The following is a 57,671-nucleotide window of genomic DNA, read 5'->3' as shown; positions in this document are numbered from 1 at the left end:
TGGCGGTCAGGTAGATTGGGTGTTGGGACGCTACAACGACGACGAGCTGAAGACGCTACGACCCAGCTTAGACACAGCCGGGGACATCATCAAAAGCTTTGTACTTGCCGGTATTGACATTACGATGAACCAGTACAATAAATTAGGTAAGAAATAAAGAACCTCACACTCCAAATGGCAGAAACAGCAAGAATCGACAAATGGCTTTGGGCTGCCCGCATTTTCAAGACACGCTCCTTGGCCGCCAACGCTTGTAAGAACAATAGGGTTACCATTAACGGCAACAACGTTAAACCGGCCCACATCATCAAGCGCGGTGAAACTATTTGCGTGAAGAAATCGCCCGTCACCTATTCTTTCAAGGTGCTTGACTGCATAGAACAGCGTGTTGGGGCCAAACTATTGTCCGAGGTTTACGAGAACGTTACCGACCCCAAGCAGTACGAATTGTTGGAAATGAACCGTATAAGTGGCTTCATCGATAGGGCAAGGGGCACGGGTCGACCGACGAAAAAAGACCGTCGGGCACTTGACGAGTTCGCCGAGCCGGCGATGTTTGGGTTTGATGATTTCGACGAAGACGGCTTGGAGCTGGAGGATTGACGCCGAATAATCCCGTTAACGGCTGACTTTCCATCGGCATTATCATCGGCCTACCACCCGCCTTTACACCTTTTATATATAAGGGGCACACTAAGCACCATAAAACCGCGGCAAGCCATGAGCAAGAGAGCGGACTAAATCGTACCAAAGGGCAGAATAAATAATACCAAAGCCCGCACAAGTCCTACAAAGTTTTGAAACAAATAACATAAAAGAGCCTGACTTATTGTCGGGCTCTTTTTGTATTCCATCATCCCACCATCTGCTTTGCGCAGTTCCGCCTCCTACCCCATCACTTCCTGAACATAAAACCGACACAAACAGCTTTTGTAAAAATATATTCACCAAAAAAGTGATGTAAAAAAATAGCCATCCGGTTCCAAAACTACAATAAAACGATGATAGAAACGCCAAATATGGCATTCCAAACTCCCTTTCCCCATGCCCTATCTTCCCAAAGCAGCTCTTTCGTATCGCCATTCCTATGCTTTTCCGCATCCAAAAGCCATCTATCACCCTGCAAAAAGCCCGCTATCAAAAGCTCAAACAGTACGAATGAAAGACCACGTGCAGCCCCCTTATTTTATAAAATACACACAACTCGCTGATACTAAGTTATTTATAAAAACATCATAGAATAGATTATTTACGACCAACGCTTTTTCTTTTGAAAATAACGCACGCATTTTAAGCGTTTTGTAAAAATAATTCTGAACCAATAAAGGTAAAAAAGAAAATTACAATTTCCTTTCATCATTTACACAATAAATCACCACTTAAAGGGTTATCTTCGTAATCACCATTTATGATGTATGAAAAAACGATGAAAAATATTTGCATATTCTGCGGTGCACGCCCCAACTTTATGAAAGTGGCACCGCTAATCAGAGCGATTGAGAACTGTCAGAAAGAGGGCCACGACATCAGCTATTCATTAGTGTATGCCGGCATAGAAAACGACACTACGCTGGAAGATTCATTGTTTGATGACCTCCGGATAAGGCGCCCCGACACGTTCTTGGGCATTGAATGTGAGAATTTGAATGAGTTGACGGGGCAGGTCATGGCCAAATTTGAGAGCTACCTTCGTAGTCGCCCGACAGACATTGTGGTTGTGGTAGACGATTTGGCCAGCACCATGGCTGCCGCCATCGTCACCAAGAAACAAGGACTGACACTCGCCCACATAGCCGCCGGCACCCGCAGCTTCAACATCAACATGCCCAAAGAAATCAATCGTCTGGTCATCGATGGGCTTAGCGACATTCTCTTTACAGCCGGAATGAGCAACAACAACATTGCCAATAAGGCCGGAACCGAGTTATCCAAGGTCTATATGGTGGGCAATATCCTGATAGACAACCTACGATTCAATCACCAACGAGTCATGGACTGCCCATTGCCCGACAGCATTAACCAAATCACCGCCGGCGCCTCCGACAAGCCAAAGCCTTATTTGGTATTCACACTCAACCGCAAGGCCCTCATTGCCGACACTGAAAATCTGCGCCGCATGGTACAAACCATCGACGCTACGGCCAAGTCTTTCAACATTCCGGTATTGGCACCACTGCGAAAAAGCGCAAGAGAGGCTGTAGAATCCATGCTATCCGAGCAGACTGCCATCCAACTGATAGAGCCTCAACCCTACTTGGCGTTTAGCAAACTGACCGCTCAGGCAACCGGAATCATCACCGATAGTGGCAACGTGGCTGAGGAAGCCAGCTTCAACGGCGTGCCTTGCATAACGCTGAACAGCTATACCGAACATGTAGAGACGGTTACCATAGGTTCCAACATCTTGGTTGGCGAAGATGCGGACCAACTGAAGGAAACCTTGCGCACTATGCTTGAAGGAAACTGGAAATCATGTAGTATTCCGGAACGATGGGACGGTCGAAGCGCGGAAAGAATTCTCCACATATTGCTTGAATCGTAAATCACGAAAATTGTGTACGATAACAATCTTAAAAAAACTTTATTTTTGAACCACGTATTGTTTTTTTTATTATGTTTGCAATAGGAAGGGGTGAAAATATTACATAAACTATTCCCCATTCATCCATCAGAACCCTTAAATTAAGACAATAAAGCAGCATATTTAAAATGTAAACAGCAAACTAAGATTATTTTGTTTTCAAAGGAGTTAATAAGCTTGTAGAAAGTAGATTAATCTCCCATTTCATCTCTTACGAAACAATAATTTATTTTCGCAATTTTAAAATTTTAGCTTTCAAGCAATCAATAGGGTTCTTACAGTGGTAAAGGAGGAATTCAGGAGATTCCACAGGTTTATCAAACCTGAACATTAGGGCGCCATCGTTGGCGCCCATTTTTTATGCTTATAAAAAAGAATACCCGCAGGAAAGCCGCGGGTATATCTATTATCAAAAAGGCGCTACGCTACTTCACGATGCGCGTAACTTTACGCTTACCATCACTCTGCGACACGACTATATAAACCCCATGTCTCAAATGGGATAGGCTTACTTCGTGACGACCGGCCGGCAATTGCTGGCGACTTAATACCAAACTTCCGTCAGAAGTATAAACAGCCAATGAGGTTAAAGGGCTGTTTGCTTCAATGCTAAGCATTTGGCTGTCACGCCGGTAGGCAGCCGTATACCCCTCTACCGCCTCATAACGGTTTATCGCCGTGCTGACCCCACGGGTCAATATTTGCTTATCGTGTACCCATTCATACACTCTCGCCCCCCCGTCATACACTTCCGTGACGATACGATAGCTACGTCCGGCCTCCATCTTGTCAAGAAGATTCTTCATGTAGACTATCGGCAGAACTGTAGGATTGCTGGCTCTTTGTGCAAAAGCATAAGAAGTGGTCAACAAATTAAAGCGTTGCTTGCTCTCTACATCCTCTATCAAATAACGTAATTCACCATTAAAGGCATGCTGCCCCATGTTGATAGCCTTAACAAAGACTTGCATATCAGGATGTTGCTCTACATTAAGTTTGTCACCGGAAATTTGAATGCGACCATTCGTTACGTAAGTACCCATATAATTAAGATAAGCACTCTCCGAAGTATTCCACACTTTCACCTTCAATGGTTGGTCAGCTTGCGCAAGCTCAAGATTAACTGTTTTATTTCCACCATCAACATATTCAAACGCAAAATTCAATAGATACTCGCCCGTCTCCATATCATCAACGAAACTGACACTGATGTCTCGCATCTCCTCCGTATTATCCATAAAGCGATAAGTAGAGTTTACGGGCTCATAAGTATATTGTTTATCTTTGCCTTTCAATACGATCCTAAGCGTTCCTTTGAAGTTTTTTGTAGATACATTGGCTATGCGCACGCTATAAGTTGCCGACGTTCCACTCGGTACTTCCAAGGCGCCCACGGGTTTACAAACCACCTGCAATGCCGGTTTGTCCGTACGTTCTATTACCGTAACCTTATCTCCCTCAACCTTAATCTTTACATAGCATGGACGCCCGGTCTTATGCCAATCCGTATCTTGGCCAATGGTTTTCGTCACGGGATGGATATAATACTCGCCATCACGGAGCTTATCAAAGGTAACATGCTGCTTTACCTCCGCAAAACAAGCACCAAGAGGTAAAGCCGTATTCGTATAACTATCGCCAAAATCTATAATTTCTATAGCTTTCTCTGTCAATTGCTTAAAGATACCAACGCCTATCCTTGATCTAAACTCCTTATGAGAACTACAATTTCCAAGGTTTTCCAATTGCAGTAGGAAGCCTGCTTGGCGAGTCGTTTCGTCCTTATCAGGGCTCATGTAGCCCTCTTCCTTAAAATCAAAGGCAAGTCTTATGGGGTCCAAACCTTTGGTATTGGGCTTATTAGGGTGTACTCTGATAAAATCTTGAGACCTTACGTACCCACCGACACCACTGCCACCGGCACCTCGTGAATAAGGATTGAGGTAACTTAAATCGAAATATCCGTCAGAAGAGCCACCCCATCCCCAGTTCATAGAGAAGAGTCCACGCTCATCAAAGCCATCACATACCCACGCATGGCCCATCCCCGGGCTCTCCGGATTGCCACTGAAAATTACCGGGAAGCCTTGGCGGAGCTCATTACGGAGTATTTCCATAAACGAAAGGGAGGGCATATAATCACGTTGAATCAAGTCGGCCGTATAGTCAAAATAAGTATTCAGCGCATCAACAGCGTTGCTCACGTGGGCTCCACTACCCCCGGGCTTAAAGTCCATACGCACACTTACGCTCACATCATACATCAGTTTGGCTACCGCTTCTGCCGCTTCAGGCTCTTTGCAGTCACGTGTCATCTTGTTCCATTGGTAGACCGACTCCGCGAAATTCACCGTTTGAGTACCATACGATTGTCCATTCTCACGATAGGTAGGTGTATAGCTATAGTGCCCTTTGCCCCGATTAGGCCATCGATGGTAATTCATGACTTGGCTCACGGCCGTAGCCACACAGCCTATTGGGGGCTTACGGCCATTCAACTCGGGCGCATTATTATTGTAAGGGCTATACTGATTCCATTTGGTTTTCAGCAAAGGCTTTACCGCATCTTGCGTGGTTGTAGCCCTATACTGCACCTTGGCTGTGCCAAGGGCCTTCACATACCGGTCGTAATCAGCCAAGTAAACTTGTAACGCCGGAGGCATTGCCGTCGAACTGACATATCCCGTCTTAGAATAACCTACGACTTCATTCATTCTACCATCACCCGCGACAATCACAAAGCCATCACCATCGCCATCATTAAATATATAATAGCTTTGATCAGAGGCCTCGCCACCACGTGTTTGTGGCTTTCCGGCAACTCGATCGATATATTTCGACGCAATCTTGGCTGCTTTACGAGAAGTTATTGACTGTGCTTGTAATAAAAAAGGTAGAACAAGTAGAATGAGAAAAACGGGCAAAAAGACTTTTTTATTCATTTAATTGAATGTTGAATAAAAGCCCACCTACAATTTGACATGCGCATAACCGTGAGCTTAAAGAGATTTATAAATTACTGTATTTTAAAGACTTAACGAAATGAATCGCTTATAATGACCACATAATCATTAGGGTTAAATGTAATAAAGGTGATTACTTCTGCAAAGGTATTGAATTATTTTGTAATATACTACTTAACTCATTAATTATTAACATAATAACACTGACAGCATTACACTATTTCTTTAATCATCAAAAGACTGCGTTTATAGAATATTTCCTCTAATTCACAGCAGCGCTAACATTCTTTTAACAGAAGTCTATTCCAAAGTAAAATATAAACCGTAACTTTGCTATTGAATATGAAGTAACAAGACAATTGCACTTTCTTGACTACCACTCCTATTCCCAAAGTTATGCTGACAAGTTGGTTCTTTCCCGCTCACAATCCCTATAATGACTTCTACTTTCAAAGAATTTAATCACAACGAAAAGACTACAATAAGATGAATAGCACGTTATATATTAAAAACATGGTATGCGACCGCTGTAAAATGGCCGTGGAAAGTGTATTGACCAAACTGCAGATTGTAACCCTTAATGTGGAATTAGGTGAGGTTATCATCGGGCAAGAGCTATCTGACACTTTGCGCAAGACAGTAAAAGAAGAGTTGGAAGCATTGGGCTTTGAACTGCTTGACGACCAACGTCAACGCACGATAACCCAAATCAAGAGTGCCATCATTAAAATAGTTCATTACCAACAGTCGGATCCAACCCTGAATTTAAGCGATTATATCTCCACAGAACTGCGTCAAGAATACTCTTCACTCAGCAAACTATTCAGCGAAGTGACCGGAATGACCATTGAGAAACACTATATAGCACAACGCATAGAGCGAGTGAAAGAACTCATCAAGTACGATGAATTGTCGCTCACTCAAATCGCTTTACAGATGAATTATTCCAGTGTGGCCCACTTGTCATCCCAATTTAAGACCATCACGGGCATGACACCATCAGCCTTCAAAGCCATGAAGGCCAACACACGCATGCCTCTTGACCAAATATAAAAATATCTTTCACACATATATAATAAGTAAGGTACAGCGCTATTTCCTACAAGCTGTTACCCCATAAAAGCAACGTGGCACTCTACAAGGGTAGAATGCCACGTTATTTCTTCCACTTCCGAGCTTATTCCATGGGGAATAAACCGTAAAGGTCGCTGTCAATCTGATCTGTAATTCTGTTGAAATCACTCGGATTACTTTCAAATTTTGTTGTATCACCATCCACTATCAGCAGGTGACCTTTGTAGTTACTAATCCAATCTTCATACCGTTTGTTCAAGCCCGTAAGGTAATCTATTCGGATAGACTTCTCAAAGTCACGGCCTCGTTTCTGGATCTGCGACACAAGGTTAGGTATTGTTGAGCGAATATAAATCATCAAGTCAGGAAGTTTGACCAGCGACATCATCAAATTGAAGAGGTCCGTATAATTGGCAAAATCCCTATCGCTCATCATTCCCATGTCGTGAAGATTGGGCGCAAAGATACACGCATCCTCAAAAATTGTACGGTCTTGTATAATCGTTTCCGAACATTTGGAAATCTCGACCACTTCTTTAAAGCGCTTGTTTAGGAAATATACCTGCAAATTAAAGGACCATCGGGACATGTCCGCATAGAAATCATCCAAGTAAGGATTATTATCTACGGGTTCAAAACGTGGAATCCATCCGTATCTTTTTGACAACATTTTGGTTAGCGTGGTCTTACCGCTGCCTATATTTCCTGCGATTGCAATGTGCATGATTCTTTATGATAATTATTCGTTAGCAAAATAAAACTATTTAAATAGGCTAAATATATTCTGATCTATCTGATCTACAATATACGCAAAGTCCTTTTGATTGTGTTGAAAGTCCATGTGATCAACGTCTATAATGAGCTTTGGTCCTTCATATTTCTCGTAAATAAACTCATTATAGCGCTTATTCAAGTTTTCCAAATAGTCAATCGGCATGGTTTGCTCGTAATCCCGACCACGCTTTTGGATGTTTTGAACAAGATGAGGAACCTCGGCTTTTAAATAAATCATCAGGTCCGGATACTTCACAATGGTCATCATTTGTTCAAAAAGCTCCATATAGGTCTGATAATCACGGTCAGACAAGTTACCCATTGATTTATTATTGGCCGTAAATACATAGACTCCCTCATAGATGGTACGGTCCTGAATAATCGTCTTTTCCGCATGGGCTATTTCCAATAAATCACGAAAGCGCTGTTTAAGGAAATAGACCTCTAAGTTAAACGACCATCGAGGAATGTCTTTGTAATAGTCTTCAAGATAAGGATTATAGTCAACCGGCTCAAACCTTGCTTCCCAACCATAATATTTGGCCAGCATTGTGGTCAGCGTAGTTTTGCCACTTCCTATATTTCCAGCTACTGCAATATGCATTTCTGTTGGATATTTTTTATTTCAACAACAAAGGTAATGTAAAAGCGTGAGACGGCAAAGAGAAATCAACATAAAACAAATTATTTGATTAACAATAAAATAGGAGAAAATGCCAAATACCATTTTCTCCTATCTTTATTATACCGTGATTCCGCCGTTCATCACAAGGCAGTTCACCATCCTTCATGTCCGACTTTCCATGAGCTTACTTCGCTCGTGGCGAGAGCACATAATTCGTAACTTGCACCGTTGAAATCAAATCATCGGCATCGTCCTTTATATCTATATTCCATGTATGTAGCGTTCGCCCTTTGTGGAGCAATCGCCCATAAGCATGTACCGTAGAACCGAAGCTAACCGCCTTTACATGCGTGCCATGAACATTGATTCCAACACTAATCTTACCGGGGCAGAGAGCCATGGAGCCTACACCAGCTAAGTTTTCAGCCAAAGCCAAAGAGGCACCTCCACTCAGAAAGCCAAATACTTGCTTGTTCCTATGGTCTACTTGCATCGTAGCTTCCAAGGTATCAGGCTCCGGTGTAGAGATAAACTCCATCCCCAGCGTATTCGATAATCCATCCTGAGACTTGATCGTCTCCTTTAAATGCTCGACATTCATTGTTTCTCTATCAACTTCTTTCCTTCCTCCACCGCTTCCATATTGAGCGGGATAAGTTTATGATGACGTTCGGGCAATGTTTTGAAGAGTGCTTTTTCAAGCGCCTCTCGTGTCACCAAAGGACACACTTGCAGCAAACCTCCAAGCACAATCATGTTAAAGACCTTTGAATTTTTCATTTCAGCAGCCTTATCCATGGCGTCTATTCTATAAACAGAAATATCCTTTCGGGTAGGAGGATTCAATATTCCATACCCATCATAGATAAGAATGCCGCCCGATTTAATCTTCGATTCAAACTTATCCAATGACGGTTGATTCAATACAATACCAATATCAAACTTGCTAAGGATAGGCGATGATATGCGCTCATCGCTCACTATCACAGTCACATTGGCCGTACCACCACGTTGCTCGGGGCCGTAAGCAGGCATCCATGTGACTTCCTTATCTTCCATCAGTCCCGAATAGGCCAATATCTTGCCCATCGAAAGAACGCCCTGACCGCCAAAACCGGCTATAATAATTTCTTGTTTCATAACTTTTTCTTTATAAGTCGGTAGTATCTTTCAAATCTCCTTTAGGGTAGAACTCCAACATGTGTTCCCTCAACCACTCATTGGCCTTGACCGGAGTCAGCTTCCAACCACTGGAACACGTGCTCACTATCTCCACCAAACTTGAGCCTTTACCGGCCATCGAAGCCTCGAAAGCCTTGCGAATCGCCTTCTTTGCTTGGCGAATAGAGGCAACCGTATCAACACTTTGACGGCTGACGTAGCATGTTCCCTGCAACTGTGCGGCCATTTCCGTTATCTTTAATGGGAAGCCATGCAGTTCCGGATCACGGCCATAAGGACATGTGCTGGTCTTCTGACCTAACAAGGTAGTCGGTGCCATTTGGCCTCCGGTCATGCCATAGATGGCGTTATTGATAAAAATAATGGCAATGTTTTCGCCTCTATTGAGCGCATGTATCGTCTCGGCCGTACCGATGCAGGCCAAATCGCCGTCACCCTGATAGGTGAAAACAAGTCGGTCGGGCCACACACGCTTAATCGCGGACGCCACAGCCGGCGCACGACCGTGAGCGGCTTCCTGCCAGTCAATATCCAAATAGCGATACGCAAACACGGCACATCCTACCGGACAAACACCTACGGTCTTCTCTTCCAACCCCATTTCGCTCACGACTTCAGCCACAAGTTTATGGACTACACCGTGAGAACAGCCCGCACAATAGTGCATAGGGGTGTCGTTCATCAATTCCGGTTTTTGATACACCAGATTCTCCGGTGCTATTATATCTTTCTGATTCATAGCCTATATTACTTTACAAGTTTAGTTTCGAGTGCGGTCACAATCTCTTCCGGATCGGGCACAATACCTCCCAAACGACCGAAATGCTCCACGGGCAATTGCCCATTGATGGCCAAACGCACATCCTGCACCATCTGTCCGGCATTGATTTCCACCACTAACACTCCCTTTTTACCTTTTGCCAGCTCGGCGATTTGCTTTTCGGGGAAGGGCCAAAGCGTAATGGGGCGGAACAACCCCACACGCAATCCTTTCTTACGTGCCAACTCCACGCCCTTTTCCGCTATACGGGCCGCGCTTCCGAAGGCCACAATCACATAATCGGCGTCATCCATTTGCTGGGTCTCATAGCGCACTTCGTTCTCCTTTATCTGCTGATATTTACGCTGCAAAGCCAAATTTCGCTGTTCCATCACTTCTGATTTCAGCTCCAAAGACGTCAGGATATTGGGTGTTCTGCCACCCACACGGCCCATGGTAGCCCAAGGACACTCTTCAATGATTTGCTCTTCGGTGCGGCGAGGCTTGTAAGGAGGCAACACCACCTTCTCCATCATCTGCCCAATCACGCCATCCGACAATATCATCGCAGGATTACGATACTTAAAAGCCAGCTCAAAGGAAAGGTCCATGAAATCGGCCATCTCCTGAACCGACGACGGTGCCAACACAATCACGTTATAGTCGCCGTTACCACCGCCACGGGTAGCCTGAAAATAATCACTCTGCGAAGGCTGGATGGTTCCCAAACCGGGACCTCCACGCTGCACGTTCACAATCACACCGGGAATCTCCGCGCCGGCCATGTAGGAAATACCTTCCTGCATCAGGGCCACACCCGGACTGGATGAGGTAGTGAACACTCGCTTACCGGCACCGGCAGCACCATACACCATATTGATGGACGCCACCTCACTCTCGGCCTGAAGCACCACCATACCGGTCGTTTCCCAAGGCTTCAACAAGGACAACGCCTCGATAATCTCTGTCTGCGGTGTTATAGGATAACCAAAAAAGGCATCGGCTCCACAGCGAATCGCCGCATGAGCAATGGCCTCATTACCCTTCAATAAAGTTACTTCTTGCTTTTCCATATTACTTTTAATCCTCCATTCGTTTACGATAAACCGTGATACAACCATCCGGACAAACGGTTCCACACGCACTACATCCTATACATTGGTCAGCATTGCTGCCCGGTTCCACGTAAGGATAACCATGCACATTGACTTTCTTGTCGGCCATTACGATCACATCCTGCGGACAAGCCACGACACATAGGCCGCAACCCTTACAGCGATCGGTATTCACAACGATGGCGCCTTTCATTTTACCCATAGTCTTTGTATTTATTTCTTTATATCAATTTCCGTGTTATTCACTAAGGATTATACATATCCTTACAATAAAAACTCAATATACTATCCAGCATTTGCTTAGCCTCAACAGCCGGACTGTCAGGATCGAGCGCAATGGCTTCCATGTAGCAATTGAGCGCTTCTTGCCAATTTTGCTGTTTACGGTATTCATTTCCCCGCAAATACCACTCATCACTGGTCATAAATGATTCTTAGCTTAGTTTTCTTTTGAATATTTATAATTTACATTTTATTTTAGAACACAAATATAATTAAAATATTGATAAATTAAACTTCAGGCTCTTCTTTTTTAAAATATATTAAACCCTTTCGGCAAACTGAAGTCTCAAGCTCCACCCCCGACAGCCTTACAACAACCCGCTTACGACACGTAGAAACAGTGGTTTTCTGTTAAATATTAATAAATAACCATCCGCCCCCTGCCCCATCTTTCCAAAGCTGCGTAATTTTACAAAAGAAATATTTTCAGAATGAAACACCAAATCATCATCGGTATAGGCAGCAACACGGCTCCCCAACGCAATATCGACCGTGCAAAGGAGGAACTGGAGCTGCATTTTGAAGATATAAGTTGGAGCCCTTTCATTCCAACCGAAGCCATCGGCTTTGATGGTCCCCCATTTGTCAACGGACTGTCAGAAGCCTCCACCTCGCTCACCGAGCCGGAAGTCCACCTTATTTTAAAAGAAATAGAAAGTCGCCTTGGCAGCCATCACGCCGACAAACGGGCGGGAAAGGTTGTCATCGACTTAGACCTCATGGCCTTTGACGGGCAAAAACGCCACGAAAGAAATTGGCAATTCCCTTTTCAGCAACAACTTTTAGAAGCGCTGCATGGCGCAAAAAATAAAAACAACTCATGCTTATGAAAAAACGTTTTCGCTACATTTTATTACTCATTGCCTTGTGCGCCATCGACTGCGCCGCCCAAAACTTCGACGAATACTTTACCGACCGCACCCTGCGCATTGACTACATCTTTGCCGGAAACGCCCAACAACAAGACATATCTGTCGACGAACTGTGCGTGGAACCTCGCTGGTGGGGCAAGCGCAAGCGGCTGACCGAAGTCCCGATGGACGGCAACGGGCAAATCATCGTGAAGGACCATGCCACCGGCAACACCATTTACCGCAACTCCTTCTCCACTTTGTTCCAAGAATGGCTCACCTATCCCGAAGCCGAAACCACCCGCAAATCGTTTGAAAACGTATTTTTGGTACCCATGCCCCAAAAGACTGCCGACGTAACGGTGGAGCTTTACGACAATCGCCGGCAGGTAAAAACCCGCATGACCCACACCGTCAACCCTGCCGACATACTGATTCGACACACCGGTTACGAGCATGTGACACCTTATGAGACCCTTCAGCAACCCGCCGACACGGCCCATGCCATTCGCATAGCCTACATTGCCGAGGGCTATCAGGCAGCCGAAATGCCACAATTCATCAAGGACGCCCGGGCCGCCATGGAGGCCATGTTCGCCCACGAGCCTTTCAAGACGCTCCGAAACCGCTTCCACATCGTCGCCGTTAAGGCCCCGTCAGTAGACAGTGGCACCAGCGAACCGAGCAAAGGAATATGGAAAAACACGGCTCTTCACTCACATTTCGACACTTTCTACAGCAGTCGCTATCTCACCACGCTCCATCTGAAAGACCTCCACGAGTGGCTTGCCGGCACGCCTTATGAGCACATCATCGTGCTTGTCAACACCGCGACATACGGTGGCGGTGGCATTCTCAATTCCTATAACCTCACTGCCGCCCACCACCCCAGCACCCTTCCGGTCGTTGTTCATGAGTTTGGTCACAGCTTCGCGGGCCTTGCCGACGAGTACGCTTACGAGGCTGAAGCCATTCCGATGTACCCTCACGACATAGAACCGTGGGAAGCCAACATCACCACGCTCAAGGACTTCCAAGCCAAATGGGCCGACATGATTGGCAAACGGACCAAGATTCCGACGCCACTTAACCCAAAACAAATGGATAAACCGGGCGTCTATGAGGGCGCAGGCTATAGCTTGAAAGGCGTTTACAGAGCCTATCAAGACTGCCGCATGCGCACCAACGAGCACCCCGAGTTCTGCCCCGTATGCCGCCGACAGATTGAGCGTGTCATCCGATTCTACACGGAATAACCGTTTAAAAACGACTTTCTAAAATATAAAAACATAAGGAAAGAATATCCTACGCCCGATAGCTTGGTATTCTTTCCTTTTTAATTTTGCCTTATTTTGTAAAGAATTATAACCGAAAAAACATGCTCTTATTTTCTCTCAAATAGAAAATAAAGACGGCAAAACGGCACCCTCGGAAGTCCATTTCCCAACAACCATTCCGCAACAGCCACGCCTTTGGCAGGTCAAAGCATAACAATCACCTCGCCAAAACCACCCTTTCACACGATAGAAAACCAACAAATCTATACTCAAAGGGCTGCTTTGGCCCATCAAATAAGGGCTTCCTAAGCCGTGAAAGAAAAGAAAGAATTGACCCATATCCCATAAATCACTATATCACAGCAATTTACAAAAGTGCCTGAAAATTACGATTTTACAAACCAAAGACTTTATTTTTTGAAATAACGAAGCCCTTAGAAGGTATTTGTAAAATAATTTCAGACAAATAAAAACGGACAAAACCATGCGCCAATCGGCTACTTGATTTTGTCCGTTACTATGCTTCTACAGCCTTTATGCTATCTGCCGATTACATGGCAAAAGCCGCTTTCAATTCCAAATACATGCTCTGATAATGGGCCTTAAGCTGCTTGGTGGGTGCCGATAGACGCAAGCGAGAGAGCAAAGCCAGCAAATCATTGGCCGTACTGAGTACCACCGGCGACTTAATCATCTTGAAATCTTCCATCGGATCGAACTCAAAGAACGCGTTGGACGGCTGCTTTGCCATCGCTTCCTCAGCGCATGAAGAGTGCATGCAAGGCATAACCAAATCCGTATCGGGCGCCTTCAGATACGAGGGAGCCGCTTTCCTGCCGCCTTCCTTTGCAGGCATCATACGGATAAGGCTGGTGAGATATACGTTCTGCAACTGACGCTCGTAGAGGTCGGGCTGCTGTCCGCGCAGGCTCTTACCCCATACGTAGTTGTAAAGGTCGGCCATGTATTGCCCGTAAGTGTAGGCTGTAGCCGGTTCAAGTTGCTCGTTGAGCGCCATGACCGAGCCTACCGGCTTGGCAAACAAGCTCTTCAAGACACGGGCTTGCAGGTTAGTGACTGATACGACGGGGCCTATCTTATCGATAATATCCTTATTAAGCAGCCACTTAGGCATGTCGTACACGTTCTTCATCACAAACTGTAATGCCTCCTGCTGACGCTTCTTATCCGTAAATCTATAATTGCGCTTGCCGTCACCGGCCACGGGCTCATCCATGTAAATGCTGCCTACGTACATCACGGCATGGTAAAGGTAGGTTTGCAATTGGTTGGTTACGTTGGTATAGGCCTCTTGCAAGCGCTGATAATCTTTGCCTTCTTCCACGCACCACTGCGTAAGATGACGCATGATGTACTTCAAGTTGTTGATACCATAGGTGCCTGCTTTCACTGCATTGTCACCTAAATCCTCCGATTGGCACGACGGATCCACGGAGTTAAAGAAGTATTGAGGACCGTAAAGGTACATAGGGTTGCCCTCTTTCTCACGTATCCAGCGATTCAGTACGGGCAACTCGTCCTGCGGAGTCTTGGCCTCGAGGATGGGTTTGTAGCCCCATGCCAGCGCGTAAGCGTCATAAACGCCCAAATGGGGTGGCCTTAAATTGACGCCCTTGTCGCCGGGTTGGGCCACGTAATTGTAGCGGGCATAGTCCATAATGGAGGGAGTTGTGCCATACTTGGCCGTAAACGAGGCCGAACGAAGGGAGTCTACGGGAATTGTAGACGACGCTCTGAAGTTGTGGAGCAGGCCCAACGTGTGGCCCACTTCATGCGCGGCTACATAGCGCAACGAGTTTCCCGTCATGTCGCTGTCGAACACTTTGGCCCTTGCACGCTCATCCACGGCGCCCGTCTGCACGAATTCCCAATTGTGAAGCAGCTTCACGCTATTGTAATAAAACAGCACGTCACCTTGAATAATCTCGCCCGTACGAGGGTCAGAGCAGCTTGGGCCCACCGAGTTCTCGACCTTTGTGGTAATCATTCGGTAGCAATTGTAGCGAATATCATCGGGATCGAAGTCGGGATCATCGGCCGGGTAGTCCTTGGCTATGAGCACATTCTTGAATCCAATCTTCTCAAAAGCCTTGTTCCAATCGCATATACCTTGTTTTATATAGGGTCTCCACTTGCGGGGAATCGCCGTATCCACGTAAAATACAATGTGCTTTGAAGGTTCCACAAGCTCACCACGGGCATACGCGGCGCTATCGGCAGGCTGAATGTTCCACCTTTTTATATAGGAGAAATTAGTCACACCGTCTTCTTTGTCCGTGAAATATTCCTTCTTCTCATCGAAATATCCGATTCTCGGGTCAGCCAAACGAGGCCGCATAGGCGTTTCGGGCAATAAGATAATATTGCGCATCATGGTCACCGTCAGTGGCTCACCGCTGCTGGTATAGCCCATTTGAGAGCGTACTTGCAGATTCTGCGGAAAACTTTTCACACCCGTTATCATGGTAAGGTCGCCTATCAGCGAGCCCGACATGGAGTTCTTGGCGCCCGAACTGAAGGGATTGAGCTCCTTAACGTCGTTCTCGAACAAGGCCGAAAGGTCCACCAAAACGTCGCCATCGGCCGAAGTGCCTTTAATCTTAAAGGACTTCCATATAGGATCCGTGAAGTTTCGGTTGAACGAAGCCTGCAAAGACGACTCGGGGTCGCACAGCGTTTTGTAAACCTTCTTGTGCATATAGAGCCGTTCGCCCTGCACCGTCAGTGTGATAAGTACCGGAGAATGGGGCATTTGACCGGCCACCGTACTACTATTATTGCTCGTTGTGGCCACGCGAGAGGTAAGCAACAAATCCTTACCCAACAGCGTTTTGGGTATCTCAAACAAATAATTATCGGCCTTCTGATAAACATTTATCATGCCGGGCTTACGGGTGTAGCTGGCTGTAAGGCTGCCGTACTTGCTCGCCGGCCCGCTTTGCGCCGTGTTATCAGTGGTTTCAACCGACGTGGTTTTCTTTTTCTTATTGTCTTTTCCTTCCATCGTGCCGACACAAGCCCACAGACAGAAGAGGAGGATTACTAATCTCATCTTTCTTAATTCGGTAAAAAAAGTTTTAGGGTAATTGGTCTATATCAAAATTGTCACAAGCAAGGAACGCCGCCCTTAGCAAGTCATACTTTTTTTGCAACAGCTCATTACTGCTGATAATTTCGGTACGTTCCTTCTTCGGAGTGCTGAAAATAAAGGCTATCCATTGGCGCTTGTCGGTGTCTTCGTCGGGTGCTTCTATCCACCATCCGCCCCAATCGGGGTCAGGATCGAAGAAAGTAGTTTGGTGATTATAACTGATGAAGCCTAATTTATGGAAGTCTATCTGCCATGGAAGCTGACCGCTAACGTCTCCTAACGGCGATTGGGATAGCTCACTGATTTCCTTTTTATAATAATCTTTGCTCACATTTAGGAATGCTTCGGGCACAGTAAAGACCTTGGTTTCGTTTCCTAAATAGTCAATCCAATAGCGCGAATGGATTTCTCCCTTGATAGCTCGCTTCAGACTGTCGCTCTCCGTGCCCATCGTCGGGCGCACACTACCTATCGCCAAGAAGCGATTGGCCGCATAGGCATGGTAGCTCGGCGTGCGATCTTCCATGCCCAAGAACTGTATGTCGTCAGCAATGATAATGGAGAAAGGCAGGTGTTTCTGCTTGAATTCCTCGGGATAAACATCCAAGAACATCTCGTGCAAACGCTGAATGCCACGCTGCAACAAGGCCGGAGTTTGCTCCGGGGCTTTAATAAGCAGATTATTTTTCTTCTGAAAATTAAACTTATAATCCACAGTTTGCGGATTGGTTATCAGATAAGTCTTATATTTGGTGAACAAAATGTGGCGTTCGTGCTGAACGGGGTCACTCTGACTATCCTCCACATTGTAGCGAGACTCCTCTAAATCGGCATGAATGTCGCTCTCACTGTTGCACGACGACAACACGCCCAGCCCCAAAAACAATACCGGAAATAAATATTTTATATTCATAATGTTAGGATTTCTAATTTTCGTTAATCAATCGTTCGTCCCTCGGAATAGGCAAAGTATAGCGCTTATCGCCCTTAGACAGCACGTATTCTATCTTCTCTCCGCCCACATTACTTGAACTGTAAACATGCTTCAGCTCGGGACAGCCCCAGCGACGGAGGTCGAACCAGCGCATTCCTTCAAAGGCTAATTCACGGCGGCGCTCATCTTTTACTAACTGCAAAGCCTCTTCGGGTGTAGCTGCCGTCAAGTCTTTGTTTCCCGTAATACGGTTATTCCTTATGATATTAATATCCTTCAATGCTTCAGTGGCTTTACCCGTTTCGGCCAAAGCCTCAGCTCTGTTCAGGTAAGCCTCCGCCAAATGGAAGGCATAAGGGAACATTCCATGTGATCGGGCCGCATAATACTTGTAAGGTTTGTACCTTCTCATGTTGGCATAATAGCACGCTTTGATACGTACATCCTTACTTGTGTACATACTCATCAGCGTAGGACTTACGATAAAGCAGCCTTTCTCGCTGTTGCTTGCGGTGATATAAGTCTGCAATCTGAAAACAGCCTGCCCCTCAGGGCCATAGGTAAAGAGCACTTCAGTGTTCTTTTCGTTGAGGAAACGGTCATTGGCTTCAGCCACACCATCGGTCAAATCGTAGAGTTTTTTGCCACTTGTATTAATTACTTTCGTAGCATATTCGGCCGCCTTATCGTATTGTTTCTTGAACAAAGCCACCCGAGAACGCAATAAATAGGCGGTACTGAGGTTGGGACGGTAGATGGTTTTCTCAACCTTCGCGGCCTCGAAAGCAGCTATAGACGCATCTAAATCGCTCTCAATGAGCCGATAGATGTCACCCAAAGTTGCTTTAGACAGCTTCTTATTCTCCACACTGATAGCAGAATTGATGGGCACTCCCGGCGCCGCATCAGCCTGCGCGTCGCTCTCATAAGGCACGGCGTACGTATTGACCAGCATGAAATAGGACCAAGCACGCAGGAAATGAGCCTCTCCCTCCATGTCTTTACGCTCCTGATCGGTACCGGAAGCCTTCGCCAAATCACTAAGTATGACATTTGAAACCAAGATTCTGTGATAGTAAACTTCCCACGAGCGGTCCACGATAACGGTCTTGTTATAATCTACTTCCGGATCTTCATTCCATGTATAGTAGCCCCACATCCGCTCACGACTGTCTCCGTAGTCCTTTCGACGCACGTTAACATACTCGCTTACATCGTCTGTCAGCAAATCCAAATACTCGGAAATAGACACCTGATTATTGTTTCCGTGGTTTAATCCCTCACCTAAAAGGAACTCCCTATAATCCTGAATGGTCTTCGGAATGTAGAGATCCTGCGATTTCTCCTCAAGGAAATCACCGCAACCACTCAAGGTCATGACTGCCGCACATAGCAGTATAGGTTTAAATATATAATGAAGTTTCATCTTATGATTAGAAGTTTAGAAAGATTTGACATGTGTATGTTTGCTGCGGAGGTATCGTTCCGGAGGTCAGCGACAACTGTTCCGGATCTTTACCCTTCAGCTTGCTGCTTTTCAAAACAAAGAGGTTGGAGCCTTCAATGGCGATACTACCACCTCTGATATGCAGGAATTTCAGCAACGAAGGCTCAAACTCATAACGCAAACTCATGGAACGACAACGTAAGAAGTCAGCCGGGACAACACGAATGTCACTCTTGTTATACATATCCCAGCGATTATCAGCAATAGAGTACTTACGTTCGTAAGGCGCAAACCTCATATCATTGTCTGACAACACGGGTATATTGGTGAACGCTTCATCACCGGGCTTCTGCCAACGGTTGACAAATTCATCCGACATATTCTGTTGTGGGAAGGGCAAAGCTTGTCCCGTAGCGGTGTAAAGCTCATTAAGACGAATCTTGTTGCCCAAGTTAAACGAGAACAAAGCGTTGAATGTAAAGCGTTTATACTTCAAAGAAGAAGAGAATCCGCCACTTAAATCAGGCTCACGCTTGCCCATATAGACGAACGCAGCGTCGTAAGCCTCTTGTAAACTGTTAATGATGGTCTTGCCATCGGCGTCCTTCTCGCTCTCACCGTAGAACGTTGGCAAGCCCGTTGCATGGTCGAGACCCTTGAAACGATAAGCATAAAGGCTGTTGACCGGCCGTCCGTTCTTCACGAGCGTACCATTAACATAGTCCTGCCATGTAGCTTCGGTATCTCCTTCCTGCACAACTCGGTTGGTATTTTGGCCCGTATTGAACGACAAACTCCATACCCAATCCTTCGTAAGCACCGGAACGACATTCAAACTAAGCTCCCATCCCTTGTTCTCTATATCTCCATCGTTGATGGTTACCGACGTTGCACCGTTCGACGGGGCAATAGTTCGGCTGACAATCTGGTCATATCCCCGCTTGCTATAGAGTTCAAGCGAACCGGAAAGGCGATTCTTAAAGAAGCCGAAATCAAGTCCGAAGTTGTAAGAAACGGTCTTTTCCCATCTCAGATTGCGGTTGGGGAACTGCTGAAGCGTGGAAAGGAACTCTCCCAAGGTAGCACTATAGTTCTCTTGACGTACGATCAGATTAGGCGTTTGGCTGGGATGCACGTTACCCTGAATACCATAAGACGCACGGAAAGCCAACTCATCAATCCACTTCAATGGCTTTAACCACTTTTCCTCGCTGGCATTCCATCGTCCGGAAACCGACCATACGGGCAAAAAGCGCACGCTCTTGTCTTGTCCGAAGCGATTGGAACCATCGGTACGGATATTGAAATTGGCCGAATATCGGTTCAAATAAGAATAGGTAAACGTACCATAAGCCGACAAAGTGTTGACCGTATTATCGGTAATCACATCCTGATTTTTCTGTACAGCGGCAGCATAAGCCGCATAACTGAAGAGGTCTATATCGGCAAATTTCTTACCACGGAAAGGCATGTAGCCGTAACGCATGCTCTTATAGCCATCATACTTCAATGATGTTATTTCACTTCCCACCGTTGCCGACAACAAATGACCACCTAGAGGATAAGTAAAATCCAAACTGTTACGCCACGTATAACGGCGATTACCGCTGGTATTATGTATCAACTCACCACCTACGGGAATCAACGTTTCCTTATTAAAGTTCTCAATGTCGGTAGCTTTCTTCCCATAAGGCATGAGACGCATACGTGAAATATAGAAAGTTTTCTCGTCAGCCCAATTGTCTTCCTCGGTATTACTGAAGCTAAGACCGGCCAAGGATGAGAATTTCAACCAGTCAACCGGCTTCCAATCCAAGTTAAGATTAATCATTGTATTGCGCGTCTTGATGTCACGGGCGCTATTCTCCAGCTCATTGAATATATTATAAGGTATAGGAGAGAACTTTGTTTTGTAATTATCATAATAAAACAATGAGCCATCGGGATTATAAGCAGGGATAACACGCGACGTACGATAGGCATAATCGAGCACCGAAACACTGCTATGAGGGAAATTGGAGTCCGTATTACCCGTGCTAACCTTCAATCCTCCCGATAAAGTATTGGTCATTTTCACGTTCACCTTGAGCATGGCAGTGATACGTTCCAAACCTTCATAACGGTTGGAGCCCTGCTGATTCATGTAACCCAATGAGAGATAATAGTCCATTCGGTCACCGGCTCCCGACACGGAGACCGTGTGCTGGTGGGTCAAAGCATTACGATAAAGCAGCTTCATCCAATCGGTATTGACTTCTTTCAGGCTCTTTACATTCCGGCGGAATGTTTCCTCATCGATCGTTTTGTTCCAAAGCTTTTGTAATTCACCCTCATAAGCCATGCTCGTAGGCAGATACGTATTGAACTGAAGGCCACGCTCAACCATTTCTTCCGACAGAGCTACACGCTCCGCAGAGTTCATCAGGTTCAAATCACCATAGGTAGGACGCGTCGTAAGGGTAAGATTGCCGGTGTAACTAACCGACGGTTTACCCGTTTTTCCACGCCGTGTGGTGACAACGATAACACCATTGGCAGCCTTAACACCATAGATAGCCGTAGCACTCACATCCTTCAATACGTCGATACGCTCTATATCACTGGGGTTAAGGCCCGAAATGGCATTTCCAACGAAGTTAACATTATCGATACTATTGAGTTCCTCGGTCGACACGGCTACGGGTTCATCCAAAATAATACCATCAACCACCCATAGCGGCTCACGGTTTCCGGTGATGGAAGAGGAACCACGAATACGAATTTTAGGCGCTACACCCGGCGTAGATGATACATTCATCACGGCGATACCGGCCATTCTACCTTGCAACATTTGGTCAAGCGACGTTGCCGACGGCGTTTTCAGGTCGTCCATCTTCATGGATACGATAGAGCTTGACAGCTTTCGCCTGTCCAACTCCTGATAACCGGTAACCACAACATTATCAAGCATTTGCTCATTGCTCTTCAATCGAAGGTTAACAACGGACGTTGCCCTCATCGTTTCATCGCTCATACCCAAAAACGACACCGTAAGCATGGCGTCAGACGGTACGTTTCGCAAGACGAAAGTGCCGTCAGGATTGGTCGTCGCTGCCGTTTTACCGTTCACACGCACGGTAGCGCCCTGCACCGGTGTGCCATCGTCATCGAAAAGCACGTTACCTTTCACCTCTATTACCGAGCCACTACCCTTTTTCAATACCACACTGATGAAGTTGTCGTTGACAGTGTACTTCAGCGGATGGCGGCCGATAATCTTAGCAAGCGCCTCATTGACCGGCGCATTCTTCAGCTTCACGGTAGTCCGATACTTGCTTACATCCTCATAAACAAAGATAAATTTGTACTTGGACTGCTTCTCTATCTTCTTAAAAACAGAGGGCAACAGCTCATTGGAAGCTTCTACGGTAATGCCACCGCCATGGCCTTGCGCAGAAACTGTGGCCGTTGTGCCTAAAAGAAAGCACAGCAACCATAAAAAACATGCACTTTTAAAAGTCTTCATACTTAGAGAGTTATTATTTGAATTCATATTCTCAACTAAGAATACGGATAACTTCCGAATTTGGTTACCCTTCTAAACAAAAAGTAAAAGTTTTCTTACAATTTTGCAAGAATTTCGTATTAAAATAGCAAAAACGCAAAAACTTTACTCTACAATCAGCCTTCCACCAACCATACGGGCCTTTACCTTCTCCATCTGATTGAGCAATTGAATGGTATAAGCCAAAGATTTATGACGATCGGCCACGAAATGCAGATTAATGGAAGCCTGCCGATGAGAACGCAACTCCACGTCAACATTATACCAACGACCTATTTCTTTCAAGATAGATTCCAAGGAACAATTGTCAAAGTAGAACAATCCGTCCTTCCAATAAGTATAAGGCTCAACGTCGGTTTCTCTCAAACTAACCTTTCCCCGCTCATCGGCTTGCGCGCACTGGCCGGGCTTCATTCTGACCGAGGGTGACGAACCATGAGACGAAACCTCCACGGAGCCTTCCACAAGCACCACCTGCTCCGGCTCGTCGGGATAGCTCCGGAAATTGAACTCCGTACCCAACACTTTCGTTTCCATGGCCTTGCTCTTCACGATAAAGGGCCGACGACTGTCTTTAGCCACCTTAAAATAGGCCTCTCCCTCAAGATATACCGTGCGCTCCACGCCGTTGAACACTTCAGGATAGGTAAGTCGGGTGTCGGTATTGAGCCACACTTGGGTACCATCGCTCAATATCACCTGATAAGTTTCACCACGAGGAATTGCCACCCGATGGGTAGCGACAGCCTGCCCGGCCGCCTCCGCTTGGCTTGCGGCCACCGGCGCATAGACCAACCGGCCATCGGCCACATCAGCGACAGAGGCCGGATAGCGTCCTTCACGCCCGGAAAGAGCGATTGACTCATGCGAAGCTGGCAACTGCAAAGCCGACCGACCGGCTTGGGGAGTGGCCTTGAAAACCGTAAAATCTTTTGTGGAACGTGATGGGATGACTGAAGTCGTGGGCTTCAAAAGGAAAATCGACAAGCACACCGCGGCAGCCGCAACCAGCGCCATGCCCCATACCAGCCGCCCGTGGGACGAATGAGCCCGATGAAAATGGCGCAACTCACCATCTACATCGATTGTAGCAAAGGGAGTGGCAGCCGTATCCTCAAGCGCACGACACATGTCGCGGCAGTCCTCATCGGCGCCGAGCACTTGCAAATCGTCGGCAGAAATGTCGGCAGAAGGCTCACTCATGCGGAGAGCCGATTGCTCTATGGGGGTGGTAGTTTCTTGATTTTCCATCATCACATTTACGTTATCAAAACCAAAACGGTTACCCTTGTCGCAGTTCTTTTCGCAGAATGCGGAGCGCTTTAACAATGTTTTTATGAACAGCGGCCACGCTTACGCCCAAGTCTTCGGCCACTTCCTTGTATTTCTTTCGGTGAATGTAGCACTCCTCCAGTATGTGTCGGTTGTACGGTGTCAGCTTTTCCATTCCGTTTCTCACCATCACCACACGCCGGTCGGCCTCCTCCATGCCGCCCTCCTCAAAGAAAGTATCGTTCAGTTCGGCGATATACTGAATGTAATGATCGTGCACATGCTGCCTGCGCAGATAGTCCACGCACCTTGCACGAAGCACGGAAAGCAAATAGGATTTGGCTGTAGAGGGAGTGATACGGTCATAATTCTGCCACAAGACCTCGAAAGTTTCGCTCACGATGTCACGACACACCTCTTCATTTTTCACATATCGATACGCGAAATAGAAGAACGGGCGATACCATTCCTTAAACATCGTGTCAAAGTCTCTGCTTTCTCTCATTGCCGACTTAGGATAAACGCAAAATAAGACTGCGCATTGTCGGCCACAAAGTTACGCAATAAATATGTAAAGAGGTAACTTCCCACAAAATATTTCGTAAAGAAAAGCGAGTGTTTTTTAACGCTATTTCAGCCGACCATTTAGCAAACAAAACACTAATACACAAGCCTTCAGGAGCCGTTTTTCAAAGTACAATGAGTAGAAAACATAACTCTCACAAGGCCAAAGCAATGCTTTCAGCGCCTCACAATGTGCTTTTCAAGCGGTAGAAAGCCCATAATTACAACCCCAAAACAGCCGTAATAACAGCCCGGTGAACCCTTTTTCAAAACATATTTAACACAAATCACTGAATAACAAGTACTTATAAATACCATCAAAAATCGCTTATTTCCGCCCGAAAGCAAGTCGGCTTGGAAATAAGCGATTTATTTTGAAGTCTTTGTAAAATAAATTCTGAATGAATTTTATCTGACAGTAATGTGAAAACAACCCTGCTTCACCTCATATTTTATCCAGCAACGGTTAGCCTGACGCAGGTCGCGCAACACTTCGCTAAGTACCCATTTCAGGCTGTCGTTGCGCACCTCACGCCGCGGATGGTCGGCAGTCTGCACGGTTTTATAGCGATTATAGCACACGTCAAAGGTGGTTCCATAGAGGTGGCATGAGTTTTCGGTGGCGTTCTGATTGCGCCCCCGCAACTTGGCCACATCCTCCTTGCTTCGCAATACGCTTGTAACGATAATCTTATGAAGCGGTATTCCTTTTATCTGTAAGCTGTCAAAGAAGTTACGTCCTATGTCTTGAAGCAACACTGAAGCCCGGGGTACCAAGTAAGGAACGCTGTTTCGCAGCTTATCTACATAGAAATAAGGATTGCTTCCCACGTAAACAAGCTCTTGCTTGCGTGCTTCCGCATCGGCACGATTGGCCACCGGACCTACGCCCCAGCGCTTTGCGGAAAGAAGTTGCACGTCGTTTTGATCGGGAAAAGTGTTCCCAAAATGTGGAACACTGAAGATTTTGTTTTTTACAAGCTGCCCATCGGGATGATAAAAACGGCTCTGTCGCAGCGCGGCCGTGTCGCTCTCCACCGAAAAACTCTTTACAGCCATGGTATCGTCAGCCTCATCCAAAGCGGCAACAGCGGACGCGGCGGCCGGCGAACCACCCCTGCCATCAGGCGAAGACGCCACTTTGGGCCACGCACAACGTACCATTCCCAAGACAACAACTGCTATACCGAAACCTTGAATATATCTTTTCTTGCTTAAATTCATTTTCTGTTTTCAGTTTTTCGTGGCACAAAGATAACAAAAAGCATAGATAACTTTGCTGCTTTCAACGTTTTTTTATATTTTTGCAGCGTAATTACATACAAAAGAAAGACTCCTTATTTTGATAGAGAAGCATATTGTTCTTGAAGATATTGACCCCGTTGCGTTTTACGGAGTTAACAATGGCCATTTGCAAATGGTCAAATCTCTCTTCCCCAAACTGCGCGTAGTGGCACGTGGTGACGTACTTAGAGTGCTCGGAGACGAGGAAGAGATGGCTAAGTTTGAGGAATCTATCGAGCAGATACGCAAGCATATTCTAAAGTATAATCAAATCAACGACGAAGATATTTTAGACATCATCCATGGCCATGCCACGAAAGCTGACGCCGTGAAGGATGTTTTGGTCTATAGCATTTCGGGGCGTCCCATCAAGAGCCGCAGCCAAAATCAGCAGAAACTGATTGACGCCGTGGAGCAAAACGACATGATTTTTGCCGTCGGTCCGGCCGGTACCGGCAAGACTTATCTCAGCATTGCGCTGGCCGTAAAGGCGTTGAAAGAGAAGAATGTCAAGAAAATTATCTTGTCGAGACCGGCCGTGGAAGCCGGCGAAAAGCTGGGATTCCTGCCCGGCGACATGAAAGATAAGATTGATCCCTACCTTCAGCCGCTCTACGATGCGCTCGAAGACATGATTCCCGCGGTGAAACTGCAAGACATGATGGAGAAACACATCATTCAGATAGCGCCGTTGGCCTTCATGCGTGGTCGCACGTTGAGCGACGCCGTCGTCATTTTGGACGAGGCACAGAACACCACTCCCCAGCAAATACGTATGTTCCTGACCCGTATGGGATGGAATACCAAGATGATAGTCACGGGCGACATGACGCAGATAGACCTTCCCCATGAGCAGAAAAGCGGACTTAAAGAGGCGCTGAACATATTGGATGGCGTGGAAGGTATAGGCGTAGTAAGGTTGGGCGAAAAAGACATTGTTCGCCACAAGCTCGTGACCCGCATTGTCAATGCCTATGACGCATACGACAAAGCACATGAAGCTGAGAAGAAAATACCCAAAGTAAAGGTTTTAAAATCAAATATCCAAAATGAAAGCATTAACCAAGACTGATTTCCATTTCGATGGACAAAAGAGTGTTTACCACGGTAAAGTACGTGATGTGTACAACATCAATGACGATCTTATGGTAATGGTCGCTACCGACAGAATATCGGCATTCGACGTAATTCTGCCGAAGGGCATTCCCTTTAAAGGCCAAGTACTTAACCAAATTGCCGCAAAATTCCTTGACGCGACCAGCGACATTTGTCCCAACTGGAAATTGGCGACCCCGGATCCGATGGTAACCGTGGGCTTGAAATGCGAGGGCTTCAGGGTTGAAATGATTATCCGAGGCATTCTTACCGGCAGCGCATGGCGCGATTACAAGAACGGCTGCCGCGAGATTTGTGGCGTGAAGCTGCCCGAGGGCATGCGTGAGAACGAGCGTTTCCCCGAACCTATCGTTACTCCCACGACCAAAGCTGACGAGGGCCATGACCTGAACATCTCGAAAGAGGAAATCATTCGTCAGGGCATTGTCTCAGCCGAAGACTACGCTATCATGGAAGATTACACCCGCAAGCTCTTTAAGCGCGGACAAGAAATCGCCGCCAAACAAGGTCTTATCCTTGTAGATACCAAATATGAGTTTGGCAAACGCGACGGAAAAGTATATTTGATTGATGAAATCCACACCCCCGACTCCAGCCGATACTTCTACGCAGAAGGGTACGAAGAGAAGTTTGAGAAGGGCGAACCACAGAAACAATTGTCAAAAGAGTTCGTACGCCAATGGCTCATCGACCACAATTTCATGAACGAGCCCGGGCAGACTATGCCTGAGATTACGGATGAATACGCAGAAAGCGTAAGCGACCGCTATATCGAACTCTATGAGCATATCACCGGAGAGAAATTCGATAAGGCCGCTGAAGACGGCGACATTTGTGCCCGGATAGAGCAGAACGTCAGCGAATATCTCGCCAGCAGAAAATAAAACATGTACGAGCAGGAGAAGATAAAACCCTATAACGAGGGGGATAAAGGTCAGCAGGTAGAGGCTATGTTCGACAACATAGCCCATGCCTACGACACACTGAACCATCGCTTGTCGTGGAATATTGATAAATATTGGCGGCGCAAGGCCATCGGTCAGTTGGCACCTTTTCACCCCCGGCACATCCTTGACGTGGCGACCGGCACCGGCGATTTTGCCATATTGGCCGCCCAAATGCTCCACCCTACCCATCTGACGGGAACCGACATATCTACCGGCATGATGAAAGTGGGCGAAGAGAAGGTAAAGGCTGCCGGACTTAGTTCGGTCATCAGCTTTGCCCGTGAGGACTGCATGCGGCTTAGTTTTGCCGACAACACGTTCGACGCTGTGACGGCAGCCTTTGGTATCCGCAATTTTCCTGACCTTGAAAGAGGCTTAAAAGAAATGTGCAGGGTACTGAAAAAAGGTGGTCACCTGAGCGTTATAGAACTGACAACTCCTGTCAGCTTCCCCATGAAGCAATTATTTTGGCTCTATTCCAACACGGTACTTCCCCTTTATGGCAAACTCATATCCAAAGATAGCAGCGCCTATAGCTATTTAAATAAAACGATAGAGGCTTTCCCACAAGGAGAAACGATGATGAACGTGTTGCGCAACGCAGGGTTTGAGAAAGTAAGTTTCAAACGACTTACCTTTGGTATCTGCACAATGTACTTCGCAGAAAAATAAAATTACAGCAATTATGGATAAATACGGACTAATAGGCCTTACGCTGGGACATTCGTTTTCGCAAAGCTATTTCAACGAGAAATTTGAAAACGAAGACATCAACGCTGTCTATATCAACTTCGAGATTCCATCGATTAAAGTCTTGCCCGAGGTCATCGCACAAAATCCGGAGCTGAGAGGATTCAACGTCACGATACCTTATAAACAGCAAGTGATGAATTTTCTGGATAGCATAACGCCGGAAGCCAAGGCCATTGGTGCCGTAAATGTGGTCAAGATCTCTCACAAGGGCAAGAAAACCGTGATGAAAGGGTACAACAGCGACGTCGTAGGATTCACTCGAAGCATAGAACCGCTATTGGAACCCTGCCATAAAAAAGCGTTGATTTTGGGTACAGGCGGAGCGGCAAAAGCCATCAACTACGGGCTGAAGTCGTTGGGACTTGAGACCCAATTTGTAAGCAGACGCAAAGCACCGGGCGTAATATGCTATGACGATATTGACAGCAACACGATGAAAGAGTATAAAGTCATCGTAAATTGTACACCATGTGGGATGTATCCTAAGGCTGAAGAATGTCCCAAACTACCCTATGAGGCCATGGATAGCCACACTCTGCTTTATGACCTCATCTACAATCCCGACGAAACCATGTTCATGAAGCAGGGCGCCAAATATGGAGCCACCGTTAAAAACGGACTGGAAATGCTTTTGTTGCAGGCTTTCGTTTCATGGGACTTTTGGCATGATGAAGAATAAAGAGGTAAAATATAATTAGCAAATAAGTAAAAGGAGCATGAACAACAGATATATGATGCGCGGTGTTTCGGCCGCCAAGGAAGATGTGCATAATGCCATCAAAAATATTGACAAGGGTATTTTCCCTCAAGCTTTCTGCAAGATTATACCCGACATCTTAGGCGGTGACCCTGACTATTGCAACATCATGCACGCCGACGGGGCCGGTACGAAATCGGCATTGGCCTATATGTACTGGAAAGAGACCGGAGACCTAAGCGTGTGGAAAGGCATAGCACAAGACGCTATCGTCATGAATACCGACGATTTGCTCTGCGTAGGCGCTGTAGATAACATCCTCGTATCAAGCACTATAGGCAGAAACAAGATGTTGATTCCCGGCGAAGTCATATCGGCTATTATCAATGGAACGGATGAATTGCTGGCCGACATGCGCAAGATGGGTATCGGCATTTATCCCACCGGTGGAGAGACTGCCGACGTAGGTGACTTAGTACGCACGGTTATCGTAGATTCTACCGTGACATGTCGCATGAAACGTTCGGATGTTATCGACAATGCGAATATCCGCCCGGGCGATGTTATCGTAGGACTAAGCTCTACCGGACAAGCCACATACGAACATCGTTACAATGGGGGCATGGGAAGCAACGGCCTGACCTCGGCTCGTCATGACGTCTTCGCCAAATATTTGGCAGAGAATTATCCCGAAAGCTATGACCATGCTGTACCCACAGAACTGGTTTACAGCGGTAAATATAAACTTACCGATGAAGTGGAAGGGGCTCCGGTCAATGCCGGTCAGTTAGTACTATCACCCACCCGCACCTACGCACCGGTCATCAAGCGACTGTTGGATGAGTTGCGCCCTGAAATCCATGGTATGGTTCATTGCACCGGAGGCGCACAAACAAAAGTGCTCCACTTCGTGAACGACAATTGCAAAGTGGTCAAAGACAACATGTTCCCCGTACCACCATTGTTTAAAGCCATCCATGACTGCTCAGGCACAGATTGGAAAGAAATGTATCAGGTATTCAACATGGGCCACCGAATGGAGATTTACGTCAATCCCGAAATAGCAGAGAGAATTATCGAGATCAGCAAAGAATTTAATATAGACGCCCAAATTATAGGACACATAGAGGAAGGTGAAAAGAGCCTGACTATCCATAGTGAATTTGGAACGTTTGACTATAAATAAACAATATGCCGGAAAATAATAACATCATAGAGAAATTGGACGGGCTCGAGGCTCGGTATGAGGAAGTTAGTACACTGATTACCGACCCCGACGTAATCGCGGATCAGGCAAGATACGTAAAGCTGACCAAGGAATGGAAAGACTTGGGCGACATCATGAATGCACGCAAGCGTTACATAGACTGCCTGAACTCTATCAAAGAAGCCAAAGATATTCTGACGAACGAGAGCGACGCCGACATGAAGGAAATGGCGCGTCTGGAGCTGCAAGAATGCGAAGAGCAACGGCCCAAGCTGGAGGAAGAAATCAAGATATTGCTTGTACCCAAAGATCCGGAAGACGCCAAGAACGTCCAAATGGAAATCAGAGCCGGGACCGGAGGTGACGAAGCCTGCTTGTTTGCCGGTGACTTATTTAATATGTATAAGCGCTATTGCGATAGCAAAGGTTGGCAACTGAGTGTCACCGATACGTCAGAAGGCGCCGTGGGTGGATTTAAGGAAATCGATTTTGCCGTCAGCGGAGCCGATGTATATGGCGTTTTGAAGTATGAGAGTGGTGTGCACCGTGTACAACGCGTACCCGTAACGGAAAGCAACGGACGTATGCAGACCAGCGCCGCAACCGTGGCCGTGCTGCCCGAAGCAGACAAATTTGAGGTGAACATCAATGAAGGTGACATCAAATGGGATACCTTCCGTTCGAGTGGCGCCGGTGGCCAGAATGTAAACAAGGTGGAATCAGGTGTACGCTTGCGCTATCCTTGGAAGAATCCAAACACGGGTGTAGTTGAGGAAATCCTCATAGAATGTACCGAAACGCGCGATCAACCCAAAAATAAAGAGCGTGCTTTGAGTCGTCTTTATACCTTTATTCACGACCGCGAACATCAAAAATATGTAGATGACATAGCCAGTCGACGCAAATCATTGGTTTCGAGTGGTGACCGCTCCGCGAAAATCCGTACGTACAATTTCCCACAAGGCCGTGTAACCGACCACCGTATTGGCTATACCACCCATGACCTTCAAGGGTTCCTCGGTGGAAATATTCAGGACATGATTGACGCACTCACCGTAGCGGAGAATGCCGAAAAGATGAAAGAATCAGAACTTTAGTCATCACCTTATAAATTGTTGAGCTATGGGAATTAAATACACAAAGAAGAACGACGAGAATAAAGACAAAACCAAGACCGTTCAGGCCGAAGATTTTATTCAACTCATGACGTCTTCCAAACGGAAGACAAAAGAAGTGAAAGAATTACCAAGGACAGAAGTCAACAAATAATTTTCATTAAAAAACATTTATCAGAAATTTCTAAGACTCGGTAGACAATGAACAGAGAAGAACTCGTCAAACAAATTTTCGCCAAGAAATCATTTCTTTGCGTTGGCTTGGATGTGGACTTGAAAAAGATTCCGGAACCCTTACTCAAGGAAGAAGATCCTATCTTTGCATTTAATAAAATGGTCATTCACGCCACCGCTCCATACTGCGTGGCTTATAAACCTAATTTGGCCTTTTATGAATGTTATGGCATTAAGGGGATGATGGCATTTGAACACACGATTGAATATCTTAAAACATCCTACCCTACTCATTTTATCATTGCAGACGCAAAGCGTGGAGATATAGGCAATACAAGTACAATGTATGCCCGCACTTTCTTTGAGGAATACAATGTAGATGCACTTACGGTTGCACCTTATATGGGAGAAGACAGTGTAAAGCCCTTCTTGGTATATGAAGATAAGTGGGTGATTTTACTCGCGCTAACCAGCAATAAAGGCTCACATGACTTTCAACTGACGGAAGACAAGGACGGCACACGCCTCTTTGAAAAGGTTTTAAGTAAGAGCCAAGAATGGGGGAACGACCAAAATATGATGTATGTAGTTGGTGCGACACAAGGTAAAATGTTTGAGGACATACGAAAAGTTGCGCCCAATCACTTTTTACTCGTTCCCGGAGTCGGTGCTCAGGGAGGAAGTTTGCAAGAAGTATGTACTTATGGTATGATAAAGGATTGTGGCTTATTGGTCAACTCTTCAAGAGGAATTCTCTACCCATGCGACAAAACTTCGTGCGATTTACACACTTATGCAACGCAAGTGGCACAAAAAGCTCAAGAACTTCAACAAGAGATGGAAACAGAACTCAAGAAACTCTAACACGAGGCTCTAAAGTACTTATAAAATAACATCTTATCTACCCATATAAGGATGGCAAGGATTAATATTCTGAAATTTTAGCAAATATTATCCTTGCCCCCTTTTTTTATGCGGAAATTTTGCTATATTTGCAAAACTAATTCAATTTGATTTACGAAATGGAATTCACTGCAAGACAGATTGCACAGCTTGTACAAGGGCGAGTTGAGGGTGACGATAACGCTACCGTAAACACTTTCGCAAAGATTGAGGAAGGAGTTGAAGGAGCAATATCTTTCCTTGCTAATGAGAAATATACACATTATATATATAATACAAAATCATCTATCGTTTTAGTTGATGACCAACTGAAAATAGAAAAGCCTGTTAACACTACACTTATCAGAGTGGCCAATGCACGCGATTGCGTAGCACATCTGCTTCAAATGTATGAAGCAGCCAAGCCAAAGAAACAAGGTATTGATAGCTTGGCATTCATTTCCCCCAAAGCAAAAATAGGAAACAACTGCTACATTGGAGCTTTTGCATATATTGCAGACGGCGCTGTCGTAGGCGATGGCTGCCAAATTTATCCACACACAGTGATAGGTGACAACGTGAAGGTTGGCGATAACTGTATCATATACCCCAATACCACTATCTATCATGATTGCAAAGTAGGCAGTAATGTCATTCTTCATGCCGGTTGTGTCATAGGTGCAGATGGTTTTGGATTCGCTCCTAACGGTGATCATTACGACAAAATTCCACAAATAGGTAATGTTCTGATTGAAGATGACGTAGAGATTGGAGCCAACACGTGTATTGATCGTTCTACCATGGGTAGCACCATCATACGAAAAGGCGTAAAACTTGATAATTTAGTTCAAATTGCTCATAACGTGGAAGTTGGTGATAATACTGTCATGTCTGCGCAAGTTGGCATTGCCGGAAGCACCAAGGTTGGGCAATGGTGTATGTTTGGTGGCCAAGTAGGCATTTCCGGACATATCACTATAGGAGATAAAGTCTTCTTAGGAGCACAATCAGGAGTACCCGGCAGCTTAAAGGATAATCAAACACTGATAGGAACTCCTCCAATGGAAAAGTTGCCTTATTTTAAATCACAAGCTATTTTCCAAAAGTTACCTGATTTATATAAAGAAATCAATCAGTTGAAAAAGGAAATAGAACTCTTAAAGAAATCATAATTATACAGATATGTCTAAACAAAAGACGCTCAAGGGAAGTTTCTCTCTCTTTGGAAAGGGACTGCACACTGGTCTAAGCCTTACTGTTACATTTAATCCTGCCCCGGAAAATACTGGGTATAAAATTCAGCGAATAGATTTAGAAGGACAACCTGTCATAGACGCTATAGCAGAAAATGTTGTAGATACACAGAGAGGTACAGTCTTGGCCAAAGGCGACATACGTGTCAGCACAATAGAACATGGAATGTCTGCTTTGTATGCCTTAGGCATTGATAACTGTATGATTCAAGTTAATGGTCCTGAATTTCCAATCTTGGATGGCTCAGCAGCAATGTATGTCAACAAGATTAATGAAGTTGGCATAGAAGACCAAAACGCTGAGAAAGATTACTATATCATTCGCAAGAAGATTGAAATAAAAGACGAAGAAACGGGTTCATGTATAACCATTTTGCCCGATGATAATTTTTCTATCACGGCGATGTGTTCTTTCCAATCAAAATTCATCAATAGCCAATTTGCGACCTTAGATGATATTGCCAAATATACAGAAGAAATAGCTCCGGCCCGTACTTTTGTATTTGTGCGTGATATAGTTCCCCTATTGGAAGCCAATCTAATAAAGGGTGGAGATTTGGATAATGCCATTGTCATTTACGAAAAAGAGGTTACCCAAGAGAAGTTAGACCAATTGGCAGACGTTTTGAAAGTTCCTCGCATGGACGCTAAAAAGATTGGTTATATCCAACATAAGCCGCTCATGTGGGAAAACGAATGTACACGTCATAAGCTATTGGATATTATTGGTGACATGGCTTTGATTGGTAAACCTATCAAGGGACGCATTGTGGCTACACGCCCCGGGCACACCATCAATAACAAGTTTGCGCGTCAGATGCGTAAAGAGATACGTAAGCACGAAGTGCAAGCGCCTATCTACGACCCCAATGACGAACCAATAATGGATAACATCCGCATCCGGCAGTTGCTACCCCACCGTTATCCCATGCAGTTGGTTGACAAAATCATCGCAATGGGGCCAACAAGCATTGTTGGTGTTAAGAATATTACTTCCAATGAGCCCTTCTTTCAAGGCCATTTCCCTGAAGAACCGGTAATGCCGGGCGTACTTCAGATAGAAGCGATGGCACAATGTGGTGGATTGTTGGTACTTAATCAATTAGAAGAACCTGAAAGATGGTCTACCTATTTCATGAAAATAGATGATGTTAAGTTCCGTCAAAAAGTTGTTCCGGGTGATACTTTGCTATTCAGAGTTGAACTGTTACAGCCCTTACGTCATGGTATTAGTTCCATGAAGGGTTATCTTTTTGTAGGAGATCATGTCGTTTCTGAGGCCACTTTCACTGCTCAGATTGTGAAAAACAAATAATACGAGAAAAGAATTTATAGTTTATGAATAAAATAAGTCCATTGGCTTATGTCCATCCTAATGCGAAACTTGGTGAAAATAACACCATCGGTCCATTCTGCTACATAGATGAGAACACTGTACTTGGGGATAACAATACCCTACAAAACAGCGTAACCATCCACGTAGGAGCAAGAATTGGCAATAATAATGAATTCTTCCCGGGTGCAAGTATATCCACTAAGCCGCAGGATTTGAAGTTCAAAGGTGAAGAAACACTTTGTCAAATAGGCGACAATAACAGCATTCGAGAAAATGTAACCATATCAAGAGGCACGGCATCTAAGGGCACAACTATTGTTGGTAACAACAATTTATTGATGGAGAATATGCATATTGCCCACGACTGTGTTGTCGGCAATAACTGCATCATTGGCAATTCTACTAAATTTGCGGGAGAAGTAACAATAGATGATAATGCCATCATCAGTGCTGTTGTCTTGACTCACCAATTCTGTCACATAGGAAGTTACGTGATGATTCAAGGCGGTTGTCGCTTCTCACAAGATATTCCTCCTTATATTATCGCAGGAAAAGAACCGACACGATACGCAGGAATCAATTTGGTAGGACTACGTCGCCATGGTTTTAGTAATGAACTTATTACTCAAATCCATGAAGCCTACAGATTATTGTATAGCAAAGGTGTCTTGGCAGAGGGAATTGAAGAGATCAGAAAAAATCTAACAATCACCCCGGAGATACAATATATTATAGACTTTGTTTCTAATTCTAAGAGAGGTATTATTCGATAAGACCTCTCTTCTTATTTGATTACAATCCTATATTCTTCTTTATGGTGAAAACTCTTTTTGTTATATTGGGGCCTACCGGCGTAGGGAAAACGGAAACTTGCCTATCTGTAGCCCAATATCTGAAGACACCCATCATCAATGCAGACTCACGACAGATTTTTGAAGAAATACCAATCGGGACTGCAGCACCAACTCCACAACAACAATCACTTGTTCCTCATTATTTCGTAGGTAATCATCATCTTACCGATTACTATAGTGCAGCTATGTACGAACAAGATGTACTAAACTTACTCAATCACCTATTTCAAACTCACTCGTCATGCTTACTCACGGGAGGAAGCATGATGTATATAGACGCCGTTTGCAAAGGTATAGATGAGATTCCCACCATAGATTCTAATACCAGAGCGCTTATCAAACAAAAACTTGAATCTGAAGGACTACCAGCGCTTGTTGACGAACTCAAAGAATTGGATCCTATACATTGGAGCATTGTTGACAAAAACAATCCTCGCCGGGTTGTTCATGCGCTGGAAATTTGTTACATGACAGGAAAGACCTACACATCCTTTAGAACAAATTCCATTAAACAGCGTCCATTCCGAATATGTAAGATAGGATTGAACAGAGAGCGTGAAGAACTTTACACCCGCATCAATCAACGAGTGTTGGATATGATAGACCAAGGCCTTGAAGCCGAAGCAAAGAAAGTATATCCACTAAAAGGACTCAATTCCCTCAACACCGTTGGATTTAAGGAAATGTTCAAGTATCTTGACCATGAGATTCCGCTTGAGGAAGCTATCCGACAGATTCAATCTAACTCCAGAAGATACATGCGCAAGCAACTTACTTGGTTTAAGAAAGATCCTGACATCCAATGGTTTCATCCCGACAATATTAAAGAAATTATAAATTATATAGATGCAGCATTGCGCTAAAGCTGCATTTTCGTACTTTTGTAAAAATTATAGCTTTATGAATAAGATAAAAAAATTTTTCAGTGGATGCATACTAAAACTAAAAGCTTTTTGGAATTGGTACAAAAGACTTTTTCAGGGCAGACCATGGTATATTAAAACAACGGTTGCCATCGTTTCATCCATCCTCTTATTCTTTATCTATCTTGGTATGGTAGATATGAACTTCCTTTGGCTCTTTGGCAAAAGTCCCGGCTATTTTTCCGGCATTCGTGACCCGCAAACATCACAAGCCTCTGAAATATACAGCGCCGATGGAAAACTCATCGGAAAATATTTCAATGAGAACCGAACTCCGGTAACATACGAAGAAGTTAATCCTTCTTTTTTCAAGGCTCTTATTGACACAGAAGACGAACGGTTCTATAAACATTTTGGTATAGATCCCATTGGCTTATTCGGTGCGGTAAAAGATGCTATCCTCCATCATGACGGCCGAGGCGCCTCCACTATCACACAGCAGTTGGCCAAAAACATGTTCCGTGTGCGCACCAACTATTCCACCGGTTTATTAGGAAAAATCCCCGGACTTAAAATTCTGATTGTTAAAAGCAAAGAGTGGATTATCGCAACCAAGTTAGAGACGGTCTACAGCAAAAAAGAAATATTGACAATGTATGCTAATACTGTAGACTTCGGCTCCAACGCTTATGGCATAAAAACCGGTGCAAAGACTTATTTCAACACCACTCCCAAAGAACTGACCACCGATCAGGCCGCAGTTCTCGTCGGTATGCTGAAAGCCACCACCTACTATAATCCCAAGAGCCACTATGACCATAGCTTGGCCCGCCGCAATATCGTACTCCATAACATGGTAAAACATGGCGATTTGAGCCGCCAAGAGTATGACACACTTTCTCAAAAGCCCATTACGCTTGATTATAAAGTAGAAGTCAACTATGACGGACAAGCCATGTATTTCCGCGAAGCTATCTCACAATATCTCAAAGAGAATGGCTGGTTGGACGAAACCGGTTACGACCTATATAGCAGTGGCTTAAAAATCTATACGACGATTGATACCCGCATGCAGAAATATGCCGAAGCCGCGGCACGCAAACAGATGAAACAAGTGCAGCAGAACTTCAACAACCATTGGGGCATTCATCGCACTCGCACGACTAACTGGATGACACAAGAGCCATGGCAAGATGAGAATCATCAAGTCATTGGCAACTTTATCCAACAGATAGCAGAGCGTCAGCCGTTCTATAAAGCATTGCAAGCCAAATATCCTAATAATCCTGATTCCATACGATACTATTATAAGGAATGGGTACACCCCGTTAAAGTATTCGATTATGATAGAGGAACCATCACAAAGGATATGACCTCTGAAGATTCCATCAAGTACATGACGAGTTTCATGCACTGCGCTTTCGTAGCCATGGAACCACAGACCGGAGAAGTCAAAGCATGGGTTGGAGACATAGACTTCTCCACATGGAAATATGATAAAGTCACTGCCATGCGCCAACCCGGCTCCACTTTCAAACTGTTTGTCTACACTGAAGCCATGAACCAAGGACTCACCCCCTGCGACAAACGCAGGGATGAATATATATCCATGCAGGTGTATGACAAGTTCCAAAAGAAAGAAGTCAATTGGACTCCTACCAATGCTAACGGCTATTTTACGGGCGACTCCATGCCACTTAAAAGCGCTTTTGCCAAGAGTATCAACTCCGTGGCGGTGCGATTAGGACAGGAAATGGGTATCAAACGCATCGCCGAGACTGCCCAAAAGATGGGTGTTAAGAGCAAACTCGATGAAACACCATCACTCGCATTAGGCTCCAGCGATGTCAATCTCCTTGAAATGGTCAATGCCTACTGCGTTCCGGCAGACAATGGCAAACATCATGAGCCCGTACTCATAACAAGAATCGTTGATCGCAACGGCAATGAAGTTTACGTTGCTCCACAAAAGAGCGAGCAGGTTATCCCCTACAAGAGCGCTTTCCTCGTCCAACAACTGCTGCAAGGCGGCATGCGTGAGCCCGGAGGTACCTCCATGTCGCTATGGGGATACGTAAGTAACTTCCGCGATACCGAATTCGGAGGAAAGACCGGAACCAGCAACAACCACTCAGACGCATGGTTTATGGCAGTCAGCCCCAAACTTGTCTGCGGTGCATGGGTAGGCGGAGAGTACAGAAGCATTCACTTCCGTACCGGTGCTTTGGGTCAAGGCTCACGAACCGCATTACCTATTTGCGGCTACTTCCTCCAATCCGTACTTTCCGATCCTGAATTCAAGAAGTATCATGGCAAGTTTGACAAACCCAATCAGTCAGACATCGCAAGCGACATGTATAACTGCAAAAGCTATTATCAGCCGGCAAGAGTTGATACGACCGCCAATGATAGTCTCGCACACCATGAGGAGATAATTCTCGATGAGAATGGAAATCCCATCATCACCACCGAAAGCGAGAAAAAGCCCAATGAGGAAGGCAATGTCGGCAAAGCCACAGAGCCGAAAAAGAAACCTCATGAAGAAACCGTGAATTTCGACGACTTGTAATTATCGAAAATCAAGATATTAATATAGATTTAGATAATCCGGAGCTGCAAAACGCACTTCAGATTATACGCTTTACCCGCCACTCGCTTTTCCTCACTGGAAAAGCAGGGACGGGTAAATCCACATTCCTTCGTTACATCGCCGGCCATACCAACAAGAAGCATGTCATTCTTGCGCCTACGGGTATTGCTGCCATCAATGCAGGTGGCGCTACGCTCCACAGCTTTTTCAAACTTCCCTTTCATCCTCTCCTACCCGATGATGACAGATATAGTCCCCGCCACATCAGAAAAACAATGAAGTATAATTCCGAAAAGATAAAACTTCTTCAGGATGTGGAGCTGATCATCATTGATGAAATCAGTATGGTACGGGCAGATATTATAGATTTTATCGACAAACTGCTACGCATTTACAATCACAATATGCGTGAACCTTTTGGGGGTAAGCAAATGCTTTTCGTAGGCGATGTCTATCAGCTTGAGCCCGTTCTTAAAGAGGAAGAACGGCAGCTACTTCAACCTTACTACCCCTCCAAATACTTTTTTGACGCCAAGGTGTTCAAGGATATGAAATTGGTTTCCATCGAGCTCAAGAAAGTTTATCGGCAAACAGACCCAACTTTTATCACAATCCTCGACCATATCCGCACTTCACAAGTCACCACCACCGACTTAGCCATCCTTAATCATCAGGTTGGAGCCGACTTGGGGGAGGACAATGGCAAACTCGCCATCACATTGTCTACACGCAGAGACACCGAGGACTACATCAACAATAATAAACTCAAGCAGCTTGAAGGCGACGCCATGACTTTCATCGGCATTGTTGAGGGTGAGTTTCCCCTGACCAGTCTTCCAACGCCTATTGAGCTTGAACTGAAAGTCGGAGCACAAATTCTGTTCATAAAGAACGACCGCGAGAAGCGATGGGTCAACGGTACTTTGGGCACCATTATCGGTTTGGATGACGCTATCAATGGCCACATCTATGTAATGACTGAAAACGGTATGGAGGTTGACGTGGAACAAGAGATTTGGAGCAACGTAAAATACTCTTTCAACGCCAAGGAAAAGAAAATAGAAGAAACCGAAATCGGAACTTATCGACAGTTTCCCCTCCGCCTCGCATGGGCCATTACCGTTCACAAGAGCCAAGGACTTACTTTCAATCAAGTAAAAATAGATTTCACGGGAGGCGTATTCGCCGGTGGCCAAACCTACGTCGCACTATCCCGCTGCACATCGCTCAAAGGTATCAGTTTACAAGAAAACATACGCAAAGAGGATGTCTTTGTACGAAATGACGTAACCAATTTTGCCCGAACCTACAACAATCAGGGCATGATAGATACCGCGTTAAAGCAAAGCAAGGCCGATAGAGAGTATTACGACACGATTCAGGCATTTGACCAAGGCGACATGCAATCTGCTCTCGACCATTTCTTTATCGCCATCCACAGCCGCTACGACATAGAGAAACCGGCCCCGCGTCGGCTTATCCGAAAGAAACTCAATACCATCACTCAGCTACGGAAACGTATAGAAATGCTTGAGGAGGAAATGAAAAGCCATGACCGTTTTCTTAAAGAATTGGCCGTGGAATATGTCATGATGGGCAAAGACTGCGAGAAAGAACATTTCAAAGAAGCCGCTATTCGAAATTATGAGAAAGCCCTACGCCTCTGTCCGGACATACCCGAAGCCAAACGCCGACTGAAAAAGCTACAAACGTCGACCTCATAACCAGCCTCAATCGTTATCGATAAAGATAATAAAACCAATAGGTTGCCCCATAAGCGTCTGCCAAAGCAGCGTATCGCTCCTCCGACTTCGCATACTTACGGCCCATGGCCCTAAAGTCTGTGAAATTCGTTTCCATCACATCCTCATGATAACCCAAGCCTGCTGCCGATACTTTATGATTTATCAGTGTCAGCGCTTCCTTATAATGCTTGGGTAATCGCTCGTCTATCGGGTAATATTTCCTCAAAGCCCGAGCAAAATCATAGAGTTTCTTATCCAACAGATAAGCACAAAGCTCATAGTCGTGAGCAGCTTTCGTATCACGCCTACGACTCTTCAAGAAAGTAAGGTAAGGATAAATACTTAGCTTTTCTCTTATCCATACGCCTAAATGCCGGTACAATTTACCCTCCGATACCGACATCATCCTCACCGAAGTCCCATTGGGAAGCATAGCGTCCGACCGCCCTACCAATGGATATTCAAAGAGTTCCTCGCCCAACCTTCCTTGTTTCGACAACGCATAGATACGCAACATCGTCAGACTTGAGTCGGTCTGCAGCGACCTGCTCCCCACCTCGGCAGCTCCCTTAAAGTCATTGACCGCTATTTTCTGCTCCATCCGCATACGATAATGGAATACTTCATTGTGATTGGCCACCATATCCACCAATATAAACATGAAGAAAAACAATAGAAAATTAGGCCATAGATTACCAAAAAGAGTGCGCTTCTCCATGCGACCTTCCATCTGACGCAGCCCATGAAGCAACCATACAACAACCCCGTAACACACGATTACCAACGGAAAGCACCACACCCAAGCTCCAAATGAAAACTTTATATCGATGTCAGGACTGATGTCTGTCAAAATTGTAAGGATGAGTAAGGAGGGGAAATACGTCACCGCATAAAAACGCTTAGGTACCATTATCCATGACTGTATCGCCAACTGAAGGCCCCACAGCACGCCCGTAATGAGCACAGCACCTATCATCTTATCATAATGTGTCTTGCCATCTGACAGCACATGCTGCGCCACGGCCATCAAATCAGCTTGATAGCAATACAGATAACCGAACGAGAACAAGACAAACAAAATAGCACAAATCACCTTAATGGTGAATGTGCTATTCATCGTTTTAGAATTCATGAGTAATTGTTATTCTATTTAAATCTTCCGAAGCACTACGGCCGACCGAGCCGGCAGGTATAACTTGAGCCATTCCTTGTGCTCCTCCACATACAAAGCGTCGTAGTTTGTCAAGTGGGTAATCGTGTCATCGGCCAAACCATTGCCGCCATACACCTTCGCATCCGTATTAAGCACCACCTCGTAGCCACCTATCGGAACCAAGAAACCGTAGTCCGTAAACGAACGCTGTGGTGAGAAATTAAAGACGAAGAGCAGGTCTCCACGCATAAAAGCCAATACCTGATCGCCATCACTGTGCCAAATCTCGGTCACGGGAGTACCATTAAATTTCTTTTCTGACGTGATAACGGCCAACATATCACGGTCGAAATCACCTAAATAGTGATAATCCAACTCCTTGTTATCTACCAAATTCCATTGTCTGCGGGCATACTTATGGCTCCATCCGTTGCCTTCACGCGGGAAGTCTATCCACTCCGGATGACCAAACTCATTGCCCATGAAGTTCAGATAGCCTCCATTCATGGCTGCTGCCGTGGCTAAGCGAATCATCTTGTGCAAGGCTATGCCTCGATGTGCCCTATCATTCTCATCACCTTTCTTGAAATGCCAGTACATGTCAGCGTCTATCAGGCGGAAAATAATAGTCTTATCGCCCACCAAAGCTTGATCATGACTCTCACAATAAGAAATGGTTTTCTCATCGGCACGCCGGTTCTTCACCTCCCAGAAAATAGAGCTCGGCTTCCAATCCTCATCCTTTAGTTCCTTTATCGTCTTAATCCAAAAGTCGGGAATATTCATGGCCATTCTGTAATCAAAGCCATAACCACCATCCTCGAACTTGGCGGCGAGACCCGGCATGCCACTAACTTCCTCGGCAATGGTAATCGCTTTGGGATTCACTTCATGAATCAGCTTGTTGGCCAAGGTAAGATAGCATATCGCATTATCATCCTCATGACCGTTGAAATAGTCACCATATCCCGTGAAAGCCTCACCCAAACCATGGCTGTAGTAAAGCATTGAAGTAACACCATCAAAGCGGAAACCGTCAAAATGGAATTCCTCAAGCCAATATTTGCAGTTTGACAGAAGGAAATGTATCACCTGATCCTTACCATAGTCAAAGCAGAGACTGTCCCATGCCGGATGTTCGTGGCGATCGCCGGGATAGAAATACTGGTTAGGATCACCGGCCAAATTGCCCAATCCCTCCACTTCGTTCTTCACGGCATGCGAATGTACAATATCCATAATGACCGCCACACCCGCCTGATGGGCCGCATCGATAAGCTCCTTCAGTTCCTCCGGGGTGCCAAAACGGCTGGAAGGAGCAAAGAAAGAGCTGACATGATAACCGAATGACCCATAATAAGGATGTTCCTGAATAGCCATCACTTGAATACAGTTATATCCGTCTTTCACCACACGGGGCAAGACGTTTTCCCTAAATTCAGCGTAAGTGCCCACCTTCTCGGCGTCTTGTCCCATGCCCACATGGCATTCATAAATCAAGAGTGGGTCACGCTTGGCGGTAAACTTCTTCTTTTTCCACACATAAGGCTCCGGATTCCACACTTGAGCGGAGAAAATCTTGGTCTGTTCGTCCTGCACGACCCTATTGGCCCATGCCGGAATACGCTCACCCGAGCCACCGTCCCACGTCACGTGCATTTTATAGAGGTCGCCATGCTTGACGGCTTTCTCCGACAATCGCAATTCCCAATTACCGGTATCCCCTATTCGCTTTGCCGCATAACGGCTGCTCTCGGTCCAACCGTTGAAGTCGCCCACTAAGTAAATGGCAGTAGCGTTGGGCGCCCACTCCCTGAACACCCACCCTCTTGAGGTCTTGTGCAAGCCATAATAATCATGACCATTGGCTATATCGGCCAAACTCTTTTTGCCGCCCTCCGTCAGTTGGTCGATTTTCCACAAGGCATGCTCGTGCCGACCACGAATGGCGTCTTCAAAAGGTTGCAGATAAGGGTCGTTCTTTACGAGCCCTATGTGCCGCTGTGCGTGTGTTACGGCCTTGTTACGGGCCACTTTCTTTTTTTCTGCCATAGCTTAAATATTATTCTTCAAACCTGCGTCCGTTCTCATAACGTCCGCTTTTGATTATTTTTCCGTTACGATCTTTCTCCACGAACCTACCGTCGCGGAGATCGTCTACATAAGTTCCTTCAAAGCGCTTGCCATCCTTGTCTTCCTCAATGGCTTGCCCATGGCGCTTTCCATTCTTGTAAACACCCTTGAACTTATCGCCACTCACGTAATGAATGATGACCTCGCCTTCTACCTTTCCATTGACAAAGGCACCGTCGTAGACGTCGCCGTTCTTCTTTGTCAGCTTGCCTCGGCCATTTTGTAAGTCATTTTTCCATGAACCGGTATAAATGTCTCCGTTCGACCAAATGAGCGTACCGGGACCGTCTTTACATCCTTCCAAGAAACGGCCGATGTACTTATCGCCGTTGGCATACTTGAACACGCCCTCTCCGGTGCGCTCTCCTTGTACGTAATCGCCCTCATAAACATCGCCATTCTGGAACTTGTAAATACCCCGTCCGTTCTGAATATCGTCCATCCAATTACCCGTATAGACATCGCCATCGGCGTACTTGTTCACTCCTTTGCCCGATCGTTGGTTGTTAGCCCACATGCCATCGTAAGTCGTTCCGTCGCCCCAATCGAAGAAGCCCTTGCCACTCTTTTGGTCATCTTGCCACTGTCCCGTGTAGTAAGCGCCGCTGGCATAGGTGTAAGTGCCCTTACCTTGGCGCTTGTCCTTTACCCAACTGCCTTGATATTTGTCGCCATTATAATAGTACATGGTACCTTGTCCTTGCTGATAGTCACGAAACCACAAGCCCACATACTTATTATTGTTCATAAAATAGTAAGTACCTTTGCCGTGCTGCTGGTCCTGAAACCACTGACCTTCGTATTTCTCGCCGTCGGCAAACGCATAGACGCCATATCCTTGTCGCTTTCCTTTGATGTATTCTCCCGTATAAGTGTCGCCATTGGCAAACTGGGTCGTACCCTTTCCATGGGGTTTGCCACCCGACATTTCGCCTTTATACATTCCTTTATCATGCGTATAACACGATCCGAGATATATCTTTTGAGCTTGTGCGTAGGAAGAGAAAAGGGTAAATAATAGTAATAATATGATATGTTTCACGTTATTTGCGTTTATCAGTTTATCCTCCAAAATTAATAAAATATCATATACCTGCCAAATTACTTATGTTTTTTTTGTTATTTTTGCAGTGAATGTAAAACTAAATAACTGCTCATGAAATTTATTGGATTAATTCCCGCACGCTACGCCTCGACCCGTTTCCCCGGCAAACCACTGGCTTTATTGGGTGGAAAGCCAGTCATCCAACGTGTCTACGAACAAGTGGCCGCATCACTCGACGCCGCTTACGTAGCCACCGATGACCAACGCATCTATGATTGTGTGACGTCTTTCGGCGGCAAGGTCGTCATGACCTCCCCCAACCACAAGAGTGGCACCGACCGCATTCGGGAAGCACTCGACAAAATCAACCTTCCCTATGACGTGGCGGTCAATATTCAGGGCGATGAACCCTTTATACAACCTTCTCAAATACAAGCTCTGTGCGACTGCTTCAACGATCCTGCCACGCAGATAGCCACCCTCGGCAAGCCCTTTGAGAGCATGGAAGCCGCCGAAAACCCCAATTCGCCTAAAATCGTCTTGACCAACGACAACTACGCCATGTACTTCTCAAGAAGCATTATCCCCTTTGTCCGGGGCAAGGAGAAAAGCGAATGGCTGGCCAACTACCCATTCTTAAAGCATTTGGGCATATATGCTTACAAGACAGAAGTGTTGCGTGAAATCACGCAACTGCCGCAATCATCACTCGAATTGGCCGAGAGTTTGGAGCAACTGCGCTGGTTGCAGAATGGCTACAAGGTCAAAGTTGGCATTACCCACATCGAAACGGTAGGCATTGACACGCCCGAAGACCTCGCCAGAGCCGAGCAGTTGCTGTAATACCACGGCTTGACCTCGCCACTGACGGCGACTTGCAAGCACGCAAAAGCGACTTTCCCGATACGCCGTTTTGTAAATTTAATGTCATAAAAAAACGGTGTTTAAAAAATCACATTCAGCAAACGAAAACATGATTTGGAGGTTATTTACACCTTCAAATCATGTTTTTACAGTACGATTTACCAATGCCTATTTTGCCATTACGGCCCTTTCGCAAGCTCATTGTCAAGCGATGAAATCACCGACAGCCGTTGTCTGATTTCCCAAAGGACTGCTTTGAACCATCCATAGCACGCAAGTTGGAATACCGATAAAAAGCTTCAATTCACAAAATATTCATAAATAATTATTATTCAGCGCATTAACAAAATTTAAAAACAAGGCTGTTTTTCAACCCAAAGAGCAATTGAGCGAAAATAACCGCACTTTTTAAAGCCCTTTTGTCTTGTTTTTTCGCACTGCCGACAAGCCGAAATATATCCTTAAACTCAATGAAAAAAGAAACTCAAACACTCCTCCGGGAATATGCCAAGACCTACGAAACGGCCCAATTTCTTAAGGGTGACCCGAGTTGGTTCATGCACCAAGTAACGGGACAAGCCAACCGAGAGACGACAGCTTTCATCGCCTCATGTCTCAGCTATGGTAATCGGAAGCTCTTCATGCCCAAGATACAACAACTGATCGACCTTGCGCAAGGCAATCTTCACGAATGGATTACCGAAGGAAATTACCGCAAAGCGTTTCCCGACAATGGCGACACGTTCTACCGCCTGCAAACTTTCCACCACATGAGACAGCTTTTCGACGGATTGGCTGCCCTTTTCCAAACCCATCACTCGCTGGGCATTTACTTCCAAGCCCGCCAAGTCACTACTGCCATGGAAGCCCTTGTGCTCCTTACGGAGTATTTCAGCAAGTGGGATGTGGGCCATCTTGTGCCCCACTCCACAGCCTCCTCATGTAAACGACTGTGCATGTTTCTCAGATGGATGGTGCGCACTGACTCCCCCATCGACTTGGGCTTATGGACTTTCATTGCACCCCAATCGCTCCTCATGCCCCTCGACACCCATGTATTACATGAAGCCATGCGCCTGAAACTCATTGATAACAAGACAGCTTCCATGCGAACGGTCATCAAACTGACCGAGCAACTCCTATTGGTTTTCCCCGATGATCCCTTGAAAGGTGATTTCGCACTTTTCGGCTATGGAATGATGGGCTCAGAAAAAAGCAATGGTAAGTAAAAAATAATTAACATTTTATTTACCAAGACAAAAAAATGTTTATCTTTGCAAAGAAAAGATAATACACCATATTTATCTTTATACAACTTGCACAGCCATATAACACCCGTAAGAACAGTGACAGGCAATTTCTAATTAACATAATATTTACACTCAAAACTGCAATTATGACTCATTACAAGCTGTATCTAAAACCATTGGGAGCACTCCTTTTTGTTTTAATGGGCACACTGAACGCTAACGCACAATTCACAAGAAGCACGTTCTCCATGGAAGGTGTAGGCTATCGTATGCAACTCAACCCGGCGTTGACACCCGACCAAGGTTATTTCAACATTCCCATTATCGGAGGTATCGAAGCTGCCGCCAACTCCAACTCATTGGGGTCACAGGACATCATCAACGTATTTAAGAACAAGTCCGGCGACGACTTCTACATGAAAAATTCGTTTTACAACAAACTTAAAGCAGAGAACAACCTGCAGGCCAACGTAACACTTGACCTTTTATCGTTTGGTTGGTACAAGGGCAAAAACTTTTGGAGCGTCAACGTAACGCTCAAGAACGACGTGGGAGCCACCATTCCCCAAGGCGTATTCGACATGCTGCGTGCCTCTCGAGGCCTCAATACGACGCCATGGTCTAATTTCATTGCCCACCAAGGTGGTGAACAAGTTTACCTTAATTCATACGTTGAGACCGGCTTAGGCTTTGCCCGTCCCATCAACGATAAGCTCACCGTGGGTGGTAAAATCAAAGTGCTCTTTGGTGCGGCCAACGCAAAACTCAACATCAAAAAGCTCGACCTACAGACCCAACTGACCGGAATAGCCCCCGAAACCGATTGGGAAAACATTCAAAACGCCGACTTAGCCAACATTAAAGGTAGCGCTAATATCAGCGTGGAAGCCACGGTGGAAGCGTCGATGAAGGGCTATGAGTTTGAGAAAGACGAAGATGGATTTATCAACGAAGTAGAACAAGGCGGCTCATTCGGCGTGGCCGGTATGGGAGCAGGCATTGACTTAGGCGCTACCTACAAGCCTATGGACGGATTGACCCTATCGGCCGCCGTGCTCGACTTGGGCTTTATTTCATGGAATAAAGACGCTTCACACAGTGCGTCTTCTACCTCCAACACTACCTATAACTTCGATGGGAACCACCCCAACGAAGCCCAAAAGTTCAAAGACATCATGGCTGAAGGCAAAGTTATGGACCTTGAAGTGCTCAATATCAAGGAAGAAGACGGTAAAGCACGTACCACATCTTTATATTCAAGCATAGTATTGGGCGGTGAATACCAATTGCCAAATACCAACCTGACTTTTGGTTTGCTTTCTACCACCCGCTTCTCCAAGCCTACAACACAAACAGAACTGACCCTTTCGTCAGCTTATAAGGTGAATAGACACATTGGTTTCTCACTGGCTTACTCTATGATACAGAGTGGTGGTAAAGGCTTAGGCTTGGGAATCAAGCTGGGTCCGGTAATTCTTGCTACCGACTATATGTACTTCGGCAACAACACCAAGAGCTTGAATGCCCTCTTCGGTATCAGCGTTCCTTTAGGCGCACGCAAGCAGAAGAAAGCATAAGCACAAACGCGGTGGCCGATTGTTAACGGCAAAGAAACACGACGACACGCCGTAAGACCAACAACAACGAAAAAGCCCCTGCCTTGTAAGAAGGCAGGGGCTTACTATTTATAAAATCATTAAGCCATTAAAAGGGCAGATCATCAGCACTACCGGCCTCAGGAGCGGGGCTGGATGGCTGCGCGGGAGCTGCCGTCGGAGCGGGAGCCGGACCGAAATCAGGAGCCTGTGGCATAGGAGGTACACCCATATTGGCGTCAACCAAGCGTACGTCAAAAGCTCTGATACTGTTAAACCAACGGCCCTGATACTCATGAGCATCGATGTCGAATGAGACGTTTACTTCCTGTCCAACTTGTATATTGAAACGTTGCAGACGCTCTTCGCCAAACACTTCAAATACCATTTTCTTCGGATAGGCGTCGTGAGTTTCAATAACAAAACTCTGAACTACCCATTCTCCTCGTGCGGAGGTGCCACGGCGCGGTTCGAGCGCAGCGATAACTTTTCCCTGTAAATCCATAATATCTTTGTTTAAATCTTATTTATAAACCTGCGGTAATAAACCGCTTACAGTTTGCGAAATTAATAAAATAGTTCTAAAAAAGGAAACATTTTGAGTCTTTTCTTTGTGATTCAGAATTGTATTTCGTATTTTTGTACTTGATAAAAACTGAAAACTTTAAATATAACAATATGAGGTTTACACTATCCAGCAGCGCCTTAAACGGTCGCTTGCAATCTTTGGCTAAAGTAATCAATAGCAAGAACTCACTCCCTATTTTAGAGTGCTTCCTTTTTGAAGTAAGTGACCAACGATTGAAAATTACTGCTTCAGACAGCGAGAATATTATGCAAAGCGAAATGGCGCTTGACGAATGTGACACCAATGGTAACTTTGCCATTCCCAGCCACACCATTCTTGACGCGGTAAAGGAATTGCCCGAACAACCTCTTACATTTGATATTGACACCAATACTTACTCTGTAAAGGTGATTTACCAAAACGGTTTATATAACTTCACGGCTCAGAACGCAGACGAATACCCACGTACACAAGCTATTCCCGACAGTGCAACAGCGCTGACCATCAACTCTACGACACTGGCCGATAACATCAGCCGTAGCATTTTCGCAACAGCGCAAGACGAATTGCGGCCGGTGATGAACGGTATCTACTTTGACTTGAAGGCCGATTGCTTGGCTGTCGTGGCCAGCGACGGGCATAAGCTCGTGAGAAATCAGAACTTTGGCATTAAGTCGGACACGCCGGCAGCGTTCATCCTGCCTAAGAAACCCGCGCTACTTCTTAAAAACGGACTGACAAAAGACGGCGACGACGTTGTCATTCGCTTTGATGAGCGCATGGCAGAAATTAAGTTCAAGGACAACAAACTAACCTGCCGACTGATTGAAGGTAAATATCCCAACTACAATTCGGTTATCCCACAGAACAATCCCAATAAGATGACAATTGACCGCAAGGGCCTTATCGGAGCGTTACGCCGTGTATTGCCCTTCGCAAGTGAAAGCAGTCAGTTGATTCGCCTGCGTTTGGAAAACAACAAATTGGAGCTTAGCTCTGAAGATATTGACTTCTACACCAGCGCTAAAGAACAGATGGTATGCGACTATACGGGCACCCCCATGAGCATAGGTTTCAAAGGTGGCTCGCTTCAAGAGATTCTTACCAACTTCGATTGCGATGACATTGTATTTGAATTAGCCGATCCCAGCCGGGCCGGAATCATCGTTCCGGCAGAGGAAAACGGTGAAGAGAGTGTACTCATGTTGCTCATGCCCATGCTGTTGAACGACTAAAGACACCGCATTAATACAACCAACAGCCTCCCTGAAATAACCACAGGGAGGTTATTTTTTTAATATAAATTCCTATGAAACTGAATTTAACCAAACCCATTATCATATTCGACTTGGAAGCCACCGGACTTGACATTGTGACCGACCGCATTATCCAAATATCTTATATCAAAGTAAATCCGAATCAAACAGAGGAAAGAGGCAACCTACTCATCAACCCTATGAAGCCCATTCCCCAAGAAGTAGTGGCGCTGACAGGCATCACCAATGAGGACGTGGCCAACGCTCCTTCATTCAAGGCTGTGGCCGCACAACTCGAAAATACATTTAAAGGCTGCGACTTCGCCGGATTCAACTCCAATCACTTTGATATTCCACTACTTGCAGAGGAGTTCTTGCGAGCCGGCATTGACTTTGACTTTTCCAAGTGCAGGCTTATTGACGCACAAACGATATTCCACAAGATGGAAAGACGCAATTTAGCGGCGGCTTACAAGTTCTACTGCGGGCGTAAGATGGAAGAGGACTTTGAGGCCCACCGTGCCGACCAAGATACCGAGGCCACCTATAGGGTGCTGATGGGTGAGCTTGATATGTATGATCCCGACAAGCAAGAGGAGCAGGAAAGGCAGCTGCCCAATAATATGGATGTGCTCAACGAGTTCAGCAAAAACAATAACAACGTGGACTTTGCGGGACGCATCATTTGGAAAGAAATGAAAGACGCTCAAGGCAATATCCTCACCGACCAAGATGGGAAGCCGAGAATGCAGGAAGTCTTCAACTTCGGAAAATATAGAGGATGGGCTGTTGCCGATGTACTTCATAGAGATCCGGGCTATTACAGTTGGATGTTGGCTGGCGACTTCACCAATAATACCAAGCAAGTGCTGACGAGAATACGCCTGCGTGAATTTAATAAGAGTAACAACAAATAACCTACTCGGGTAAGGAATGAATCGGCTTGGAGCTTTTCTTTTACAGCTTACGCTAAGTGTTTTTCTCATAACACTTCCCTACCTTACGACTTCTGCGCAAGAATTGCAGGCTAAGGTGGTGGTGAACCATGCACAGATACAAGGCACTGACGCAGCCGTATTTGAGGAATTGCAAAGCCGAATTACTCAATTCCTGAATGAGCGCAGGTGGACCTCGCTGCATTTTGAAAGCAAGGAACGTATCCCTTGCAGCTTCAACATCACGGTCAGCAGTTATGAGAAAGGAAGCAACCTATTCACATGCAAGGCTGTTATTCAGGCCAATCGTCCTGTCTATAACGCTGCCTACGCAACACCGATCTATCATAACACGGACAATGACTTTAATTTTGAATACGCTCCGTTTGATCAGCTTAACTTCAATCCACAAGCCATTGATAACCAACTGACGGCACTATTGGCCTATTATGCCTACCTCATCATAGGTATTGACTTGGATTCTTTCAGCCCCATGGGGGGCGATGACTGCCTACGATCTTGCATGACCATAGCCAACAACGCACAAGGATTGAGGACACAAGGGTGGAAAAGTTTCAGCGACCAACGAAATCGCTTTGCCATTATCAATGACTATATGGATGAAGGTCTGCGCCCTTTGCGTCAACTGCAATATGAGTATCACCGTTTCGGCTTGGACAACATGGCCGAAAATTCTTCCAGAGGCAGAGCCAATATATCTACTGCCTTGGAAAATCATTTGAAAAAGAGCCATGCGGATAGGCCGTTAAGCCTTTGGCCACAGATATGGACGGATATTAAGCGAGATGAATTGGTCAACATCTATCAAGGACATAGCACCTCAAAAGAGAAAGAAACGATTCATGATATACTTTTGAATATTAACGCAAGCCAAAGCAACGCTTGGGAAAAAATTATGCAATAATGCTTAAACAACTATACATAAGGAATTTCACACTCATAGATGAGCTGAATATTCAGTTTCATCCGGGCTTCAGCGTCATTACAGGTGAGACCGGAGCCGGCAAGAGTATCATCTTAGGAGCCATCGGATTGCTGTTAGGACAACGGGCAGATACCAAGTCGATTAAGTCAGGACAAGACAAATGCGTAGTCGAAGCGCATTTTGATTTATCAAAATATGGCATGCAGGGCTTCTTCACAGACAACGACCTCGACTACGACGATACGGATTGTATCATCCGACGGGAAATAAATGTCAATGGCAAAAGTCGTGGTTTTATCAACGACCAGCCGGCTTCCGTAGCTCTTATGCGTGAGCTGGGTGAACATCTTATTGACATTCACAGTCAACATCAGAATCTACTGCTCAACAAAGAAGATTTCCAATTGAATATAGTAGACATCCTCGCAAAGGATGAGGATGTGAAACTGAAATATCAGCAGGCCTATAATGATTACAAAGCGGCGGTAGAACAACTCGAAAATTTAAAGAAAGAGATAGAGAGAAATCAACAAAACGAAGATTTCTTACGCTTTCAATTAAAAGAGTTGGAAGACGCAAACTTGGCCGCAGGTGAGCAAGAAGAATTGGAGACACTGACTCAAATGCTCAGCCACGCTGAGGAAATCAAGTCCGCACTCTATACGACCGGCAACCTAATGTCGCAGGAAGATGGCGGTACGGTGAACCAACTAAAGGAAGCCTCTACCCTACTTCACGGCATTGAAGAGGTATATCCGGAAATCAGCGAACTGAAACAACGGCTGGAGTCATGCTACATCGAGTTAAAAGATATTGCACAAGACATTGAACGACAAGTAGATCATATAGACTTTGATCCGCAACAACTCGACACGGCTAACCAGCGATTGGATATGATATATACCTTAGAAAAGAAATATCATGCCACAACCATAGAGGAACTCATGGAGCTAACAGCTGATTTGAGGCAACGCATTTCAAAGATAGACCATAGTGAGGAAGATTTGCAACAACAAGAAAAACGAGTAGAGCAGTTAAAAGCTGTTTGCCAAAAAGAGGCGGAGCAACTATCCGGCATGAGGGCCTCTGCTTCAAAAGTGGTAGAGCAAGAGTTGTTGGAAAAACTGATTCCATTAGGAATAGCGAAAGCAAGAATCAATATCCAATTGCAAGAGAAGCCGCTAAGCAGTGATGGTAAAGATAAAATTTCATTTCTTTTCAGCGCAAACACGACAACACCTATGCAGCCCATCAGCCAAGTAGCATCGGGTGGAGAGATAGCCCGTGTCATGTTATCGCTCAAAGCCATGATTAGCGGAGCGGTCAAACTACCGACCATTATCTTTGACGAGATAGACACGGGTGTCAGTGGAAGAGCCGCAGAAATGATGGGACAGATTATGTACGAAATGGGGCAATCCAATCGACAAGTTATCAGTATTACCCATCTACCTCAAATAGCAGCCAGAGGAACCACACATTATAAAGTCTCGAAAGAAGAAACCGACATCGGTACGGTTAGCAACATGACTATCCTCAATACGGAAGAAAGAATAACAGAAATAGCACAAATGGTGAGCGGCAGCAATATTTCGGAAGCGGCCATCAGCAACGCGAAAGATTTACTAAACATTAAATAAAAGTCAATTCGTATGAAAAAGAAAATACAGTATTTCATTTTTGGGGCCATCATCTTAGGATCCACTTCGGCAAAAGCCCAGCCCGCCGCAGTGGTAAAGGCTGCCAAGGCGGTCTTTACTCTTACAACATTCAAAAAAGACGGTTCTTTGTTGGCGTCTTCACATGGCGTGTTTGTTGGGAACAATGGCGAAGCCATCACCTTATGGAATCCACTAAAAGGAGCTGACAAAGCTGTTATTATCGATGCGAACGGCAACAAGCACAATGTAGAAAGTATTGATGGGGCCAATGAACTCTATGATATTTGCAGAATAAGAGTTGAAGGCAAGACCGTAGGTGCTTCACTAGCTATGGGCCAATCAAACAAGAACGAGAAAGTGTGGCTTGCAACCTATTCCGTAAAAAAAGGAAACGCCAAGCAAATCATGGTCAGCAACATAGAGAAATTTAACACCAACTTTAATTATTATATCTTAGCGAATCAGGAAGAAGATATAAATTTGGGCTGCCCCATATTAAACAGTAAAGGTGAAATTTTAGGACTGCTACAAAAATCGACTTCAGGTAATGACACACATGCTACCGACGGTAGATTTGGATTTGAGCAAAAGGTGACGGGCATGTCTTTGAATGACCCGGTGTTGCGTGCCACGGGTATTCGCTCCACACTCCCCGACTCGCATAATGACGCCCTGCTAACCATGATGATGGCTCAATCGACACGCGACTCACTTACGCACGTGCAATACATTAATGACTTCATAAAGAAATTTCCGAAGTTTATTGAAGGCTATACTGCACAAGCCGAGGAGTTTGTCAACAGCAATCGCTTCCAAGAGGCTGATGAGCTCATGAAAAAAGCCATTAGCCAAGTTGAAAAGAAAGAAGAAGCCTACTCTGACTATGCAAAAGTGGTGTACCAAAAAGAAATTTACAAATCGAATATTCCTTACAACGCATGGTCGCTTGACGTTGCATTAAATCTTGCCAATCAGGCATACGCCACAAACCCTAAATCAATATACAAACATCAGCAAGCGCAGATAATCTTTGCTAAAGGAGATTATCAACAAGCATATCAAATGTTCATGGAACTGACCAAGAGCGATATGAGAAATGGTGAAGTATTTTACGAGGCTGCTCAAAGTAAAATGCAAATGAAAGCACCCAAGGAAGAGTATATGGCTTTGCTCGACAGTGCGATTGCCGCATGTCCCCAACCTCTTACCGCCGTTGCAGCCCCCTACGTTTTAGCCCGTGGACTTGCCTTTGATGACAATGGAGAAAAGAGAAAAGCCCTCAACGACTATAACCATTACGATTCCCTGATGGTGGGACGAGTACTTGACCCGTCATTTTATTATACACGATTCAAGGTGGAAAGTTCTCTCCGCCAGTATCAACAAGCACTCGCCGACATCACACGAGCTATTATCGTTAATCCAAGAGAAGCAACTTATTATGCGGAAATGGCAAGCCTACAACTAAGAGTGAAAATGTACGAACAAGCAGTCGCCACATGCAAACGTTGCCTGCAAATAGAACCGGAATATGCTGACGCATGGCTAATATTAGGCATCGCACAAAAGCAACTTGGCAATAAAGTTGACGCACAAACAGCTTTACAAAAAGCAAAAGATTTGGGTGACAAACGTGCAGACCAATATTTAAAATAAGAGAGAGATACACGAGATACGCTAAAGGAAAGGTCCCGATAGTTTCATTACTATCGAGACCTTTTTCATACGGAGGTTTATATAAAATAAGTTATAATTGTTTTTATAAATAGAATCCTATTCCACCGTTGCAAGGCTACCCAAATCCTCAGTGAACTTTTTGGTAGCACGGAGCTGATGGCGCATGATACTTAAAAGCATTTGGCACTCCTGAATCAAGTTCAAATAAACAATAGCCACTTGATAATTTTTATTTTGTGAAGCCAACTGAATCCGATCAATATGATGTTTACGCAACTTAGAAATATCATCTTTCAAAGTATCCGCCATGGCCATTATCTCTCGATAACCGGTATAATTGCCAGAGACAATGTAATTTTGTGTCTTTAAGAGCAGCTGCAGTGTGGTATCGATTACCGGTGCAAACTCTTTTACATAGGCTTGGGGCAGCGCATTGAAATTATTATCTACATGGCTCTTGACCGGCTCAAGCATTCGCTTTAAGCAATAGATATACTGCCCGGAAGAATTGATGCAGAGGTGATACCACGTATTACGCTCAAGGGCTACATCTTGAGGTATATGGCGCATGCCAATAATCTCTCTGCGGCGCATACGTTCTATAAACTTCCGCTCATTATTCAAATTACGTTCGGCAGCTTTAAGCTGGCTAATAGAATGGTTCTCAAAGCCTTTCATGATACTTTCAAAAGTCTTCATCGTAAACAGAACAACCTCTGCCTGTGTGTTAACAACATGCTTCTTGAGTAAAGTCCATGCAATTTCAGGTGTTTGTGCCTTAACTAACATTTGGAAAGTATCGTCTTTAGCTGTAGCTTTGTGCTTTTTGTTATAAACCCTATTGCTACGCCACAAGATAAACACGATAAGAATCATGAACAATGTTTGAACAACAAATCCTCCGAAATACATACAAACGGCAACCAAAGCACAAATGATGAAGGCGATAGCAGCTGTAAGAAACCATCCTCCTACTACACTCAGCACACCGGTAATACGGAAGACCGCATTCTCACGTCCCCATGCTTTATCAGCTAATGACGTACCCATAGCCACCATAAACGTAACATAAGTGGTTGAAAGAGGAAGTTTTTGAGTAGTACCCAATATAATGAGGATAGCGGATATTACCAAATTGACAGAAGCTCTGACCTCGTCGAACGCAGCACCTTGAGGAAGTGAGATGTCAGCGGTATTAAAACGCTTAGCAAACATTAAGCTCAATTTACGTGGTATATACTTGTCAACAGTGTTAACTACGTTTTGGCTCATTCTGACAATACTACGAGCAGCTTGGGAAGAACCGAACATTTCATCACCTTCATCTTGAGAAGACAAATCCACACTGGTCTTTATCACATTCTTTGCCTTCTTTGACGTAGCCATGGCTATAATCATCACCGTAGCTGCCAATA

At 45.3% G+C, this 57,671-nt stretch carries 50 protein-coding genes (2 of these 50 cut by a window edge); 28 read left to right on the top strand and 22 right to left on the bottom strand.

What is annotated here, in order from left to right; translation table 11 throughout:
• Together pth and VIR50_RS05815 are read left to right on the top strand one after the other, a co-directional pair.
• Positions 1 to 157 carry the end of an aminoacyl-tRNA hydrolase gene (gene pth, locus VIR50_RS05820; protein ID WP_331934195.1) on the top strand. 416 nt of this gene lie to the left of the window's left edge, so the window shows 157 of its 573 coding nt (coding positions 417-573); the start codon falls outside the window, past its left edge; it ends in the stop codon at positions 155 to 157.
• Positions 158 to 174: 17 nt separating this feature from the next.
• A complete protein-coding gene (locus VIR50_RS05815) occupies positions 175 to 603 on the top strand; it encodes an RNA-binding S4 domain-containing protein (RefSeq protein WP_331934194.1) in 429 nt (142 codons plus the stop codon).
• 90 nt (positions 604 to 693) lie between these two features.
• Here the strand turns inward: VIR50_RS05815 and VIR50_RS05810 are convergent, their stop codons facing one another.
• Complete coding sequence (locus tag VIR50_RS05810) at positions 694 to 1,083, bottom strand: hypothetical protein (protein ID WP_331934193.1); 390 nt, start codon at positions 1,081 to 1,083, stop codon at positions 694 to 696.
• 343 nt (positions 1,084 to 1,426) lie between these two features.
• Between VIR50_RS05810 and VIR50_RS05805 the strand changes: the two genes are divergently transcribed.
• Complete coding sequence (locus VIR50_RS05805; RefSeq protein WP_331934192.1) at positions 1,427 to 2,542, top strand: UDP-N-acetyl glucosamine 2-epimerase; 1,116 nt, start codon at positions 1,427 to 1,429, stop codon at positions 2,540 to 2,542.
• A gap of 464 nt (positions 2,543 to 3,006) precedes the next feature.
• Here VIR50_RS05805 and VIR50_RS05800 read toward each other — a convergent pair whose 3' ends face one another.
• On the bottom strand, positions 3,007 to 5,523 hold the full coding sequence (locus VIR50_RS05800; protein ID WP_331934191.1) for a thiol protease/hemagglutinin PrtT: 2,517 nt from the start codon (positions 5,521 to 5,523) through the stop codon (positions 3,007 to 3,009).
• 507 nt (positions 5,524 to 6,030) lie between these two features.
• Here VIR50_RS05800 and VIR50_RS05795 point away from each other — a divergent pair.
• Positions 6,031 to 6,597 (top strand): AraC family transcriptional regulator, encoded by a 567-nt coding sequence (locus VIR50_RS05795; protein ID WP_331934190.1) that lies wholly within the window; start codon positions 6,031 to 6,033, stop codon positions 6,595 to 6,597.
• A 124-nt stretch (positions 6,598 to 6,721) separates the two neighbouring features.
• Here the strand turns inward: VIR50_RS05795 and VIR50_RS05790 are convergent, their stop codons facing one another.
• The 8 genes from VIR50_RS05790 to VIR50_RS05755 form a co-directional block, all read right to left on the bottom strand.
• Positions 6,722 to 7,342 (bottom strand): deoxynucleoside kinase, encoded by a 621-nt coding sequence (locus VIR50_RS05790; protein WP_331934189.1) that lies wholly within the window; start codon positions 7,340 to 7,342, stop codon positions 6,722 to 6,724.
• A gap of 36 nt (positions 7,343 to 7,378) precedes the next feature.
• Positions 7,379 to 7,996 carry a deoxynucleoside kinase gene (locus tag VIR50_RS05785; protein WP_331934188.1) on the bottom strand — a complete coding sequence of 206 codons (618 nt, stop codon included), beginning with the start codon at positions 7,994 to 7,996 and terminating at the stop codon, positions 7,379 to 7,381.
• 205 nt (positions 7,997 to 8,201) lie between these two features.
• Complete coding sequence (locus VIR50_RS05780; RefSeq protein ID WP_331934187.1) at positions 8,202 to 8,618, bottom strand: PaaI family thioesterase; 417 nt, start codon at positions 8,616 to 8,618, stop codon at positions 8,202 to 8,204.
• Positions 8,615 to 9,157 carry a 2-oxoacid:acceptor oxidoreductase family protein gene (locus tag VIR50_RS05775; RefSeq protein WP_331934186.1) on the bottom strand — a complete coding sequence of 181 codons (543 nt, stop codon included), beginning with the start codon at positions 9,155 to 9,157 and terminating at the stop codon, positions 8,615 to 8,617. Before VIR50_RS05775 ends, VIR50_RS05780 begins: the two co-directional genes overlap by 4 nt.
• A gap of 10 nt (positions 9,158 to 9,167) precedes the next feature.
• A complete protein-coding gene (locus tag VIR50_RS05770) occupies positions 9,168 to 9,938 on the bottom strand; it encodes a thiamine pyrophosphate-dependent enzyme (RefSeq protein WP_331934185.1) in 771 nt (256 codons plus the stop codon).
• Positions 9,939 to 9,946: 8 nt separating this feature from the next.
• Complete coding sequence (locus tag VIR50_RS05765) at positions 9,947 to 11,032, bottom strand: 3-methyl-2-oxobutanoate dehydrogenase subunit VorB (RefSeq protein WP_331934184.1); 1,086 nt, start codon at positions 11,030 to 11,032, stop codon at positions 9,947 to 9,949.
• 7 nt (positions 11,033 to 11,039) lie between these two features.
• Entirely contained in the window at positions 11,040 to 11,276 is a 237-nt protein-coding gene (locus VIR50_RS05760) for a 4Fe-4S dicluster domain-containing protein (RefSeq protein WP_331934183.1), read from the bottom strand.
• A 43-nt stretch (positions 11,277 to 11,319) separates the two neighbouring features.
• The gene (locus tag VIR50_RS05755) at positions 11,320 to 11,499 is read right to left on the bottom strand and encodes a tetratricopeptide repeat protein (protein WP_331934182.1); all 180 of its coding nucleotides are present in this window, start codon (positions 11,497 to 11,499) and stop codon (positions 11,320 to 11,322) included.
• A 288-nt stretch (positions 11,500 to 11,787) separates the two neighbouring features.
• On the opposite strand from VIR50_RS05755, the gene VIR50_RS05750 reads away from it, so the two are divergent.
• Positions 11,788 to 12,186 (top strand): 2-amino-4-hydroxy-6-hydroxymethyldihydropteridine diphosphokinase, encoded by a 399-nt coding sequence (locus tag VIR50_RS05750; protein WP_331934181.1) that lies wholly within the window; start codon positions 11,788 to 11,790, stop codon positions 12,184 to 12,186.
• The gene (locus VIR50_RS05745; RefSeq protein WP_331934180.1) at positions 12,183 to 13,463 is read left to right on the top strand and encodes a M64 family metallopeptidase; all 1,281 of its coding nucleotides are present in this window, start codon (positions 12,183 to 12,185) and stop codon (positions 13,461 to 13,463) included. Before VIR50_RS05750 ends, VIR50_RS05745 begins: the two co-directional genes overlap by 4 nt.
• 571 nt (positions 13,464 to 14,034) lie before the next feature.
• Here the strand turns inward: VIR50_RS05745 and VIR50_RS05740 are convergent.
• From VIR50_RS05740 to VIR50_RS05710, 7 genes are all read right to left on the bottom strand, one after another.
• Positions 14,035 to 16,557, bottom strand: coding sequence for a zinc-dependent metalloprotease (locus VIR50_RS05740; protein WP_331934179.1), 2,523 nt, complete (start codon positions 16,555 to 16,557; stop codon positions 14,035 to 14,037).
• 25 nt (positions 16,558 to 16,582) lie between these two features.
• Entirely contained in the window at positions 16,583 to 17,509 is a 927-nt protein-coding gene (locus VIR50_RS05735) for a hypothetical protein (RefSeq protein ID WP_331934178.1), read from the bottom strand.
• Between the two features lie 13 nt (positions 17,510 to 17,522).
• On the bottom strand, positions 17,523 to 18,956 hold the full coding sequence (locus tag VIR50_RS05730) for a RagB/SusD family nutrient uptake outer membrane protein (protein ID WP_331934177.1): 1,434 nt from the start codon (positions 18,954 to 18,956) through the stop codon (positions 17,523 to 17,525).
• Positions 18,957 to 18,963: 7 nt separating this feature from the next.
• Positions 18,964 to 22,482, bottom strand: coding sequence for a SusC/RagA family TonB-linked outer membrane protein (locus tag VIR50_RS05725; RefSeq protein WP_331934176.1), 3,519 nt, complete (start codon positions 22,480 to 22,482; stop codon positions 18,964 to 18,966).
• Positions 22,483 to 22,626: 144 nt separating this feature from the next.
• The gene (locus tag VIR50_RS05720; RefSeq protein ID WP_331934175.1) at positions 22,627 to 23,775 is read right to left on the bottom strand and encodes a FecR family protein; all 1,149 of its coding nucleotides are present in this window, start codon (positions 23,773 to 23,775) and stop codon (positions 22,627 to 22,629) included.
• Positions 23,776 to 23,803: 28 nt separating this feature from the next.
• Positions 23,804 to 24,298, bottom strand: coding sequence for a sigma-70 family RNA polymerase sigma factor (locus VIR50_RS05715; protein ID WP_331934174.1), 495 nt, complete (start codon positions 24,296 to 24,298; stop codon positions 23,804 to 23,806).
• A 467-nt stretch (positions 24,299 to 24,765) separates the two neighbouring features.
• Positions 24,766 to 25,581, bottom strand: a complete 816-nt coding sequence (locus VIR50_RS05710) for a DUF5715 family protein (RefSeq protein WP_331934173.1) — start codon at positions 25,579 to 25,581, stop codon at positions 24,766 to 24,768.
• Between the two features lie 118 nt (positions 25,582 to 25,699).
• Between VIR50_RS05710 and VIR50_RS05705 the strand changes: the two genes are divergently transcribed.
• The 14 genes from VIR50_RS05705 to VIR50_RS05640 all read left to right on the top strand — a co-directional run bounded on the left by VIR50_RS05705 (position 25,700) and on the right by VIR50_RS05640 (position 41,152).
• Positions 25,700 to 26,713, top strand: coding sequence for a PhoH family protein (locus tag VIR50_RS05705; RefSeq protein ID WP_331934172.1), 1,014 nt, complete (start codon positions 25,700 to 25,702; stop codon positions 26,711 to 26,713).
• Entirely contained in the window at positions 26,691 to 27,641 is a 951-nt protein-coding gene (locus VIR50_RS05700; RefSeq protein ID WP_331934171.1) for a phosphoribosylaminoimidazolesuccinocarboxamide synthase, read from the top strand. Before VIR50_RS05705 ends, VIR50_RS05700 begins: the two co-directional genes overlap by 23 nt.
• A gap of 3 nt (positions 27,642 to 27,644) precedes the next feature.
• Positions 27,645 to 28,376, top strand: a complete 732-nt coding sequence (gene ubiE / locus VIR50_RS05695; RefSeq protein WP_331934170.1) for a bifunctional demethylmenaquinone methyltransferase/2-methoxy-6-polyprenyl-1,4-benzoquinol methylase UbiE — start codon at positions 27,645 to 27,647, stop codon at positions 28,374 to 28,376.
• Positions 28,377 to 28,389: 13 nt separating this feature from the next.
• A complete protein-coding gene (aroE, locus tag VIR50_RS05690; RefSeq protein WP_331934169.1) occupies positions 28,390 to 29,136 on the top strand; it encodes a shikimate dehydrogenase family protein in 747 nt (248 codons plus the stop codon).
• Between the two features lie 37 nt (positions 29,137 to 29,173).
• On the top strand, positions 29,174 to 30,340 hold the full coding sequence (locus VIR50_RS05685; RefSeq protein WP_331934168.1) for an AIR synthase-related protein: 1,167 nt from the start codon (positions 29,174 to 29,176) through the stop codon (positions 30,338 to 30,340).
• Between the two features lie 5 nt (positions 30,341 to 30,345).
• Positions 30,346 to 31,458, top strand: a complete 1,113-nt coding sequence (prfA, locus tag VIR50_RS05680; protein ID WP_331934167.1) for a peptide chain release factor 1 — start codon at positions 30,346 to 30,348, stop codon at positions 31,456 to 31,458.
• 25 nt (positions 31,459 to 31,483) lie between these two features.
• Entirely contained in the window at positions 31,484 to 31,630 is a 147-nt protein-coding gene (locus VIR50_RS05675; protein ID WP_331934166.1) for a hypothetical protein, read from the top strand.
• Between the two features lie 47 nt (positions 31,631 to 31,677).
• On the top strand, positions 31,678 to 32,514 hold the full coding sequence (gene pyrF / locus VIR50_RS05670; RefSeq protein WP_331934165.1) for an orotidine-5'-phosphate decarboxylase: 837 nt from the start codon (positions 31,678 to 31,680) through the stop codon (positions 32,512 to 32,514).
• Between the two features lie 158 nt (positions 32,515 to 32,672).
• Positions 32,673 to 33,704 carry a UDP-3-O-(3-hydroxymyristoyl)glucosamine N-acyltransferase gene (gene lpxD / locus VIR50_RS05665; RefSeq protein WP_331934164.1) on the top strand — a complete coding sequence of 344 codons (1,032 nt, stop codon included), beginning with the start codon at positions 32,673 to 32,675 and terminating at the stop codon, positions 33,702 to 33,704.
• A gap of 10 nt (positions 33,705 to 33,714) precedes the next feature.
• Positions 33,715 to 35,100 carry a bifunctional UDP-3-O-[3-hydroxymyristoyl] N-acetylglucosamine deacetylase/3-hydroxyacyl-ACP dehydratase gene (locus tag VIR50_RS05660; protein WP_331934163.1) on the top strand — a complete coding sequence of 462 codons (1,386 nt, stop codon included), beginning with the start codon at positions 33,715 to 33,717 and terminating at the stop codon, positions 35,098 to 35,100.
• Between the two features lie 23 nt (positions 35,101 to 35,123).
• Entirely contained in the window at positions 35,124 to 35,894 is a 771-nt protein-coding gene (gene lpxA, locus VIR50_RS05655; RefSeq protein WP_331934162.1) for an acyl-ACP--UDP-N-acetylglucosamine O-acyltransferase, read from the top strand.
• Between the two features lie 44 nt (positions 35,895 to 35,938).
• On the top strand, positions 35,939 to 36,838 hold the full coding sequence (gene miaA, locus VIR50_RS05650) for a tRNA (adenosine(37)-N6)-dimethylallyltransferase MiaA (protein ID WP_331934523.1): 900 nt from the start codon (positions 35,939 to 35,941) through the stop codon (positions 36,836 to 36,838).
• 37 nt (positions 36,839 to 36,875) lie between these two features.
• Complete coding sequence (locus tag VIR50_RS05645) at positions 36,876 to 39,407, top strand: transglycosylase domain-containing protein (protein ID WP_331934161.1); 2,532 nt, start codon at positions 36,876 to 36,878, stop codon at positions 39,405 to 39,407.
• A gap of 44 nt (positions 39,408 to 39,451) precedes the next feature.
• Entirely contained in the window at positions 39,452 to 41,152 is a 1,701-nt protein-coding gene (locus VIR50_RS05640; RefSeq protein ID WP_331934522.1) for an AAA family ATPase, read from the top strand.
• Positions 41,153 to 41,165: 13 nt separating this feature from the next.
• Here the strand turns inward: VIR50_RS05640 and VIR50_RS05635 are convergent, their stop codons facing one another.
• The 3 genes from VIR50_RS05635 to VIR50_RS05625 are packed head-to-tail and all read right to left on the bottom strand — an operon-like array spanning position 41,166 to position 45,402.
• On the bottom strand, positions 41,166 to 42,290 hold the full coding sequence (locus tag VIR50_RS05635; protein WP_331934160.1) for a DUF6057 family protein: 1,125 nt from the start codon (positions 42,288 to 42,290) through the stop codon (positions 41,166 to 41,168).
• Between the two features lie 33 nt (positions 42,291 to 42,323).
• A complete protein-coding gene (locus tag VIR50_RS05630) occupies positions 42,324 to 44,378 on the bottom strand; it encodes an alpha amylase C-terminal domain-containing protein (protein ID WP_331934159.1) in 2,055 nt (684 codons plus the stop codon).
• 10 nt (positions 44,379 to 44,388) lie between these two features.
• Positions 44,389 to 45,402 carry an MORN repeat-containing protein gene (locus tag VIR50_RS05625; RefSeq protein ID WP_414703530.1) on the bottom strand — a complete coding sequence of 338 codons (1,014 nt, stop codon included), beginning with the start codon at positions 45,400 to 45,402 and terminating at the stop codon, positions 44,389 to 44,391.
• Between the two features lie 213 nt (positions 45,403 to 45,615).
• Here VIR50_RS05625 and kdsB point away from each other — a divergent pair, with 213 nt between their 5' ends.
• The 3 genes from kdsB (at position 45,616) to VIR50_RS05610 (ending at position 49,195) form a co-directional block, all read left to right on the top strand.
• Positions 45,616 to 46,347 carry a 3-deoxy-manno-octulosonate cytidylyltransferase gene (kdsB, locus tag VIR50_RS05620; protein ID WP_331934157.1) on the top strand — a complete coding sequence of 244 codons (732 nt, stop codon included), beginning with the start codon at positions 45,616 to 45,618 and terminating at the stop codon, positions 46,345 to 46,347.
• A 491-nt stretch (positions 46,348 to 46,838) separates the two neighbouring features.
• Positions 46,839 to 47,597, top strand: a complete 759-nt coding sequence (locus tag VIR50_RS05615; RefSeq protein WP_331934156.1) for a TIGR02757 family protein — start codon at positions 46,839 to 46,841, stop codon at positions 47,595 to 47,597.
• A gap of 167 nt (positions 47,598 to 47,764) precedes the next feature.
• On the top strand, positions 47,765 to 49,195 hold the full coding sequence (locus VIR50_RS05610; RefSeq protein WP_331934155.1) for a DUF5723 family protein: 1,431 nt from the start codon (positions 47,765 to 47,767) through the stop codon (positions 49,193 to 49,195).
• A 127-nt stretch (positions 49,196 to 49,322) separates the two neighbouring features.
• On the opposite strand, the gene VIR50_RS05605 is transcribed toward VIR50_RS05610, so the two are convergent.
• Positions 49,323 to 49,718: a DUF3127 domain-containing protein gene (locus tag VIR50_RS05605; protein WP_331934154.1), complete on the bottom strand. Its 396-nt coding sequence runs from the start codon at positions 49,716 to 49,718 to the stop codon at positions 49,323 to 49,325.
• Between the two features lie 173 nt (positions 49,719 to 49,891).
• Between VIR50_RS05605 and dnaN the strand changes: the two genes are divergently transcribed.
• The 5 genes from dnaN (at position 49,892) to VIR50_RS05580 (ending at position 56,235) form a co-directional block, all read left to right on the top strand.
• Positions 49,892 to 51,016, top strand: coding sequence for a DNA polymerase III subunit beta (dnaN, locus tag VIR50_RS05600; protein WP_331934153.1), 1,125 nt, complete (start codon positions 49,892 to 49,894; stop codon positions 51,014 to 51,016).
• A gap of 74 nt (positions 51,017 to 51,090) precedes the next feature.
• A complete protein-coding gene (locus VIR50_RS05595) occupies positions 51,091 to 51,954 on the top strand; it encodes a 3'-5' exonuclease (RefSeq protein ID WP_331934152.1) in 864 nt (287 codons plus the stop codon).
• Between the two features lie 16 nt (positions 51,955 to 51,970).
• The gene (locus VIR50_RS05590) at positions 51,971 to 52,897 is read left to right on the top strand and encodes a type IX secretion system protein PorD (protein WP_331934151.1); all 927 of its coding nucleotides are present in this window, start codon (positions 51,971 to 51,973) and stop codon (positions 52,895 to 52,897) included.
• Positions 52,897 to 54,558: a DNA repair protein RecN gene (gene recN, locus VIR50_RS05585; RefSeq protein ID WP_331934150.1), complete on the top strand. Its 1,662-nt coding sequence runs from the start codon at positions 52,897 to 52,899 to the stop codon at positions 54,556 to 54,558. The genes VIR50_RS05590 and recN overlap by 1 nt, the downstream gene beginning before the upstream one ends.
• 12 nt (positions 54,559 to 54,570) lie before the next feature.
• The gene (locus VIR50_RS05580; RefSeq protein WP_331934149.1) at positions 54,571 to 56,235 is read left to right on the top strand and encodes a tetratricopeptide repeat protein; all 1,665 of its coding nucleotides are present in this window, start codon (positions 54,571 to 54,573) and stop codon (positions 56,233 to 56,235) included.
• A gap of 117 nt (positions 56,236 to 56,352) precedes the next feature.
• Here the strand turns inward: VIR50_RS05580 and VIR50_RS05575 are convergent, their stop codons facing one another.
• Positions 56,353 to 57,671, bottom strand: the 3' portion of a protein-coding gene (locus VIR50_RS05575) for an inorganic phosphate transporter (RefSeq protein WP_331934148.1). 949 nt of this gene lie beyond the right edge of the window; 1,319 of the gene's 2,268 nt are visible here — the last part of the coding sequence; the start codon falls outside the window, past its right edge; the stop codon is at positions 56,353 to 56,355.

This window comes from Prevotella sp. (assembly GCF_036570325.1).
Lineage (GTDB): Bacteria > Bacteroidota > Bacteroidia > Bacteroidales > Bacteroidaceae > Prevotella.
The sequence above is the reverse complement of the archived record's forward strand: the minus strand, read 5'-3'. Positions and strand labels throughout refer to the sequence as shown.

What these genes read in the sequence shown, in the direction of transcription:
- VIR50_RS05815 (WP_331934194.1), top strand. Translation starts at nt 175, where the DNA reads ATGGCAGAAACAGCAAGAATCGACAAATGGCTTTGGGCTGCCCGCATT.
- VIR50_RS05810 (WP_331934193.1), bottom strand. Translation starts at nt 1,083, where the DNA reads ATGGCGATACGAAAGAGCTGCTTTGGGAAGATAGGGCATGGGGAAAGG.
- VIR50_RS05805 (WP_331934192.1), top strand. Translation starts at nt 1,427, where the DNA reads ATGAAAAATATTTGCATATTCTGCGGTGCACGCCCCAACTTTATGAAA.
- VIR50_RS05800 (WP_331934191.1), bottom strand. Translation starts at nt 5,523, where the DNA reads ATGAATAAAAAAGTCTTTTTGCCCGTTTTTCTCATTCTACTTGTTCTA.
- VIR50_RS05795 (WP_331934190.1), top strand. Translation starts at nt 6,031, where the DNA reads ATGAATAGCACGTTATATATTAAAAACATGGTATGCGACCGCTGTAAA.
- VIR50_RS05790 (WP_331934189.1), bottom strand. Translation starts at nt 7,342, where the DNA reads ATGCACATTGCAATCGCAGGAAATATAGGCAGCGGTAAGACCACGCTA.
- VIR50_RS05785 (WP_331934188.1), bottom strand. Translation starts at nt 7,996, where the DNA reads ATGCATATTGCAGTAGCTGGAAATATAGGAAGTGGCAAAACTACGCTG.
- VIR50_RS05780 (WP_331934187.1), bottom strand. Translation starts at nt 8,618, where the DNA reads ATGAATGTCGAGCATTTAAAGGAGACGATCAAGTCTCAGGATGGATTA.
- VIR50_RS05775 (WP_331934186.1), bottom strand. Translation starts at nt 9,157, where the DNA reads ATGAAACAAGAAATTATTATAGCCGGTTTTGGCGGTCAGGGCGTTCTT.
- VIR50_RS05770 (WP_331934185.1), bottom strand. Translation starts at nt 9,938, where the DNA reads ATGAATCAGAAAGATATAATAGCACCGGAGAATCTGGTGTATCAAAAA.
- VIR50_RS05765 (WP_331934184.1), bottom strand. Translation starts at nt 11,032, where the DNA reads ATGGAAAAGCAAGAAGTAACTTTATTGAAGGGTAATGAGGCCATTGCT.
- VIR50_RS05760 (WP_331934183.1), bottom strand. Translation starts at nt 11,276, where the DNA reads ATGGGTAAAATGAAAGGCGCCATCGTTGTGAATACCGATCGCTGTAAG.
- VIR50_RS05755 (WP_331934182.1), bottom strand. Translation starts at nt 11,499, where the DNA reads ATGACCAGTGATGAGTGGTATTTGCGGGGAAATGAATACCGTAAACAG.
- VIR50_RS05750 (WP_331934181.1), top strand. Translation starts at nt 11,788, where the DNA reads ATGAAACACCAAATCATCATCGGTATAGGCAGCAACACGGCTCCCCAA.
- VIR50_RS05745 (WP_331934180.1), top strand. Translation starts at nt 12,183, where the DNA reads ATGAAAAAACGTTTTCGCTACATTTTATTACTCATTGCCTTGTGCGCC.
- VIR50_RS05740 (WP_331934179.1), bottom strand. Translation starts at nt 16,557, where the DNA reads ATGAGATTAGTAATCCTCCTCTTCTGTCTGTGGGCTTGTGTCGGCACG.
- VIR50_RS05735 (WP_331934178.1), bottom strand. Translation starts at nt 17,509, where the DNA reads ATGAATATAAAATATTTATTTCCGGTATTGTTTTTGGGGCTGGGCGTG.
- VIR50_RS05730 (WP_331934177.1), bottom strand. Translation starts at nt 18,956, where the DNA reads ATGAAACTTCATTATATATTTAAACCTATACTGCTATGTGCGGCAGTC.
- VIR50_RS05725 (WP_331934176.1), bottom strand. Translation starts at nt 22,482, where the DNA reads ATGAAGACTTTTAAAAGTGCATGTTTTTTATGGTTGCTGTGCTTTCTT.
- VIR50_RS05720 (WP_331934175.1), bottom strand. Translation starts at nt 23,775, where the DNA reads ATGATGGAAAATCAAGAAACTACCACCCCCATAGAGCAATCGGCTCTC.
- VIR50_RS05715 (WP_331934174.1), bottom strand. Translation starts at nt 24,298, where the DNA reads ATGAGAGAAAGCAGAGACTTTGACACGATGTTTAAGGAATGGTATCGC.
- VIR50_RS05710 (WP_331934173.1), bottom strand. Translation starts at nt 25,581, where the DNA reads ATGAATTTAAGCAAGAAAAGATATATTCAAGGTTTCGGTATAGCAGTT.
- VIR50_RS05700 (WP_331934171.1), top strand. Translation starts at nt 26,691, where the DNA reads ATGAAAGCATTAACCAAGACTGATTTCCATTTCGATGGACAAAAGAGT.
- ubiE (WP_331934170.1), top strand. Translation starts at nt 27,645, where the DNA reads ATGTACGAGCAGGAGAAGATAAAACCCTATAACGAGGGGGATAAAGGT.
- aroE (WP_331934169.1), top strand. Translation starts at nt 28,390, where the DNA reads ATGGATAAATACGGACTAATAGGCCTTACGCTGGGACATTCGTTTTCG.
- VIR50_RS05685 (WP_331934168.1), top strand. Translation starts at nt 29,174, where the DNA reads ATGAACAACAGATATATGATGCGCGGTGTTTCGGCCGCCAAGGAAGAT.
- prfA (WP_331934167.1), top strand. Translation starts at nt 30,346, where the DNA reads ATGCCGGAAAATAATAACATCATAGAGAAATTGGACGGGCTCGAGGCT.
- VIR50_RS05675 (WP_331934166.1), top strand. Translation starts at nt 31,484, where the DNA reads ATGGGAATTAAATACACAAAGAAGAACGACGAGAATAAAGACAAAACC.
- pyrF (WP_331934165.1), top strand. Translation starts at nt 31,678, where the DNA reads ATGAACAGAGAAGAACTCGTCAAACAAATTTTCGCCAAGAAATCATTT.
- lpxD (WP_331934164.1), top strand. Translation starts at nt 32,673, where the DNA reads ATGGAATTCACTGCAAGACAGATTGCACAGCTTGTACAAGGGCGAGTT.
- VIR50_RS05660 (WP_331934163.1), top strand. Translation starts at nt 33,715, where the DNA reads ATGTCTAAACAAAAGACGCTCAAGGGAAGTTTCTCTCTCTTTGGAAAG.
- lpxA (WP_331934162.1), top strand. Translation starts at nt 35,124, where the DNA reads ATGAATAAAATAAGTCCATTGGCTTATGTCCATCCTAATGCGAAACTT.
- VIR50_RS05645 (WP_331934161.1), top strand. Translation starts at nt 36,876, where the DNA reads ATGAATAAGATAAAAAAATTTTTCAGTGGATGCATACTAAAACTAAAA.
- VIR50_RS05635 (WP_331934160.1), bottom strand. Translation starts at nt 42,290, where the DNA reads ATGAATAGCACATTCACCATTAAGGTGATTTGTGCTATTTTGTTTGTC.
- VIR50_RS05630 (WP_331934159.1), bottom strand. Translation starts at nt 44,378, where the DNA reads ATGGCAGAAAAAAAGAAAGTGGCCCGTAACAAGGCCGTAACACACGCA.
- VIR50_RS05625 (WP_414703530.1), bottom strand. Translation starts at nt 45,402, where the DNA reads ATGTATAAAGGCGAAATGTCGGGTGGCAAACCCCATGGAAAGGGTACG.
- kdsB (WP_331934157.1), top strand. Translation starts at nt 45,616, where the DNA reads ATGAAATTTATTGGATTAATTCCCGCACGCTACGCCTCGACCCGTTTC.
- VIR50_RS05615 (WP_331934156.1), top strand. Translation starts at nt 46,839, where the DNA reads ATGAAAAAAGAAACTCAAACACTCCTCCGGGAATATGCCAAGACCTAC.
- VIR50_RS05610 (WP_331934155.1), top strand. Translation starts at nt 47,765, where the DNA reads ATGACTCATTACAAGCTGTATCTAAAACCATTGGGAGCACTCCTTTTT.
- VIR50_RS05605 (WP_331934154.1), bottom strand. Translation starts at nt 49,718, where the DNA reads ATGGATTTACAGGGAAAAGTTATCGCTGCGCTCGAACCGCGCCGTGGC.
- dnaN (WP_331934153.1), top strand. Translation starts at nt 49,892, where the DNA reads ATGAGGTTTACACTATCCAGCAGCGCCTTAAACGGTCGCTTGCAATCT.
- VIR50_RS05595 (WP_331934152.1), top strand. Translation starts at nt 51,091, where the DNA reads ATGAAACTGAATTTAACCAAACCCATTATCATATTCGACTTGGAAGCC.
- VIR50_RS05590 (WP_331934151.1), top strand. Translation starts at nt 51,971, where the DNA reads ATGAATCGGCTTGGAGCTTTTCTTTTACAGCTTACGCTAAGTGTTTTT.
- recN (WP_331934150.1), top strand. Translation starts at nt 52,897, where the DNA reads ATGCTTAAACAACTATACATAAGGAATTTCACACTCATAGATGAGCTG.
- VIR50_RS05580 (WP_331934149.1), top strand. Translation starts at nt 54,571, where the DNA reads ATGAAAAAGAAAATACAGTATTTCATTTTTGGGGCCATCATCTTAGGA.